The 57671-nt window shown below is 58.7% G+C and carries 48 protein-coding genes and 2 tRNA genes (2 of these 50 cut by a window edge); 30 read left to right on the top strand and 20 right to left on the bottom strand.

Annotation, left to right across the window (positions count from 1 at the left end; all coding sequences use genetic code 11):
• Positions 1–205: the beginning of a vitamin B12-dependent ribonucleotide reductase gene (locus tag JJ917_05445; protein ID MBO6698258.1), read on the bottom strand. The gene continues 3503 nt to the left of window position 1, outside the view; 205 of the gene's 3708 nt are visible here — the first part of the coding sequence; the start codon lies at positions 203–205; its stop codon lies beyond the left edge, outside the window.
• Between the two features lie 573 nt (positions 206–778).
• On the opposite strand from JJ917_05445, the gene JJ917_05440 reads away from it, so the two are divergent.
• Complete coding sequence (locus JJ917_05440) at positions 779–1174, top strand: NADH:ubiquinone oxidoreductase subunit NDUFA12 (protein ID MBO6698257.1); 396 nt, start codon at positions 779–781, stop codon at positions 1172–1174.
• A 136-nt stretch (positions 1175–1310) separates the two neighbouring features.
• Complete coding sequence (locus tag JJ917_05435) at positions 1311–1742, top strand: DUF2155 domain-containing protein (protein MBO6698256.1); 432 nt, start codon at positions 1311–1313, stop codon at positions 1740–1742.
• Here JJ917_05435 and JJ917_05430 read toward each other — a convergent pair.
• The 6 genes from JJ917_05430 to JJ917_05405 all read right to left on the bottom strand — a co-directional run bounded on the left by JJ917_05430 (position 1676) and on the right by JJ917_05405 (position 7145).
• Positions 1676–2332 (bottom strand): leucyl/phenylalanyl-tRNA--protein transferase, encoded by a 657-nt coding sequence (locus JJ917_05430; GenBank protein ID MBO6698255.1) that lies wholly within the window; start codon positions 2330–2332, stop codon positions 1676–1678. The genes JJ917_05435 and JJ917_05430 overlap by 67 nt on opposite strands.
• Before the next feature lie 25 nt (positions 2333–2357).
• Entirely contained in the window at positions 2358–3704 is a 1347-nt protein-coding gene (gene accC, locus JJ917_05425; GenBank protein MBO6698254.1) for an acetyl-CoA carboxylase biotin carboxylase subunit, read from the bottom strand.
• A gap of 21 nt (positions 3705–3725) precedes the next feature.
• Positions 3726–4205 (bottom strand): acetyl-CoA carboxylase biotin carboxyl carrier protein, encoded by a 480-nt coding sequence (locus tag JJ917_05420; GenBank protein MBO6698253.1) that lies wholly within the window; start codon positions 4203–4205, stop codon positions 3726–3728.
• A 137-nt stretch (positions 4206–4342) separates the two neighbouring features.
• Positions 4343–4783 carry a type II 3-dehydroquinate dehydratase gene (gene aroQ, locus JJ917_05415; protein MBO6698252.1) on the bottom strand — a complete coding sequence of 147 codons (441 nt, stop codon included), beginning with the start codon at positions 4781–4783 and terminating at the stop codon, positions 4343–4345.
• A gap of 37 nt (positions 4784–4820) precedes the next feature.
• Positions 4821–5717 carry a DsbA family protein gene (locus JJ917_05410; protein MBO6698251.1) on the bottom strand — a complete coding sequence of 299 codons (897 nt, stop codon included), beginning with the start codon at positions 5715–5717 and terminating at the stop codon, positions 4821–4823.
• Positions 5718–5780: 63 nt separating this feature from the next.
• Positions 5781–7145: a M48 family metallopeptidase gene (locus tag JJ917_05405; GenBank protein MBO6698250.1), complete on the bottom strand. Its 1365-nt coding sequence runs from the start codon at positions 7143–7145 to the stop codon at positions 5781–5783.
• A gap of 223 nt (positions 7146–7368) precedes the next feature.
• Between JJ917_05405 and JJ917_05400 the strand changes: the two genes are divergently transcribed.
• Entirely contained in the window at positions 7369–8598 is a 1230-nt protein-coding gene (locus tag JJ917_05400; GenBank protein MBO6698249.1) for an aminotransferase class I/II-fold pyridoxal phosphate-dependent enzyme, read from the top strand.
• Between the two features lie 9 nt (positions 8599–8607).
• Here the strand turns inward: JJ917_05400 and JJ917_05395 are convergent, their stop codons facing one another.
• The gene (locus JJ917_05395) at positions 8608–9069 is read right to left on the bottom strand and encodes an NUDIX hydrolase (GenBank protein ID MBO6698248.1); all 462 of its coding nucleotides are present in this window, start codon (positions 9067–9069) and stop codon (positions 8608–8610) included.
• 9 nt (positions 9070–9078) lie between these two features.
• Complete coding sequence (locus JJ917_05390) at positions 9079–11508, bottom strand: Rne/Rng family ribonuclease (protein MBO6698247.1); 2430 nt, start codon at positions 11506–11508, stop codon at positions 9079–9081.
• Positions 11509–12292: 784 nt separating this feature from the next.
• On the opposite strand from JJ917_05390, the gene JJ917_05385 reads away from it, so the two are divergent.
• From JJ917_05385 to JJ917_05370, 4 genes are all read left to right on the top strand, one after another.
• The gene (locus JJ917_05385) at positions 12293–13612 is read left to right on the top strand and encodes an N-acetylmuramoyl-L-alanine amidase (GenBank protein ID MBO6698246.1); all 1320 of its coding nucleotides are present in this window, start codon (positions 12293–12295) and stop codon (positions 13610–13612) included.
• Between the two features lie 251 nt (positions 13613–13863).
• Positions 13864–16302 (top strand): penicillin-binding protein 1A, encoded by a 2439-nt coding sequence (locus tag JJ917_05380; protein MBO6698245.1) that lies wholly within the window; start codon positions 13864–13866, stop codon positions 16300–16302.
• A 123-nt stretch (positions 16303–16425) separates the two neighbouring features.
• Positions 16426–17554 (top strand): peptide chain release factor 2 gene (gene prfB, locus JJ917_05375; GenBank protein MBO6698244.1). Its coding sequence is split into 2 segments (ribosomal slippage): positions 16426–16494 and positions 16496–17554, totalling 1128 coding nucleotides; the frame shifts between segments, so codons are not numbered across the junction.
• Positions 17555–17565: 11 nt separating this feature from the next.
• Positions 17566–18234 carry a cupin domain-containing protein gene (locus tag JJ917_05370; protein ID MBO6698243.1) on the top strand — a complete coding sequence of 223 codons (669 nt, stop codon included), beginning with the start codon at positions 17566–17568 and terminating at the stop codon, positions 18232–18234.
• 45 nt (positions 18235–18279) lie between these two features.
• Here the strand turns inward: JJ917_05370 and JJ917_05365 are convergent, their stop codons facing one another.
• From JJ917_05365 to bcp, 3 genes are all read right to left on the bottom strand, one after another.
• A complete protein-coding gene (locus tag JJ917_05365) occupies positions 18280–19683 on the bottom strand; it encodes a peptidoglycan DD-metalloendopeptidase family protein (GenBank protein MBO6698242.1) in 1404 nt (467 codons plus the stop codon).
• Positions 19684–19780: 97 nt separating this feature from the next.
• Positions 19781–20596 (bottom strand): ferritin-like domain-containing protein, encoded by an 816-nt coding sequence (locus JJ917_05360; protein MBO6698241.1) that lies wholly within the window; start codon positions 20594–20596, stop codon positions 19781–19783.
• On the bottom strand, positions 20593–21075 hold the full coding sequence (gene bcp / locus JJ917_05355; protein MBO6698240.1) for a thioredoxin-dependent thiol peroxidase: 483 nt from the start codon (positions 21073–21075) through the stop codon (positions 20593–20595). The genes JJ917_05360 and bcp overlap by 4 nt, the downstream gene beginning before the upstream one ends.
• Positions 21076–21388: 313 nt before the next feature.
• Between bcp and JJ917_05350 the strand changes: the two genes are divergently transcribed.
• Positions 21389–24931: a hypothetical protein gene (locus JJ917_05350; protein MBO6698239.1), complete on the top strand. Its 3543-nt coding sequence runs from the start codon at positions 21389–21391 to the stop codon at positions 24929–24931.
• Here JJ917_05350 and JJ917_05345 read toward each other — a convergent pair.
• The gene (locus JJ917_05345) at positions 24928–26181 is read right to left on the bottom strand and encodes a tyrosine--tRNA ligase (protein MBO6698238.1); all 1254 of its coding nucleotides are present in this window, start codon (positions 26179–26181) and stop codon (positions 24928–24930) included. The two genes, JJ917_05350 and JJ917_05345, sit on opposite strands and share 4 nt — an antisense overlap.
• 84 nt (positions 26182–26265) lie before the next feature.
• Here JJ917_05345 and JJ917_05340 point away from each other — a divergent pair, with 84 nt between their 5' ends.
• Complete coding sequence (locus tag JJ917_05340) at positions 26266–27381, top strand: anhydro-N-acetylmuramic acid kinase (protein ID MBO6698237.1); 1116 nt, start codon at positions 26266–26268, stop codon at positions 27379–27381.
• A 43-nt stretch (positions 27382–27424) separates the two neighbouring features.
• Here JJ917_05340 and JJ917_05335 read toward each other — a convergent pair whose 3' ends face one another.
• Positions 27425–28078 carry an alpha/beta hydrolase gene (locus JJ917_05335; protein ID MBO6698236.1) on the bottom strand — a complete coding sequence of 218 codons (654 nt, stop codon included), beginning with the start codon at positions 28076–28078 and terminating at the stop codon, positions 27425–27427.
• A gap of 282 nt (positions 28079–28360) precedes the next feature.
• Here JJ917_05335 and JJ917_05330 point away from each other — a divergent pair, with 282 nt between their 5' ends.
• The 9 genes from JJ917_05330 (at position 28361) to JJ917_05290 (ending at position 35716) form a co-directional block, all read left to right on the top strand.
• Positions 28361–29596 (top strand): cysteine desulfurase, encoded by a 1236-nt coding sequence (locus JJ917_05330; GenBank protein MBO6698235.1) that lies wholly within the window; start codon positions 28361–28363, stop codon positions 29594–29596.
• An 84-nt stretch (positions 29597–29680) separates the two neighbouring features.
• Complete coding sequence (gene sufB, locus JJ917_05325; protein ID MBO6698234.1) at positions 29681–31195, top strand: Fe-S cluster assembly protein SufB; 1515 nt, start codon at positions 29681–29683, stop codon at positions 31193–31195.
• The gene (locus JJ917_05320; protein MBO6698233.1) at positions 31192–31359 is read left to right on the top strand and encodes a hypothetical protein; all 168 of its coding nucleotides are present in this window, start codon (positions 31192–31194) and stop codon (positions 31357–31359) included. Before sufB ends, JJ917_05320 begins: the two co-directional genes overlap by 4 nt.
• Before the next feature lie 12 nt (positions 31360–31371).
• Positions 31372–31581, top strand: coding sequence for a hypothetical protein (locus JJ917_05315; protein MBO6698232.1), 210 nt, complete (start codon positions 31372–31374; stop codon positions 31579–31581).
• An 11-nt stretch (positions 31582–31592) separates the two neighbouring features.
• Positions 31593–32348 carry a Fe-S cluster assembly ATPase SufC gene (gene sufC, locus JJ917_05310; GenBank protein ID MBO6698231.1) on the top strand — a complete coding sequence of 252 codons (756 nt, stop codon included), beginning with the start codon at positions 31593–31595 and terminating at the stop codon, positions 32346–32348.
• 12 nt (positions 32349–32360) lie between these two features.
• Positions 32361–33653, top strand: coding sequence for a Fe-S cluster assembly protein SufD (sufD, locus tag JJ917_05305; protein ID MBO6698230.1), 1293 nt, complete (start codon positions 32361–32363; stop codon positions 33651–33653).
• A 22-nt stretch (positions 33654–33675) separates the two neighbouring features.
• Positions 33676–34890 carry a cysteine desulfurase gene (locus JJ917_05300; GenBank protein MBO6698229.1) on the top strand — a complete coding sequence of 405 codons (1215 nt, stop codon included), beginning with the start codon at positions 33676–33678 and terminating at the stop codon, positions 34888–34890.
• 58 nt (positions 34891–34948) lie between these two features.
• Positions 34949–35344: an SUF system Fe-S cluster assembly protein gene (locus tag JJ917_05295; protein MBO6698228.1), complete on the top strand. Its 396-nt coding sequence runs from the start codon at positions 34949–34951 to the stop codon at positions 35342–35344.
• Positions 35345–35356: 12 nt separating this feature from the next.
• Positions 35357–35716, top strand: coding sequence for an iron-sulfur cluster assembly accessory protein (locus JJ917_05290; GenBank protein MBO6698227.1), 360 nt, complete (start codon positions 35357–35359; stop codon positions 35714–35716).
• Between the two features lie 76 nt (positions 35717–35792).
• Here the strand turns inward: JJ917_05290 and JJ917_05285 are convergent, their stop codons facing one another.
• Both JJ917_05285 and JJ917_05280 read right to left on the bottom strand, forming a co-directional pair.
• Positions 35793–36851, bottom strand: coding sequence for a GGDEF domain-containing protein (locus tag JJ917_05285; GenBank protein ID MBO6698226.1), 1059 nt, complete (start codon positions 36849–36851; stop codon positions 35793–35795).
• A gap of 230 nt (positions 36852–37081) precedes the next feature.
• Positions 37082–38593, bottom strand: a complete 1512-nt coding sequence (locus JJ917_05280; GenBank protein MBO6698225.1) for a DEAD/DEAH box helicase — start codon at positions 38591–38593, stop codon at positions 37082–37084.
• A 391-nt stretch (positions 38594–38984) separates the two neighbouring features.
• Here JJ917_05280 and JJ917_05275 point away from each other — a divergent pair, with 391 nt between their 5' ends.
• The gene (locus JJ917_05275; GenBank protein ID MBO6698224.1) at positions 38985–39491 is read left to right on the top strand and encodes a fasciclin domain-containing protein; all 507 of its coding nucleotides are present in this window, start codon (positions 38985–38987) and stop codon (positions 39489–39491) included.
• 49 nt (positions 39492–39540) lie between these two features.
• Here the strand turns inward: JJ917_05275 and parE are convergent, their stop codons facing one another.
• The 4 genes from parE to JJ917_05255 all read right to left on the bottom strand — a co-directional run bounded on the left by parE (position 39541) and on the right by JJ917_05255 (position 45884).
• A complete protein-coding gene (gene parE / locus JJ917_05270; protein ID MBO6698223.1) occupies positions 39541–41592 on the bottom strand; it encodes a DNA topoisomerase IV subunit B in 2052 nt (683 codons plus the stop codon).
• 132 nt (positions 41593–41724) lie between these two features.
• Positions 41725–43782: a PhoX family phosphatase gene (locus tag JJ917_05265; protein ID MBO6698222.1), complete on the bottom strand. Its 2058-nt coding sequence runs from the start codon at positions 43780–43782 to the stop codon at positions 41725–41727.
• 255 nt (positions 43783–44037) lie between these two features.
• A complete protein-coding gene (gene glnA / locus JJ917_05260) occupies positions 44038–45447 on the bottom strand; it encodes a type I glutamate--ammonia ligase (GenBank protein MBO6698221.1) in 1410 nt (469 codons plus the stop codon).
• A 98-nt stretch (positions 45448–45545) separates the two neighbouring features.
• A complete protein-coding gene (locus JJ917_05255; protein MBO6698220.1) occupies positions 45546–45884 on the bottom strand; it encodes a P-II family nitrogen regulator in 339 nt (112 codons plus the stop codon).
• A 378-nt stretch (positions 45885–46262) separates the two neighbouring features.
• Here JJ917_05255 and JJ917_05250 point away from each other — a divergent pair.
• The 11 genes from JJ917_05250 to cybH form a co-directional block, all read left to right on the top strand.
• A tRNA-Leu gene (locus JJ917_05250) sits at positions 46263–46347 on the top strand.
• Between the two features lie 91 nt (positions 46348–46438).
• Entirely contained in the window at positions 46439–47818 is a 1380-nt protein-coding gene (locus JJ917_05245) for a trigger factor (protein MBO6698219.1), read from the top strand.
• Positions 47819–48020: 202 nt separating this feature from the next.
• Positions 48021–48653: an ATP-dependent Clp protease proteolytic subunit gene (locus tag JJ917_05240; GenBank protein ID MBO6698218.1), complete on the top strand. Its 633-nt coding sequence runs from the start codon at positions 48021–48023 to the stop codon at positions 48651–48653.
• 407 nt (positions 48654–49060) lie between these two features.
• A complete protein-coding gene (gene clpX / locus JJ917_05235) occupies positions 49061–50329 on the top strand; it encodes an ATP-dependent Clp protease ATP-binding subunit ClpX (GenBank protein MBO6698217.1) in 1269 nt (422 codons plus the stop codon).
• 388 nt (positions 50330–50717) lie between these two features.
• Positions 50718–53186 (top strand): endopeptidase La, encoded by a 2469-nt coding sequence (gene lon / locus JJ917_05230; protein ID MBO6698216.1) that lies wholly within the window; start codon positions 50718–50720, stop codon positions 53184–53186.
• Entirely contained in the window at positions 53077–53664 is a 588-nt protein-coding gene (locus JJ917_05225) for an HU family DNA-binding protein (GenBank protein ID MBO6698215.1), read from the top strand. Before lon ends, JJ917_05225 begins: the two co-directional genes overlap by 110 nt.
• A 195-nt stretch (positions 53665–53859) precedes the next feature.
• Positions 53860–53935, top strand: a tRNA-Val gene (locus tag JJ917_05220).
• 347 nt (positions 53936–54282) lie between these two features.
• Positions 54283–55392, top strand: a complete 1110-nt coding sequence (locus JJ917_05215; protein MBO6698214.1) for a hydrogenase small subunit — start codon at positions 54283–54285, stop codon at positions 55390–55392.
• Entirely contained in the window at positions 55389–57185 is a 1797-nt protein-coding gene (locus JJ917_05210) for a nickel-dependent hydrogenase large subunit (GenBank protein MBO6698213.1), read from the top strand. The genes JJ917_05215 and JJ917_05210 overlap by 4 nt, the downstream gene beginning before the upstream one ends.
• A 12-nt stretch (positions 57186–57197) precedes the next feature.
• Positions 57198–57452, top strand: coding sequence for a hypothetical protein (locus tag JJ917_05205; GenBank protein MBO6698212.1), 255 nt, complete (start codon positions 57198–57200; stop codon positions 57450–57452).
• Positions 57449–57671, top strand: the 5' portion of a protein-coding gene (gene cybH / locus JJ917_05200; protein ID MBO6698211.1) for a Ni/Fe-hydrogenase, b-type cytochrome subunit. 527 nt of this gene lie beyond the right edge of the window; only the first 223 of its 750 coding nucleotides appear in the window; the start codon lies at positions 57449–57451; its stop codon lies off the right edge, out of view. Before JJ917_05205 ends, cybH begins: the two co-directional genes overlap by 4 nt.

Genomic DNA, 57671 nt, shown 5'->3' with positions numbered 1-57671 from the left:
GCCGAGCGGGCACGCCGGCCTTACGGAAATATTTCTGGGCGATGATGTCGCACGCCACCTGACTCCAAGTCTCAGGAACCTGAATGTCCTTCAACTGGAAGACGACCGATCCATCCGGATTGCGAATCTCGCTCAGTGCGTTGCGAAACGTAAGATCCGCATAGGCCGATTGGCCGTCTTTGGTGAAATGCCGCGTGACACGCATCGTGGTAGTGCTCCTCTAGCCCATTCTCATCGGCGCAACGCTGCTCGCCCCAATCTGATGATCTTCATCAGATCCCTCAAGCATGGCCCGCTTTGGGCCGGCACCGATTCCGTTAGTGCGGTTAGCCTAACTACACCTAGATATGGTGTGTAAACAAAAAATTAACACCACATATTGCGTCAGTTGGCGTCAAAAAGCCATGCCGCTACGTCATTGAACGTGCGGGGCAAAACCGTCTTTACGGACATACAATCTGGAAATGCGTCGCTCAGCCCGGAAACGCTGGACCTTAAACGGCGACGTCGTTCAGAAGGCCCGACTCGCAGGAAGGCGTCAACCTTGGTCTAAGGGAAAAGTCAGATGCCGATTTTATCCACGGGATGGGTGTGGACAAAAAAGGCCTTGCCTGTGGGTAGTTGGCTGCGGGCAAATTCGATGGTCTAGGCCCAGTCCTCCATCCACCCAACACGGCACTAAAAAACAGCAAGGCTTAAGCGAAGGGCGCGCTGGACAGACCCTGACAATCGGGGCACAAGGCAGGCGATCACTCTTCAGCCTGTTTGCGGACCAAAGATGAAACAGTTTCTCTTGCGATTCTTCACCTGGTGGCAGGACCAGACGTTCGGCACCATGTGGTTCACCGCCCGCAAAGGCCAGCGCGTCGGTGAAGATGAGCTTGGCAATGTCTATTATCGCGCAGACGTACCGCCCTTAGGCGAGCGCCGCTGGGTGATCTACAATGGAGAGGCCGATGCCTCGGCCATTCCGCCAGGCTGGCATGGCTGGATTCATAAAAAGACCGACGTGCCGCCGACCGAAGATGGCTATGTCGCCAAAGAGTGGGAATTGCCCCACAAACCCAATCTAACGGGTATGCCTGGCGCTTACCGCCCGGAAGGCTCGATCCTGACGCCAGCAAAGCGCCCGGCAGCCACGGGTGATTACGAGGCTTGGTCGCCAGGCGACTGATCCCAGAAAGATAGCTCGCGACCGATCGTACCGATCACGCTAGGAATTCAGCATCGAATCGCCACAATGTGACAACAGGGCTTTCGCAAGCTCTGCCGCATCGTCTTTGCGCCCCCCGAATCTGTTTGAGACCCTTATGCGTTTGCCATCATTCCTTTCTGTTTTTTTGGCCGGAGCGGTCGCGCTGGCCGGTGTGAGTTTTGCGTTTGCGCAGACGTCGGCGCCGGTGCTGCGCAACGAACATCCGGTGGCACTGTTTGCTGGTCTCGATAAGATTACCGGCGAGTTGCACACCTTCTATGTTTTCGTTGATGAAACCGTCCAATTTGGCGCGCTGCAGCTGACGCCGCGGGTTTGCTACGACCGTCCGCCATCCGAGCCGGAGCGCACAACGGTCTTTCTGGAAGTCGATGAACTGACGCTCGACCGCCGTATCCGCCGCATTTTCACTGGTTGGATGATCGCCGAAAGCCCTGGGCTCAACGCGATCGACCACCCTGTTTATGACGTCTGGTTAACCGGTTGCAGCGACTCAACGCCGGAAACGCCCGTCGAAGGCCAGCAGTAAAAGTCGGCCTCCCGCGAGACCGCTTCGCGCAAAGCTTCACGATAGACATCGGCAGGGATTTCCGTTGCGCCGAACTGCCGCAAATGCTCGGTGATGAACTGAGTGTCGAGCAGGGTGAAACCGCCCGCCTTCAAACGTCCTACCAGATGTACCAGCGCTACCTTGGAAGCGTCTCGGGCCCGCGAAAACATACTCTCGCCGAAGAACGCACCGCCCAGCGCCACGCCATAAAGGCCGCCTACCAATACCCCGTCCTGCCAGGCTTCCACAGTGTGACAGGCTCCGCGCTCAAACAGCGCGCCATAGAGCCGCCTGATATCAGCATTGATCCAGGTTGACGAACGGCCTGGCGCGCTGGCCGAACAGCCATCGATCACGCCTTCAAAGTCGCTGTCGATACGGACCTCAAAAGTGTCCTGGCGCACGGTTCGTGCAAGACGTCGCGGCACGTGAAACGCATCAAGCGGGATAACGCCACGCATTGGCGGGTTGACCCAAAACACCGACGCATCGTCAGCGTCTTCAGCCATGGGGAAGAAGCCGACCTCATAGGCCTGTAGCAGCAGATCGGGCGTTATCGTGTCGGCCATCGGCAGCGTTGCCTGTGCCTTCCGATCAGTGGCCTTGGTCGGCCAGCCACCGCTCCAGCCAATGGATGGAATAGTCGCCGCTGCGAATATCCGGCTCGTTCACCAGTCGGCGGAACAAGGGCAGGGTGCTTTCCACGCCCGCGATCACGAACTCGTCCAAGGCCCGCGCCATCCGGTTGATCGCCATATCGCGCGTATCGGCATGCACAATCAGCTTGCCGATCAGACTGTCGTAATAGGGCGGGATACGATAGCCCTGGTAAACAGCTGAATCGACACGTACGCCCAAACCACCCGACGGATGGTAGGACTCGATCACACCAGGCGAGGGGCGGAATGTCTCCGGGTGTTCGGCATTGATGCGCACTTCGATGGCATGGCCTTCAAAGCTGACATCCTCTTGTGTGACCGATAATCCCTGACCGGCGGCAACGCGCAACTGCTCCGCCACCAAATCCAGACCCGTGATCGCTTCGGTGACCGGGTGTTCCACCTGAAGGCGCGTGTTCATCTCAATAAAATAGAACTCACCATCCTCGTACAGGAACTCGATGGTGCCCGCGCCCGAATAACCAAGGTCTGCAATCGCCTTGGCAGACACAGCGCCGATCTCTTCGCGCTGCTCCGGCGTGATCACCGGTGAAAGCGCTTCTTCCCAGACCTTTTGATGGCGACGCTGCAGCGAACAATCACGTTCGCCGAGGTGGATCGCCTTGCCCATGCCGTCGCCAAACACCTGCACCTCTATGTGACGCGGGTTTTGAAGGTATTTTTCCATGTAGAGCGCATCGTCGCCAAAAGCGGCGCGTGCCTCGGCGCGAGCTGTGTTCACCGCGTCGGTCAGCTCTTCAACGTTGCGCGCGACTTTCATGCCGCGTCCGCCGCCACCGGCCGCCGCCTTCACGATCAACGGAAAGCCCATGCCTTCGGCGACCTGGCGTGCCTCTTCCACCGAACGCAGTTCGCCTTCCGAACCCGGAACAACGGGAATGCCGAGGCGCTTCACGGTTGCCTTGGCGGCGATCTTGTCGCCCATAACGTCGATATGCTCGGCCTTTGGGCCAATAAACGTCACATTGTGCGCGGCCAGAATTTCAGAGAATTTGGCATTTTCCGACAGAAAGCCGTAACCGGGATGCACCGCATCGGCGCCGGTGATTTCACAAGCGGCCAGGATCTGCGGGATATTGAGATAGCTTTCGCGGGCATCTGGCGGGCCGATACAAACGCTTTCATCGGCCAGGCGAACGTGCATCGCGTGCGCGTCGGCGGTGGAATGCACCGCGACTGTGCCGATACCCAGCTCTTTGCAAGCGCGCATCACGCGCAGGGCGATCTCACCACGGTTGGCGATCAGAACTTTCTTGAACATGTCTGAAAACTCCGCGCCCTATCAGGCGATAATCACCAGCGGCTCACCATACTCGACCGGCTGCTTGTCGGTCACCAAAATCTCTTGCACCACGCCGGATGCCGTTGCCGGGATTTGGTTCATAGTCTTCATTGCTTCAACGATCAGAAGCGTTTGTCCTTCACGAACCGTGTCGCCCACCTTGATGTAAGCGGCGGAACCTGGCTCCGGCGAGAGGTATGCGGTGCCGACCATCGGCGAGCGAACGGCTTCGCCCTCTGTTTTCTCCGAAGGCGCATCAGCAGGGGCAGATGTTGCTTGCGCCGGAGCAGCTGAAGCCGCCGGTGCGGCCGCGACTGGGGCCGGAACCTGTGCGGTATGGGTCACCGCTGCTGGCGTGCGGGCGATGCGAACCCGGGTGTCGTCTTGTTCAACCTCGATCTCAGTCAGATCCGTCTCATTGAGCAGCAGCGCCAATTGACGAATAAAATCCTGATCGATGGTGGCCTTGGACTTCGACATAGAAACTCTTTCACTCATCACCGCACGTCGTAACAGAGCCGAGGAGACGTGCGCACGCGATCACAAGGGTAGGTGAATTGATCGGCGCGGTATAGCCGCTCGTGTGCTGGCCGTCCACTGCCTGTATGCGGCCATGATTAAGCGTCGATCAGGTCCGAAAGCGCGGTCAGAGCCAGCCGATAGCCAACGGCGCCAAGCCCGGCAATCATGCCCTTTGAGGCTTGCGCGGTATGGCTTGTGTGGCGGAAGGGTTCGCGCGCGTGGATGTTGCTCAAATGGACTTCAATGGCCGGCAAGTCTGCGGCTTTCAGCGCATCGTGCAACGCAATCGACGTGTGGCTGTAGGCGCCGAAATTGCAGATCAACCCGTCGGCGAGCCGGCGCGCCTCATGGACCCAGTCGACGAGCACGCCCTCATGGTTGGACTGCCGAAAATCGATCTCTAGGTCGATATCTGCCGCATGATCACGGCACATGGCCTCCAAATCATCCAGCGTTTCATGGCCGTAGAGATGCGGCTCACGTTGCCCCAAAAGATTGAGATTGGGACCGTTGAGAATGAAGACGGTGGCCATAATGCATCCAGCCCGGTGGAGAAGTTGCGCCGCGAATCGACTAGAGCGCCGACAGGCGATCACGCTCAACTTGTATGGCCTCCGCGAGCCGGTCAAATCCGACAGCGCCCATCAACCGTTGGTCGCCGACGATGAAGGCGGGTGTGCCACGAATGTTAAGCTGTTCGGCTAAGGCGTAGGCCTCGCCGATGGGCTCCATCAGGGATGGGCTGTCGAGCGCCAGGTCAAGCGCTGGCTCGTCGGCGCCGAGCTCCAAGGCCACGCGGCGCGCCATCGCAGCGTCGGCCTGAACGGACTCGTTCATCATCGCGTCGATGAACGCCGTCATGTCGCCGCCAATGGCCCGAAAGGCCACAGCAACCTGGGCCGCCTCAAGCGATCCTGGCCCCAGGACCGGAAAGTCTTTGACGAGAACCCGCACATCGTTTTGCTCGGCGATGAGGCGCATCACGTCGCCATGGGCGCGTTTGCAGAAGCCGCAATTGTAATCCATGAACTCAACGAGCGTGATCGCCCCGTCGGGGTTGCCCATGATGCTGGCATTCTGATCGTCGAACAGCAGATCGGCATTTTCAGCGATCACGTCTGCAACAAGGTCCACCTCGGCTGAGGCCCGTGCGGCTTCAAGAGCTTCGACGGCCTCGTCGAGAATCAAGGGATTGTCGAGCAGGGCCTGGCGCACCAGGGCAACGGCGCCTTCACGGTCGGCTTCCGCCAAAGCCGAAAGGCTCGTCGAAGAACTTATTGGTGTTGGTGCCGCTGGGGCGAGGTCCAGTGGTAGAGTTTCGGCCTCGACCGCGCGCTCAAGCAGTTCGGCATCAAGGCCTGCAATCTGGCGACCAACCGTCGGCGCCGTGTTGGTGAGCGCAAAGGCGCCAAGACCGATCGGAAGGGCAATGCCCGCGATGGCCACAAGACCAAGTAGGGGACGAGACATATGATTTCCTTTTGTGATCGCCCTTGCTGGATGACCAAGCAGTGCAGAACGGGATGGGCAGGCTTACTCGTCGTAGGCCAGGATATCGGCGGCACGCAACCATCCGGTCGAACCGCGCGGCAAATTGAGCTGCGCGCGGGCCGCAAAGCCCTTGGCGCCTTGGATATCACCCCGCGCAAACGCTTCCAATCCTGAGGCGAGCTGGGCCATGGCGGTGTTGCCGTTGCGGGCATAAGCCTGGCCGAGAAAGCGATAGCCGAACGCCAAGCTTTGATCGTTGGCAAGGCCGCGCTCCAACTCGCCAATAGCAGTGGAAAGAACGTTAGCATCTCCGCTTTCGACAAGCGCCGCACCATAAAAGACGCGGATCATGGTGTTGTTGGGTGCCAGCTCCAGCGCCCGCGCCCAACTTCGCGCCGCGTCGGCTGGGTTGCCGTTCTCAAAGAGGATCGTACCGCGCGCCTCCCAGAAGAAAGGGTTGGACGGCTGAATGGCAATCAGTTGATCCAGTTGCTGGATCGCGCTTCGGGCAGAACCTGTACGACCTTCAACCAGGGCGCGAGCATACCGCGCTGGCAGTGACGTATCGCTGTTGGGATAGCGCCGGATGACCGTGCGCTCGCCATCGAGCAAAGCAGTCAGACGCGCAAGCGCCATGTCGTGGCGCAGTTGCAGTTCCGGTGGGTCGCGGCGTTCAAAATACTGACTTTGACGCGCCAAGCGTTCAATCTGGTTAATCCTGTCTCGCGCCATTGGGTGCGATCGCACATAAGGATCGACAAATCGGCCAGTAAACATGGTCTGATCGGCAAAGCGACCAAACACTTCCAGCATGCCCTGCGCGGATTGACCGGTGGCATTGAGGTAGGTGATCGCGGCGCGGTCAGCGGCCAGTTCTTCACCGCGTTGGTAGGCGAGCAGGGATCGTTGAGCCGCGGTTTGCCCACCCAAGGCGATGCCTTGACCAGCCGCCACGCCTTCACTGCTACCTGCGCTGGCGGCTGCCGCCATCGCTGCGGCACCGGCGAGCATGGTTACGGCAGAAATGATCTGAGAACGCGAGATTTCCTGCCGCAAACGGGTGAGGTGAGCACCGGCCAGATGGCCGGTCTCGTGGGCTAGAACGCCGATCACCTCGTTGGGCGTGTCCGATTGTAGAAGCACCCCAAGATTGATGAAGATCCGCCGCCCATCGGCGACAAAGGCGTTGAAATCGCGCTCATTGACGAGAACGACCTGGATTGAGCTGCCGCGAATGCCGGCCGCGCGCAGGATCGGCGCCACATAGTCTGCGACCAAAGCCTCAACTTCGGCGTCACGAAAAACAGAAATTTGGCGCTGGGCCTCGGCGGTGGAAACCAAAAACTGCGAGGCGATGAGGAGTGCGCTGAACAGCCAAGCGCGAGCGAGAAGAGCGGATCGGTTCATGTGGCCGACACTCCGATGGGGAAACGGCAAGAATGGGGCATCGTCAATGGGCATTGCCAGCCGGTTCTGGGAGGCCTGGCAAGGACACGAAACCTAGCAGTCGCGCCGCGATGGTCAATGTCGAACCGGCTGGAGCCCCGTGATTTCCGACATTGTTGGATGGCGCAGCGTTGCGTATCACCAGGCTGGCGAATGTTCCAAATGCAGAGGAAGCACCCGGTCAATGGCAGCCATCGAAAAAACGACCAAAGGTCAAGAGCGGCACAGTCCGCCAGAACGCCATGTGGCACAGGCACGCCGGGTCGATTCTTTCTTGGCGATGGATGTGCTGGCCGCGGCCAATTTGCGTGAAGCGAAGGGCGAGGCAACCTACCATTTGGAGGTCGGTCAGCCCGGAGCCGCGACACCACAGAGTGTCCGCGATGCGGCTGCGACCATGCTCGCCGACGGGCGCATTGGGTACACCGAAGCGGTTGGCACTAAGCCGCTTCGCGAGCGCATCGCCCGCCATTACAAGGAGCACTATGGCCAACTGATCGATCCCTCGCGAGTGATGGTCACGACGGGCTCGTCAGCCAGTTTTTCGCTGGCTTTTTTGTTGCTGTGTGATCCCGGCGACCGGATTGCTTTGCCGCGTCCTGGCTATCCGGCTTATCGCAACATTGTGCGCGCGCTCGGCCTGGAACCGGTTGAAATCGATCTAAAGGCTGAGGATGGCTGGGTGCTGACGCCGCAGACGCTGGCCAAACACCATGAAGAAGCGCCGATCCGTGCTGTACTCATCGCCTCGCCCAACAACCCGACCGGCACGGTTATGCCGCTGCAGGCCATTGAAACGCTCGCCGATTGCTGTAAGCGGGCGGGCATCTGGTACGTGTCGGACGAGATCTATCACGGGCTGGTTTTTGACGGCAAAGAGTGCTGTGCGCTTGCCTATGATGACGATGCAATCATCATCAACTCCTTCTCCAAATACTATTGCATGACCGGCTGGCGGATCGGCTGGATGATCCTGCCGGAACGCTTGGTGCGCAGCGCCGAGGCGTTGGCCCAGAACCTTTTCATTTGCGCGCCAAGCCTATCGCAGGCTGCCGCCATTGCCGCCTTTGACGCAACCGATGAGCTGGAATCCATCAAGGCCGAGTATGCCGCCAACCGCCAGGTGCTGCTCACCACTCAGAGCGCGCTCGGACTGACCGGCGGTCCGCCACCAGACGGCGCATTTTATGCCTATTGGCCAGTCGGTTCGATCCTTCGGCCCGCAGAAGATGCTGCAGACCTTTGCAATGCGTTGCTAGAGGAGACCGGTGTCGCGATCACCCCAGGCAACGACTTCGACCCGGTTCACGGTGAGTCTTTCGTGCGGATTTCTTTCGCCGGCAGTCACGAGACGATCAAGCAAGCTGCCTCGCTGTTCGAAACCTGGGTCCGGCGGCGTACCAACCGGCTTTGAGAACAACGTTCAGCGCACCAACAGTTCGAGTGGGTCGTAGGCGGCCGAGTCGCGACCAAATGCGAAGTCGGCCAGACGGTCGGGCTTGTGTCGCGACTGGTTGAGCTCGAGACGCGACATGAACCGGCGCTCGCTGACCACATTGTCGGGGTCGCGCCAGGCCGGATCGATTTTGCCATCAAGGATGGCGGCGCGGAAAAACAAATCCACTTGATGAAATCCGGAATCTGGATCGTGGAACTCGTTGATGCCGGCCAGCCCGCCAACGTCAATGGTCAGTCCGGTTTCTTCAAACACTTCGCGCTTCAGATTGTCCGGAATCGATTGGTGCTTTTCAACGCCGCCGCCCGGCGCACACCAGAGGTCTGACGTGCCGCCTGGATAGGCGTTCACCATCAAAAGCCGTTCATTTTCAACGATTAAGGCCCGCGCAGCAAGACGCGGGCCTGTGTTGTCAGGAAGCGACGGCATGCCTACGCCCTAAAAGAACGAGCGCTTCTGCCACCAGCCTTGTTTTTTGGGACCGGAGTCGGGGTTGGAGCTTTCCACAACCGGGTCTTTCGCCGGTTCGGGCACTGGCTCCGGCTCGGGTTCAACAGTTGCAACGGCGGGCTGCTCAACGACTACAACCTCTTCGGCTGCAGATTGTTCCGCTACCGGTTCATCAGCAGTTTCTTCCACCGGATCAGCGACTGCGGTTATCTCAGTATCAGCAACTTTTTCGGCAGCCGGCTCAGCAACGTTGCCGTCGGCATCCGCTTCCCCGTCCGTAGTCGCGTCGCCATTGCTATCACCGTTGCCGCGACCACCGCGACGACGACGTCCTCCGCGACGTGAGCGCCGGCGTTTTTTCGGCTCGCCTTCGTCTTCGGACGTTTCATCGTCAGTGGACTTGGCTTCTGCGGTTTCTTCCTCACCGTTTTCGTCCGAGCCGCGCTCAGCTTCGTCGTCTCCACCACCTCTGCGGCGACGACGACGGCGACGGCGTTTGCGGCCATCGCCACTTTCCTCGTCATCGGACGAAGAGCGCACATCTTTCTCTGAGCGCTTATCATCATTGTCGGCTTCAAGCGCGCGCTCTTCGGCTTCAGCAGCCTCTGCGGCGGCTTGGTCAGCGCGTTCTTCGGCCTCCAGATCGACACTGGTCGGTTGCACCACAGCCGCTAGCGGCACCACATCGCGCGGGTCGGCAGCCTCACCGCGAGTGATGGTGAAGGCATCGGCGGCCATGGAGCCATCGACTGTGAACACGACCCGGCGGCCATACCGAGCCTCAAGATCAGCGAGCATCGCCCGCTTATGGTTCAAGATGTAAAGGGCCGTTTCCGAGCGCAACGCGACATTGGCGTGGTGGCCCTGGTGGCGCAGGAGCTGCGCTTCGGCCTGCCGAAGGATTTGGAGCGCCACCGATGAGGACGCACGTGTGTGGCCAGTACCGGCGCAGTGCGGGCAAGGCTCCATGGTGCTTTCGATCAGCGAGGTGCGGATCCGCTGGCGCGACATCTCTAACAGGCCAAAATGCGAAATCCGACCGACCTGAATGCGCGCACGGTCGCTTTTCAGCGCATCCTTCATGCGCTTTTCAACAGCCCGATTGTTGCGCTTTTCCTCCATGTCGATGAAGTCGCAGACGATCAGACCGGCCAGATCACGCAGACGCAATTGACGCGCGATTTCGTCAGCCGCTTCCAGATTGGTGGAAACCGCAGTGTCCTCGATATTGTGCTCTTTGGTCGATTTACCCGAGTTCACATCGATGGCGACCAGCGCTTCGGTCTGGTTGATCACCAGATAGCCGCCGGATTTCAGCTTCACCGTCGGCTCGAACATGGAATCGAGCTGCTCTTCCACGCCTTGGGCTGTGAAGAGCGGTGTCGGATCACGATAAGGTTTCACGTTGCGGGCGTGGCTCGGCATAAGCATCCGCATAAAGTCCTTGGCCTCGCGATAGCCTTCATCGCCAGCGACCATGACTTCATCGATGTCGCGCGAATACAGATCGCGGATCGAGCGCTTGATCAGGCTACCTTCTTCATAAACGAGGGCAGGGGCGGCGGATTTCAGCGTGACATCGCGCACCGTCTCCCAGAGCCGCATCATATATTCAAAGTCGCGCTTGATCTCGACCTTGGTGCGGTTAGCGCCAGCCGTGCGCAGGATGACACCCATGCCGTCCGGCACGTCCAGATCGCTGACCACCTCTTTCAGGCGCTTGCGGTCGGCAGCCGAGGTGATCTTACGCGAAATGCCACCACCACGTGGGGTGTTGGGCATCAGCACGGCGTAACGGCCAGCCAGTGACAGATAGGTCGTCAGCGCTGCGCCTTTGTTGCCGCGTTCTTCCTTGACCACTTGCACGAGAATGATTTGGCGACGTTTGATGACTTCTTGGATTTTATAGTGGCGGCGGCTGGGGCGGCGGCGCGGACGGGCTTCCTCCAGCGCATCGTCCGATCCGCTTTCGTCCACATTGTCGGATTCATCGTCGTCAGCTGCGACCTCTTCGGACGCAAACAGGCCAGCCGAGACAGCCGCCTTGACGCTCAGGCCGTCGCCATCGACATTGCCGCCGTTTTCGGCTTCGGAAGGCGTATCGTTGGCGTCGTCGTCTGACTCGCCATCATGGCCACGCTCATCAGCAAGCAAGGCGTCACGATCGGCTTGTGGGATTTGATAGTAGTCGGGGTGGATTTCTGAGAAGGCCAGAAAGCCATGGCGGTTGCCGCCATAGTCCACAAACGCTGCCTGCAGCGAAGGTTCAACGCGTGTTACTTTGGCCAGATAGATATTACCGCGAAGCTGTTTCTTCGCGAGCGTCTCGAAATCAAACTCCTCGACGCGATTGCCACGCTTCACCACCACACGGGTCTCTTCCCGGTGGGTGGCATCGATTAACATTTTGGATGACATTGAAGGGTTCCTTGGGGCGCGCAGGCCGAGCAAGAGGAACAAGCTCAGCGGCGGTCGCCAACGGTTCTGTAGAGAAAAAAGCGCTGCCCCTTCGGATGGCCGCAAGCGGCTCAGCCGATCGAGATCGAGCGAAAGCGGGTGGAACCGGTGCAATCCTCCGTCGGACGCCGTCGTCAGCGATAACGTCATGGACGGGCGCGTGCCTATACGAACGTAACCGCGACGAGGCGGTGTTCGATACACAAGGCAACAGGCGCAGCACCATTTGTATTCCGGTCTAACAGGCGGCGCGGAACATCGCGCACCGCCAAAAAGCTATCATCTTGCAAGGGCCGACGACCCAAGGCACAGCCGCGATGTTAAAGTCATCTTCCTGTCGGAGCCACAACCAAGCCTTCGAGAACGGTGTATGCCAACCCTCCTCAAAGGGCCGATCGCTCTGCACTCGGTTCGGATGGGCGAAGTCCAGCGGAACGCCGGTGCCGATCAGATCAATGCCGCATAGTGCCAACAAGGTCTCGTGACTGGTTGATTTTTAACCACGGCCACCCCCTGCAAGTTCTTGTGATGTACGCTTCCAACGACGATTTTGCAAGCATCATCAATGTGCTTGGTGGCCCAACCGGCCTGCTATTTCGGCCAAAACCCTGCTCATTGGTTGTTTGAGATTGGTTTACCACCAGCCTTTAGGATGTGGTAACCGTCGTAAAAATGGCGGCTAAGCCTTTGGCGTCACTGTGGCGCCCTTGTATGCTTAGCCGTCTTGCAGAAGATGAGAGATCGATTGACCAGCTTCGGCCTCCCTGTTTCCCAAGAGACTCCCGGGACCCGGGCGCGTGAGCGCTCAGGCGGCGACAATCTGACGAACACGCTGGCCATCGTGAAGATCACGCTTTGCCTGCTGCTCCTGATCGGGCTCTTCTGGCCCTGGGCTGCGCAAGCAACTGAAGAAGCGTCCTTCCAGCCCGCAGACCAGGCGGCCGCGCTTGCAGCCCGCATTGCTGGCGATGAGGTTCGCACACGTATTGTCATCGACCTGGCAGGCGAAGTTGCGCCATCGGTCTATCTGTTGCCAGAGCCCAATCGCTTGATTTTGGACTTGCCAGGCCTCTCCTTCGAACCGATGGATGATGCGGATGTTGAGCCACGCGGGCTGATTTCCGCCTTTCGGTATGGACCATTTGCCCCTGGTCGTGGACGCATCGTCGTCGATCTATCCGATTATGTGGTGATCGACGAAATCCTGATGCTCGCAGCTCTTGATGACCAGCCCGCGCGCTTGGTGCTTGATCTTGTGCGCAGCGATGAAGATGGGTTCATGGCCGAAGTCGAGCGCACGCGTGAGAGTTTTCTCGCCAGCGTTGAGGCGCCAAAGGAAAACCGGCTCGATATTGCCAACACCAGCGGACGCCCGATCATTGTGGTTGATCCGGGCCATGGCGGCATCGATTCTGGTGCCGTCAGCCGGTCAGGCGTCCTGGAGAAAGAGGTCGTCCTGCGCTTCGCCCGCGAGTTCGTCGCCGATCTACGGGCCACCGGTCGCTTTGAGGTCTATATGACCCGCGATGATGATGTTTTCATTCCTTTGGCCGGCCGCGTAAGGTTCGCGCAGAACCATCATGCCGATCTCTTCATCTCCGTGCACGCCGATTCGCTGGTCCGTCACCGGGATATGCGCGGCGCCACGGTTTATACGCTTTCCGATCGTGCTTCGGACGAGATCGCCCAGCAACTGGTCGACAATGAACGCCGTTCGGAAATGCTCGCCGGCATGGATGTCACCGAAACGGCGACCAACGAGGTTGCCGATATTCTGATTGACTTAACCCGCCGTGAAACGACCCGCTTTTCGCTGGCGTTTGCCGAGGATGTTGTGAACGAACTGTCGACGGCCACGCGCATGGTCAACAATCCCCATCGCTCGGCGGGGTTTCGGGTGCTCAAAGCGCCGGAAATCCCATCCGTTCTGTTGGAACTCGGATTCCTGTCCAACGAGGACGATGTCAGGCTTTTGTCGGACGCAGCTTGGCGCGAGCGCACAATCGCCTCGCTTTCGACAGCCGTTGAGCGGTTTTTTGAGCAGCGTGTTGCAAGCGCGCCATAGCGAGGGCTGAAACGAGCGCCCATATCGCCTGTCATCGCCGTTGTTGACCAAAGTGCCCTATTTCCGCCGCATCGCCCCCGCCTACGGTGGAACCAATTGGGGCACTTAGCGGTTCCAATCGTTAGCTGCGCACGCTCAATGCGCGGGCAGGCACGAAAAGCTAACGGTGCATTTACCATACTGCGCTTGAGTGGTTCTGGCCTTTGGGCTTGGGATGGCGGGCGCAACCACAAGAATGAACGGATGAACGTATGTTCACGAAGTTTCTGGGTTACCTGTTCGGCATAGGTGTTCTCGGCTTCCTATTGGTGGCCGGCGGCGTCGCCTATGGCATCCACTATTATTCCCAGGATTTGCCCGACTATACGGTGCTCAGCGATTATGAGCCGCCGGTGATGACGCGTGTGCACGCCTCCGATGGTGCGCTGATTGCTGAGTACGCAACCGAGCGGCGCCTGTTTCTGCCGATCCAGTCGATGCCCGATGTGTTGAAAGCAGCGTTCCTGTCGGCCGAAGACAAGAATTTTTATGAGCATGGCGGCCTGGATTTCACCGGCATTGCCCGCGCTATTGTCGTCAACATTGAGAATCTTGGCACCAATCGTCGACCTGTCGGTGCCTCGACGATCACCCAGCAGGTTGCGAAAAACTTCCTTCTGTCCGGCGATGTCGCGATTGAACGCAAAATTCGCGAGGCCATCCTTGCCCTGCGCATTGAGCGCACCTTCACCAAGGACGAGATTCTAGAACTCTATCTCAACGAGATTTATCTCGGCCTTGGTGCCTACGGCATTGCCGCTGCGTCCCTCGTTTACTTCGATAAGTCCGTCCACGAGCTGACATTGGCCGAGGCGGCCTATTTGGCTGCGCTGCCCAAAGCGCCGAACAACTATCACCCGTTCCGTCAGACCGAACGCGCCATCGAACGTCGTGACTGGGTGCTCACCCGCATGTTCGAGAATGGCTACATCACTGAGGAACAGCGCGCCGCTGCCCAGGCAGAGCCGCTTAACGTTCTGCCGCGCAACACCGGCAACTTCCTTGAAGCGTCCGACTATTTTGCAGAGGAAGTGCGCCGCGAAATCGCCGATCGCTATGGCGATGATGGTCTCTACGAAGGCGGTCTTTCCGTGCGCACGACACTTGACCCCGTGCTGCAAAGCCATGCCCGCCGTGCGATGCGCGACGGCCTAGAGAACTTTGACCGTCAGCGCGGATGGCGCGGCGCTGTTACCACCATCGACATCACGCAGGACTGGGGCGCTGCCCTCGGCGACGTCGATGGTTTGTCCGATATCGAAGAATGGTCGCTGGCGGTCGTTTTGGCCGTTGGCGAGGATGGCGCGCAGCTTGGCTTGATGCCACCGCGCCTTGCCTCACGCGCCCTGTCAGACGAACGTCCGACCGGCTTCATGCCTGCATCGGCGATGGAATGGGCTGGGTCCAACCCTTCTGAGATCGTGACGGCTGGCGATGTGATCTATGTGCGCGCCGAACCGACCGAGGCCGGCGATGTCAGCTATTCGCTGCGTCAAGTGCCCGAAGTCTCCGGTGGCATGGTGGCAATGGACCCTTATACGGGCCGCGTGCTCGCCATGGTCGGTGGTTTCTCGTTCGCTGAGAGCCAGTTCAACCGCGCTACCCAGGCGCAGCGCCAGCCTGGCTCGTCGTTCAAACCGTTCGTCTACGCAGCCGCGCTCGATAATGGCTACACGCCCTCCAGCGTGGTTATGGATGCACCGATTGAGATCGATCAGGGCCCTGGTCTGGGCGTCTGGCGGCCAAGCAACTATTCCAACGAGTTCTACGGTCCCCAAACGCTTCGCGTTGGCATCGAGCGCTCAAGAAACGTGATGACCGTGCGTCTGGCTCGCGACATGGGCATGCCGCTTGTGTCGGAGTATGCCCGCCGTTTTGGCGTCTATGACGATCTCGATCCACTGCTCGCCATGTCGCTGGGTTCAGGCGAAACGACCGTTATGCGGATGACAGGCGCCTATGCGGTGATCGCCAACGGCGGCCGCGCCATTCAGCCGACGCTGATCGACCGCGTGCAGGACCGCTACGGCAACACCATCTTCCGTCATGACGCACGTCTTTGCGAAGGCTGCCGCGCTGAAGCATGGCAGGGCCAGGACGAACCCAATCTGATCGATGAGCGCGAACAGGTGCTTGACCCAATGACCGCCTATCAGGTGACGTCGATGCTTGAGGGCGTGGTTCGCCGCGGTACGGCTGCCGGTATCTCCGGCGAGCTTTCTAATTGGGCGATTGCTGGCAAGACCGGCACTACGAACGACAACCGAGACGCTTGGTTCGTCGGCTATTCGCATGACATCGCCGTCGGCATTTATGTCGGGTACGACAACCCGCGCGATATGGGCCGCTCGGCAACCGGTGGCGGGCTTGCGGCTCCGATCTTTGCTGACTTCATGCAGGCGGCGTTGGAAGGCCAACCGCGCACCGAATTCCAGGTGCCACGTGGCATTTCACTGATCCCGATCGATCGCCGCACGGGCCTGCAGGTGGCAGCTGGCACGGATGGCTCGATCCTCGAAGCCTTCCGCCCAGGAACGTCGCCGCCATCATCCTATTCTATCATCGGTTTCACCGACGATATGGGACGCCTTTTGACCGTCGATCCACAGGCCGATCGCGCGGTGGTTTCAGGCACGGGCGGGCTGTACTAGCGCGTCTTGCTATCAGACGGACTTTACTAACGGTCCAACTTATCCCACATGATCACCCCATTGCATCGGGCGCGTGCTGCAAAGCATGCGCCCTTTCTGTTTGACTGACCTAAGGACCGACACATGCGCGCGGAAGCCCAGCGGCTAGTAGACGACATTGAGCAGGCACTCACCCTGCTAAGGAGGCATCTTTGACTGGGATGCTGCCCTCAAGCGTTTGGATGAACTGAACGCGCTGGCGGAAGATCCGCGTCTCTGGGACGACCCGCAGGAAGCCCAAGGCCTGATGCGCGAGCGCCAAAAGCTCGACGATGCGATCAATGGCATGAACGCCATGCGCACCGACCTTGCCGACACAAGCGAACTCATCGAACTCGGCGAGGCCGAAGGCGATGATGAAATGGCCGAAGAGGGCGTCAAGGCGCTGCAGGAGCTGGCCGCCAAAGCGCGCCGCTTGCAGGTTGAAGCGCTGCTGTCCGGCGAAGCCGACGGCAACGACACCTATGTGGAAATCCATTCCGGGGCAGGGGGCACCGAAAGCCAAGATTGGGCCAACATGCTCCTGCGTATGTACACCCGCTGGGCTGAGCAGTCCGGTCGCAAGGTGGAATTGCTGGAAGAGCAAGCCGGGGAAGAGGCAGGCATCAAATCGGCGACGATCCTAGTGAAGGGTGACGATGCCTACGGCTGGCTGAAAACTGAAGCCGGCGTGCACCGCCTGGTACGCATCTCGCCTTATGATTCCAATGCTCGTCGACACACGAGCTTTGCCAGCGTTTGGATTTATCCGCTGATCGACGACACGATCAACATTGAGATCAATGAGAGCGATTGCCGCATCGATACCTATCGCGCCTCCGGCGCTGGCGGTCAGCACGTCAACACGACAGATTCTGCCGTTCGTATCACCCACAACCCGACCGGCATCGTGGTGCAGTGTCAGAATGAACGCTCTCAGCACAAGAACCGCGCTACCGCCTGGAACATGCTGCGCGCACGCCTCTATGAGCTGGAGCTGCAAAAGCGCGAAGAGAAGGCAAATGCGGAAGCCTCAGCCAAAACCGACATTGGCTGGGGTCATCAGATTCGCTCCTACGTGCTGCAACCCTATCAGTTGGTGAAAGACCTGCGCACCGGCCATGAGAGCACCGCCCCCTCTGACGTTCTCGACGGCAAGCTCGACAGCTTCATGGAGGCGACGCTTGCCCAGCGCGCTTATGGTGGGACCGCTGACGTGGCCGATTTGGACTAGGGCGCCCGGCCATGACGGAAGCGAGCGACGACAGCCAGAAACGCCTAAACGATATTCCAGACTGGATTTATCTGCTCCGCGAATTCTACGAAATCTACCGCTTCCTGTCCTCCGGCGGCAGCAATCAAATTCGCGCCCATCAGCGCGCCGTTCGCGAAGCAATCAGCCGGGTGATGAGTTCAAACCGACCGCTTGTCCCGGGCACTGGCATCAAAAAACCGGTAACCGGACACCTAAGGCGGGCGCTCGATGAAGGTCGCGTGGAGCGGCATTCCAACATCATCCGCGCGATTGAAGCTGTGCAGGCGTCGATCGATTGGCAATATGGCTATGAGAAAGTGCCGCGCGGCCTAAAAGACAAATATGCCTATGCCGAGCTGTGTGGGCCGTCTGGACCGGTGATCTCCGAAGAGGTGATCTTGGGGCTTGTTCTATTTGCGCCAGACTGCACCTATCCCTCGCATGCCCATGATGGGATCACCGAAAGCTATGTGTGCCTGTCAGGCGCGGTATCGGAAAACCACCAGGGTGTTTACGCGCCCGGATCGATGATCTTCAATCCACCCGGTCAACGCCACCGCATCACGGTGTCCAACCGCGAGCCGGCGCTAATGGCTTACGCCTGGGTGGGGCCGAAGGACAAACTCGCAGATCAGAAAATGGTGTTCTCGCGCAAGTAGCAAGATTCACTGGCCTACTCGGAAACTCAGGTAGACTGCGAGCGACTAAAGGTCTGAAATCCGCTGACCAGCCCGAACAAACGGCATGGGGTCGATCGCGCGGGTTCCACGACGCACTTCATAGTGAAGGTGAGGGCCGGTGCTGCGACCGGTCGATCCGATGCGCCCAATAACGTCGCCCTGGCGCACCTGCGCTCCCGGCGAAACCAGCATGCGCGACAGATGCGCAAACCGTGTCGATAGGCCGTGGGCGTGGTCAAGCTCGATCATCAAACCGTAGCCACCCGTTCGACGTGCCCGTGTCACCACACCATCGGCAGGCGCGTAGACCGGCGTCCCTGTTGGTGCCGCATAATCAATACCGGAATGAAAAGCTGAGCGACGGGTGAAAGGATCGCGTCGATTGCCGAAGCGCGATGACAGCCGGGCATTGCGCGCCGGTGCCGCCACGGGCACCAAATCAATAGCGTCACGAGCTGTGCGCAGGTCGGCAAGCGCGCGTTCGGCGTCATCGACGTAAACCTGGAATCGATCGGTTCCGGCGACGGGGGCAAGCAACGGCCCGCCAATAGCGTCCTGACCAGTAAGTGCGGTGGGCAGCGGCTCCATCGACGCGCTCGGCAGTGTTACCCTTACGCCAAGACCGCGCACAGCCTCGACGATACCATCGGCCTCGCGATTGGCCTCTGCGGCCAGCCCAGCCAAAGCGATCATCTGGTTGTACTCGCGCGCTTCCAAGGATTCATCGAGCGTTTCGAGCAAGCGGGCGGGTTCGGTCACAGCGTGCTGCATAACGCTCATGCCGCGCTCGGTGGGCAATTGTGGAATACTGCCAGTAATCAGCTCGCCATCTGGGATGGGCGCAAACTGGGAGGGATTGACGGCCATAGTGCCAAGTTGAATGCGTGGTGCGATGCTGGCTTCCTGGTTCGGCGGGATGACGGGCGAAGGCGGAGCTGGACGTGGAACAAGTCCCAGTGACCCAGCGCGGTCAAGAATAACGTTGAGACGCGCCCCTTGCTCGTAAAGCTGCATATGTTCGGTGAGCAGCCTTTCCACACGTGCTTCATAGGCCTGCTGGTTCAGCAATTGACGCGAGGTGATCCGATCAATCTCACGGCGAAGGTCAGAGACCCGATCTTCATAGGCCACCTGTATCTGATGCTGGCGTTTTATCGAGGCCGTGAAAAGTTCATCGCGGAAGAAGAGGTAGCTCGCCGATGCGATGACGCCCGCCGATCCGGCAAGCACGAACAGAACCAACAACGCGCCGAGCCAAGGCGCCACACGCAATACTTGCACGCTGTCGCCATGGGCCAGAATGATCCGCCGGTCTCGACGCGCCCGCTTGACTTGATTAGCTTGGATGGATTTCTGGAAATCCGCCTGCGACGAAGGCGTTGACAACGTATGCGGCGTATCGATCGCCATATTGAACCCACCACTCATACAGAATACCAAGCGGCACCATGGGCCTAGCATGGTTAATGTGAGGTTTAGGTCTGGGGGGCAGGTTGTGGAACGATTGGGCTGCGACGTCAGGTCGCTAATGCCCCGTCAATGGCATCAGGGGTTTGTAGAACCCAGGCGTGAGTCCGGCCTCTGCGCGGGCGCGATCATTGGTCGGAGGCTTGATGGAGCCGCGAAAATGCTTGCGGACCAAAGCGTGGAACGTTGGTTCAGGTGCTCGTCGATCGCGGTCGCAGAGATAACGGAACCATTTGGCCCCAAACGCCACATGCTTTTTTTCGTCATGATAGATTGTGCGCAGGATCGCCGCGCTTTCCATGTCTCCTGAGCCTTCCAGCGAACGGATCGTTGCCGGCGTCACGTCAAGGCCGCGCGCTTCCAGAACCAGAGGAATAATCGCCAGCCGTGCGGTGAGATCAGCGCCTGTCGATTGCGCCGCCTCCCAAAGACCGGCATGCGCGGGCAGCGCACCATAGGACGAACCGAGGTCGCGTAGGCGGTTTGCTAGCAGCTTGAAATGTTTGGCTTCTTCCAGGCCGACCTGCACCCAATTGTCATAGTAGGAGCGTGGCAAACGGATCCCTGCCGAGCGGGCGATCATGTCCCAAGTAAGATCAACCGCATTCAACTCGATGTGCGCCAAAGAGTGCAGCAGTGCAATCCGACCCTTAATGCCGCCTTTCGAACGCCTGGGCATGCGACTGGGCGCGATAAGCTCCGGCTGGTGTGGCCGTCCGGGTTCGGTCGGCAGGTCATTGTTTGCAATGGACCCAACACCGATCCGGCCAGCAAACCAAGCCTTGGCAACCGCGTAGGCATGGTCTGCTTTGGCCTCAAGGTCGGGCTCTTGCACAACGGCAATGGCCTCTTCGGCCAGCGACTGCAAGATCAAAGGGCCTTTGTTGCTTCCAGGACATCCTCGACATGACCAGGGACCTTCACCTTGCGCCAGGCCTTGGCGATGGTGCCATCGGCGTCCACTAAGAATGTCGAACGTTCAACACCCATATACTTTTTGCCATACATCGATTTTTCGACCCAAACGCCATAGGCTTCCGCAACCGCCTTATCCTCGTCCGCACCCAGCTGGATCGTCAGATCGTACTTGGCGATGAACTTGTCGTGCTTTGCAGCAGAATCAGGAGAGATGCCGATGATGGTCGCGCCGAGCGCATCGAATTCGGCTTTGGCTTCGGAAAACCCAATCGCTTCTTTCGTGCAGCCTGACGTGTCATCTTTCGGGTAGAAATAGACGACCACTGCCTTACCGCGCAGCGCGCTCAGCGTGACCGATCCTCCATTGTCGGTTGGCAAGGTAAAATCCGGTGCTGAATCGCCCTCAGAAACCTTTGTTGCAGACGAATCGATCATGAATTGGCTCCATCATGGTGTGATCGGTGGCGGCTCGTTCATCAGAGCCTAAGCAGTGCGTTAGGGTCTGACAAAACCTACGGGTCGCGGCAAGGCCTGGATCGGGGGGCGATGCCATCCTCTTGCCGTTTGTTGTGCATAGAGACTGTGGTCCGGGCCGATCGGCTTCAAGTTGCGCACCTGCGCGGCATCAGGCAGAACGGAAACCGGTTAGAGAGCAGCCGCATGGTCCATGCGGACAGAATGAGTTGCCGGCTCGGCCACCTTGCAAGAGAGGCGGCGGGATTTCCGGACGTCGGGAGCAGCATCATCCGTGAAGGTTGAAGCACCACCATCTTCTGAACAATCGACAGCCGTCGGCACCCTCGAAGGAGATCCGGACCGGAAATCCGGCGACGCGCCGATCGGGATCGATCGACCGCTTCTGACCAAGCCTATCGTGTTGGCACCGCTGATTGCTGTGTTCGTCGTTTTTCTTCTGCTCGTGCTTGCATTGGGTACGCCGCCCGGCCAGCGGCTCGTTGAGCAAATGATCGAAGCGCCGCTGCTGGCCCGACTGGAGGCGTCCGCACCGGCGCCCTTTACGTTGAAGGTAGACGACCTCAACACACGCGTTGGTGGTGCGACGATCCGTGTTGATTTGGAAGGCGCGGTGCTTGCCGCCCCCGGTCTTTCGCTGACGCTTGATGAAATGAGCGTGCGCGTGCGGTATCTTGATGTGTTGCGACGCAATCTCGTGCCGGACCGCATCAGCATTGAGACCGCGCGGCTGGATGTCGATGACCTTGAGCCTGTTCGTGAGCTCAGTCGCCGCGTTCAGACACCATCGGCCTCGGCCTTTGAAAGCCCCGACGTCGCTAGCATTGATAATTTTGAGGCTTTGGCCCCGATCGACGTAGACCCTGAAGCCGATACGGTGACGCCAGACATGCTCGCAAGCCTGCGGCTAGATGGCTTGGTCAACGCGTTCGATTCCCTCGACCGTGCCCTTACCGACATCACCATTGGCGACACCTGGCAGAGCCTGGAAAGCATCACGGTTGACCAACTGCTGATCGCACCGAGGCCGGACGCTGGCATTCCCTTCTTGCGCAATCCCGATGAGTTCGAGGTGCGCATTGAACGCGTAAACCCCCGCGAGATGGTCGCGCGGGTCACAACGGTTGAACGACAAGAGCCATTGTCGCTGGTCGTACGGCACGCTGAAAGTGGAGCGCCGGAAGGACCGATGATGTTGGCCCGCGTCGCTGGCGCTGAAATCTCGGAAGACCAGGCTTTCTCGCATCTTCTTTTGCGCGGATTACGCACAAGCGACGTCACTGATGCCTTGCGCGGCGATAGCCCGGTGACGTTCGAGTCCAATCTGGCGGCGGAAATCGTGGTCACGCGCGACGAAGACGATGGCAGGGTCAGCCAAATCGCGGCGCTTTTTGAGAGCGACGCGGGTTACCTCGTGGCCAGCCAGCGTGCTGCCACGATCCTAGAATTTGCCTCGGTGCCGATGATCTACACCCGCGAAAGCGGTCGTTTCGATATTGTTTCTGCCCAATTGCAATTCCAAGAAACGGGCGGCGTGTTCAGTGGCTCGCTCCAACCTATGGTTAAAGAGGGGCGTCGGGGTATGGCGCTTAGCCTACAGGCCCCACGTTATCACCTTGCCATTCCACCAGAACCGCAATTGCGCCGAACCTTACAGCGCGCGGTTGCCAGCGTGTCGGTGGAACTCTTTGCCGATGATTCCGGTCAACTGATCGACTTGTCGCTTCTACAGGTGGCCATGGGCGATGTCTGGGTCGCCTATTCGGGCATGTTGGAATGGACCGACAGCGGAACCTATGCCTCGCTTGTCGGCCAATCCACACCCATGCGTGTGCCTCATCTTGCGGCTATGTGGCCGCTGCCGATCTCACCGCAGGCCCGTGGCTGGTTCCTTGAAAATGTCGCCGAAGGCAGTTTGGGCGAGGGCAATTTCACCTTTGCCGCCCGCTTGGATGACATCGAAGTCGAAGATGGTCGTACCTATCTTCAAGACGACATGTTGAACCTTTCCGTGCCCTATCAAAATCTGGTGATGCGCACGGTCGGGGAACTCCCACCCGTTTTCGGGTTGGACGGATCGATCGAGGTCACGGGAAGAACTTTGCACATGCTGGGAACCGGCGGCGTCGGCCGATTGGAAAGCGGTGAAACGATTGCCGTGCCACGTGCCGAATTCTACATCTCAGATCATGCTGACCCTGACCCCGCAGCCTGGTTGGAACTTGATCTGGAAGGCCCTGCGTCTGGCTTCGCCCACATGGCGCTCATGGACCCGTTGGAGCTTGATGACGAGGTTCCCTTTAACCCCGACTCCGTGTCAGGTCGCGTCGAGCTATCAACGCGCATTGAAGCAATCCTGGCGGACCGAATAGATCGCGAAACCGTGCGGGCAACGACTGAGGCGCTGGTCACCGATTTTGCGACGTCGGAGGCCATTGACGGCCGTGATCTTTCGGACGGCAGTTTCCGGTTCTTCGCTGACGAGACAGGCACGACGTTGATCGGACAAGCGCGGATCGACGGTGTGGTAACCGATCTCAACCTCAGCCCTGAAAACTCCGATGGCATGCAGCTGGCGATGCGTCTGAATGCCGAGGATCGACGCCGGATCGGGCTCGATTTTGGGCGCTATCTAACAGGCACAATTGGCGTCGATGTCGGACAGGAGAATGCTGAGGGTTTCCGGCGCATGGCGGTCGATTTGACGGATGCCGTTCTGTCTATTCCAGAGCTTGGCTATTCGAAGACTTCCGGTATCGCCGCGCGCGCCAGCTTTGATGTGCGTGAGCGCGGCAATCAGCGACAGGTGCGAGACTTGATTGTCGCAGCCGATGGGTTGGCGGCACGGGGTAGCCTTGACTTCGTCGATGGAGATCTGCGCGTCGCGGAGTTGGAAAGCGTTGCGATCGAAGGCATCGGTAGGTTCGCCCTCGATCTAACCCGAAACAGTCAAAACACATCGGCGCGGCTGACGGGCGATCAGTTCGTCTTGACCCCTGATCTCTTGCGCGGCGACCCGGAAGCGGCCGGTGCACTCACACTGGATGTTGAAGTCGATGAGTTGTTGACCCAGCAGGGCTCGCGGCTATCCGATGTTAGGTTGACTTTCGCGCAGAATGCCGAGCGGATCACCGAGTTCGACCTGCGCGCGCGTCATAGCGACGGCACTGACCTCGCCGGCACGTTGGCACCCAGCGGTGGTAGCAACAATCTCGTCATATCATCGGGCAATGCTGGGACCTTTTTGCGGTTTTTGGGACTTTACGAACGGGCGCAAGGCGGCCGAGCGACGCTCGTCCTCGATCCTCAGTCTGTTGGCGGTCGCGTTGCGGGCCAACTCCTGCTCAGCGACTATCAGATCGTCAATGAACCGGCGATGGAGCGCATTTTCACCAGTGGTCGCGACCAAGCACGCAACGCCAGTGATGTCGTCTTGCCAGGGAATTTTGAGGACGCTGACCGAATTGAGATCGAGGTCACCAACATCACCTTCGACCGGACGCCTGAGCGCCTCATAATTCATAGTGCGGAGGGGTGGGGTCCGTCACTCGGTGGGAACATTGAAGGTGTAATCGACTATGCCGGCGACCAAGTGCGGCTGAGAGGAACCTATGTGCCGTTCTTCACAATCAACAACATCTTCAGCCGGATCCCAATTCTAGGTCAGGCGCTCGGCGGGCGTGATACTGAGGGGCTGTTGGGTGTGACGTTCCAACTGATCGGCAGCGCCGAAAACCCCCAACTGCAAGTGAACCCAATGTCGATTTTGGCACCGGGCGTCTTCCGCAACATTTTTGAGTATCAGCAGGGCGGTTAGACCGGCTTCAGGAGCACATGCTTCTTTTTGCCAAGTGACAGCTTGATAGCACCATCACGCACATCATCACGCCCAAGGAGACGCCGATCATCGGCGCTCTGCTCGTCATTAATACGCACCGACCCGCCCTTCACGTGGCGACGGACTTCGCCGTTCGAGCTTGCCAGCCCTGCTTCGACATAAGCGGCAAGAACGCCGAGGCCTTCGTCCAGACGCGCCGCGTCGATCTCAACGGTTGGCATGTCAGAAGAAAGCGTGCCTTGCTCAAACACCTTTTGGGCGGCATCGGCCGCCTTGGTCGCCTCTTCGGCGCCATGAAGCAACATGGTTGCCTCGTTCGCCAGCGCCTTTTTGGCCTCGTTGATTTCGGCGCCTTCAAGCGCTTCCAGCCGGGCAATTTCGTCCATCGGCAGCGTGGTGAAAAGCTTCAGGAACCGGCCAACATCGGCATCGTCAGTGTTGCGCCAGAATTGCCAATAGTCGTAGGGCGAGAGCATAGCCGCATCGAGCCACACCGCGCCTTCGGCTGTTTTCCCCATCTTGGCGCCCGATGCCGTGGTGAGTAGCGGCGTGGTAAGCGCGAAAAGCGATGCACTTTCCATGCGCCGTCCAAGATCGATCCCGGACAGTATATTGCCCCATTGGTCCGAGCCACCCATCTGAAGTCGACAACCAGTGCGTCGAAAAAGTTCAACGAAATCATAGGCCTGGAGCACCATGTAGTTGAACTCTAGGAACGAGAGATGCTGCTCACGTTCTAGGCGTAAACGCACCGCGTCGCGCTGGATCATCTGATTGACCGACAGGTGCTGGCCGACATCGCGCAGCAGATCGACATAGTGCAGGTCGAGCAGCCAATCGGCATTGTCCACCATGGTCGCCGGCGATTCCCCGCGCTCAAAGTCAAGGAAACGGGCAAACACCTTCTGGATGCCTGTCTTGTTTTCCTCGATGCGTTCAGCGGTGAGTAACTGGCGGCTTTCGTCCTTGCCCGAAGGGTCGCCGACACGCGTTGTGCCCCCGCCCATCAAAACGATGGGGGTGTGCCCGGTCTGCTGAAACCAATGCAACATCATGATCTGAACCAGCGACCCGACATGAAGCGAAGGCGCTGTGCAATCGAATCCGATATAGCAGGTCAGCGGACCGTCTTGCAGCGCGGCATCCAAACCATCGGCATCGGAAAGCTGATGGATGAAGCCACGCTCGGATAGAACGCGCAGGAAATCGGACTGGAAGGACTGTGTCATGGGTCTGCTGATGGTTTGGGGGAACGAACCCGGCTCTTGCCACGAGGGTGGGGGCATTGCAACGCATCGGCCGAGCCAATCCTAATGCGCGCAATCGGCACGATGAGCGGCACGTCTATGGATGGCGTGGATGTTGCGCTCATCGAAAGCGATGGGTCCGACGAGGTTTCTGCGGTTCCAGGCGCACATTTGACGCTCGATTATTCGCCGGATGAACGGGCAGTACTGTTTCAGGCCGTCGAGACTGCGTTGGCGATCAACACGCGCGAGGCGGTCGATCATCCGCATCTGCAGGCAGCGGCAGACCTTTCCACACGGCGTCACGCCGAGGCGCTTGTTGCGCTCTTAGACCGGTCAGATACGCGAGTCGATGTGATTGGCCATCACGGCCAGACAGTGCTGCACCGACCGAACCCAGTGAATCCGTCAGAGGCATTCACGCTTCAACTGGGCGATGCACAGGTGCTTGCCGATGCCACCGGTGTGCCGGTGGTCTATGATTTTCGGTCGGCCGACGTGGAGGCCGGTGGCCAGGGTGCCCCCTTGGCGCCGCTCTACCATCAGGCGCTCATTGCCGCGCGGACCGATCTGCCGGCGGCAATTTTGAACCTTGGTGGCATCGCCAACATCACACTGATTCAAGACAGCGACCCGGAAAGCTTGCTTGCCGCCGATGTCGGACCAGCCAATGTGTTTATGGATGATCTGATGTTTCAGCGCGAAGGCACCGCTTTCGATGATGATGGACAACTGGCAGCGTCGGGAACGCCCGACTTGGGGGTTGTGCAAACCTTCTTTGCCGACCCGTTTTTCCGCCAAGAAGGTCCGAAGTCGCTGGATCGATACAGCTTTTCAGCCCCTGATCTGAAGCATCTCAACACCGCCAATGCGATGGCAACACTGGCCCAGCTGACCCTCCGTAGCGTCGTCGGCGCCGTGGCGGATTTGCCGGAAACTCCCAACGCGCTTTTCGTGGCGGGTGGTGGGGTGCGCAACACTTTCATCATGCGCGAGCTTGCGCGCCAGTTGCCGTGCCGTGTCGCAACGCTCGACACGCTCGGCGCCAGCGCCGCGATGCTGGAAGCCGAGGCGTTTGCCTATCTTGCGGTCCGCCAGATGCGGGGCCTGCCGACAAGCTATCCAAGCACCACCGGTGTGTCAGAGCCAATTATCGGCGGAAAAATCATCCGCCCGAAGTAGCGGCAACGACACCACCAAACTCAAGCCAACGCCCTGCTGGGCGTTAGCGCATGCCGGGGTTGGCGAGGCGGAAGTCCAGGTACTCGCTGCAGCGTCGATCCAATTCTTCCAGTTTGCCTTCAAAGAAATGGTTCGCCCCTTCGACGGTCTGGTGGTCGATCGTGATGCCTTTTTGGGTTTTCAGTTTGTCAACGAGCGCTTGAACGGCCGGCATTGGCACGACCTTATCCTCATCGCCATGAATGATGAGTCCTGAGGACGGGCAGGGGGCCAGGAAGGAAAAGTCATGCAGGTTCGCCGGCGGGGCCACCGACATAAAGCCAGCGACCTCCGGTCGGCGCATCAAAAGCTGCATGCCAATCCAAGCGCCAAACGAAAAGCCTGCAATCCAGGTGAAGCGCGAATCAGGGTTCTGGGCTTGCAACCAGTCTAGGGACCCGGCAGCGTCGGCCAACTCGCCAACACCATGATCGAAATAGCCCTGAGACCGACCCACGCCGCGTGAGTTGAAACGCAGCACCGAAAACCCGCGTTCCACGAACATGTAGTAAAGCTGGTAGACGATCGGGTTGTTCATCGTGCCACCAAATTGCGGATGTGGGTGCAGGATGATGGCCGTTGGCGCGCCGCGTTCTGGGGCAGGGTGCAGGCGGCCTTCCAGGCGACCGGAGGGACCTTGGTAAATGAGTTCGGGCATGGTAAGAATTGTTGCCTTCTATTTTCAACAAATCAGGCCGAGCGCCTTGACGCACGGCCTGCAATAAACCTAGAACGGTTCTAAACTTCAACCGCAGGCCCTTGAACCTGTTGGCTGAGTGCAAGAATTTCAAGCTTAGGCAACGGTCGTTCCGGTGCTCTGGCTGTCGCGGCGCACTTAACACCAGGCGCTGCTCGAAAAACAAGGTTTTTCGACCTCTTGCCGTCGGCTTTCGCGTCTATCGGTCTGCAATCCTTGGTTTCTTTGCCGGCGACCTAATTGATGGCCAACGCGCTCACTAGCCAGATGTATGGCGACTACAATGCGACAAGCCCGCTGCGCCCCGAGGCGCGCGAGGCGATGCATGTGGCCATGGGCGAAATCGGCAATCCGTCATCCATTCATGGTTTTGGACGTGCAGCGCGCAAGCGCATTGAAACGGCGCGGGCATCGATTCTCAACGATCTTGGGCTGCCGGATTATCGCTTGGCGTTTACCTCCGGCGCCAGCGAAGCGCTCGCCACGGTGTTGACGCCGGCAACGCAATCACTGGCGACCAAACAGCGAGCGACCCACCTGTTGATTGCGCCAACGGACCACGTGGCTGCGCTTCAAGGTCATGGTTTCGATAAGGCTGCAACCACATATCTGTCCGTCGGCCGGGATGGGGCGATCGACACCCAAGCGCTCAAGAAAGCGCTGAGCGCTTTGCCAGAAGATGCGCAAACCATCGTGAGTGTTCACGGCGCCAACAACGAAACCGGTGTGCTGCAGCCTATCGATGAGATCGCTGCGCTCTGCGACGTTCACCAGGCGCTTTTCGTCTGCGATTTGGTGCAATGGGTAGGTCGTCTGCCCGTGGGCGACGCGCGCCCTGCGGCTATCATCGTTTCGGCCCATAAGCTCGGTGGCCCGGCGGGCATTGGCGCCATTGTCTACGACCCGATGCGGCTGCATTTGATCACCCCACTGATCCGCGGCGGTGGTCAGGAGCGTGGCCTGCGCGCGGGCACCGAAAATGCCATCGGTATCGCTGGGTTTGCCGCTGCCCTCAAGACGGCGTGCGACACAATGGCGGGCGAACAGCAACGCCTTGCCGACTTGCGCGACAGGTTTGAACACGAGCTGCTCGCCACGCATCCTGACGCTGTCATCTTCGGGCGAGGCGCGGCCCGTCTAGCCAATACCAGCTGCTTTGCGATCCCAGGCCGTGAGGCTGCACTGGCGCTCATGCAGCTTGATCTGGACGGTATTGCCTTGTCCTCCGGCTCGGCTTGTTCCAGCGGCAAGGTGAAGGCGAGCCACGTGTTGGCTGCGATGGACGTGCCACCTAGCCTGGCCGCATGCGCGCTGCGTTTGAGCCTCGGATTTGCAACCACATCAGCCGACATAGACCAGCTTCTGACCTCAGTTGCGCGCTGGTCCACGCCGGACCGAGGGCTTGAATCCCCAGGCTCAGATAAAATCAGCAGGAAAAATGCAAATTTAACGCAATCCGCCATTGGTGAATCTGCGTAGACGATTTATGTAACTTGGAATGATTTTAAGGTGGCCCGTTTGGACCGCCTGTTGAACGCCCAGCTTCTAAGGAGCACGCACCCTATGCCAGCGGTTCAAGAGACCATCGAACAGGTCCGCGAGATCGACGTCGACAAGTACAAATATGGCTTCGAGACTGACATTGATATGGAGTATGCGCCCAAGGGTCTGAATGCGGATATCGTCCGCTTCATCTCGGCCAAGAAGGGCGAGCCGGAATGGCTGACCGATTGGCGCTTGGATGCGCTCAAGCGCTTTGAAACGATGAAGCGCCCGGAATGGGCGCGCGTTGATTATCCTGAGATCGATCTTCAGGAGCTGTATTACTATGCCGCGCCAAAATCGACCGAAGGCCCAAAAAGCCTGGACGAAGTCGATCCGGAGCTTCTACGGACTTACGAGAAGCTGGGTATTCCACTCAAAGAGCAGGAAATCCTGGCAGGCGTTCGCAAGCATGATGAGCCGTCGCAGCTTGATAGCAGCCTGGACTCGCTGGCCGGCAAAGTCGCTGTGGACGCTGTCTTTGACAGCGTGTCTGTCGTTACGACTTTCAAAAAAGAACTCGCGAAACACGGCATCGTTTTCTGCTCGATATCTGAGGCCGTACACTCTCACCCAGAGTTGGTGAAAAAGTATCTCGGCTCGGTCGTGCCGGTGACCGACAATTATTACGCGACATTGAACTCGGCCGTCTTCTCCGACGGATCGTTCGTCTACATTCCTGAGGGCGTGCGCTGCCCGATGGAGCTATCAACCTATTTCCGCATCAACGCCGAAAACACCGGTCAGTTCGAGCGCACGCTGATCATCGCCGACAAAGGCTCCTACGTCTCTTATTTAGAAGGCTGCACGGCGCCGATGCGCGATGAAAACCAGCTCCACGCCGCTGTGGTGGAACTGGTTGCGCTGGACGATGCGGAAATCAAATACTCAACCGTCCAGAACTGGTATCCAGGCGATGCGGAAGGCAAGGGCGGCATCTACAATTTCGTCACGAAGCGTGGCGACTGCCGCGGCGACAATTCCAAGATTTCTTGGACACAGGTCGAGACCGGCTCGGCGATCACATGGAAGTACCCGTCCTGCATTTTGCGTGGCGACAATTCGGTCGGCGAGTTCTACTCCATCGCAATTTCCAATGGCATGCAGCAGGTCGATTCCGGGACCAAGATGATCCATCTGGGCAAGAACACGTCTTCAAAGATCATCGCCAAGGGAATCGCGGCAGGGAAATCGGATTCAACCTATCGTGGCCTCGTGCAGGTGGCGCGCAACGCCAAGAATGCGCGCAACTTTACCCAGTGCGACAGCCTGCTGATCGGCGATAGGTGTGGGGCGCATACGATCCCCTACATCGAATCGAAGAACTCCAAGGCGGTGCTCGAACATGAGGCGACAACCTCGAAGATCTCTGACGATCAAATGTTCTACTGCCTGCAGCGCGGCCTCAATGAAGAGGAAGCCGTGGCGCTGATCGTCAATGGCTTTGTGAAGGACGTGCTGCAAAAGCTTCCTATGGAATTCATGGTGGAATCTCAGAAGCTTATTGGCATTTCGCTTGAAGGGTCAGTGGGGTGACATTCGATGGCATCACAGTGGCCTATTATGCTGCCATTTGCGGTGCGCTGGCGGCTCTGGCTCCGCGGCTCAACACGCTTGTGCGCCGCCTCGTATTGGGAGCAGCGGTCGGCATGATCGCCGCAACGCTCGCGCCCAATATCCGCGCCGCGCTTGGACTGTAAGGAGCAGAGCGTATGGAGTTGGCAATGCTCATTGGCCGCCAGGTGGCCTTTGTCGGTCTGCTCGCCGGGCCGATCATTTTAGTGGTTCTGCTCGGCCGCAGACGCGGCTGGAACCAAACTTACGTTTTTGTGATCGTCCTTGGCTGGGCGCTCTTGTTTCTGGGATTGAACGCGATGATGGCAGGCGACGCTTCGGCTGATGCCCTCTCGCTGATGCAATAAGGACTTCAACTATGCTGCAAATCAAAAACCTGCATGCCCGCATCGCCGAAGACGGCACCGAGATTCTGCGCGGCGTCGACCTTTCGGTTCCCAAGGGCGAAGTGCACGCGATCATGGGCCCCAACGGCTCGGGCAAGTCTACGCTTTCCTATGTGATCGCCGGCAAGGAAGAGTATGAGGTCACCGAGGGCGAGATCCTGCTTGACGGCGAAAACATCCTGGAGATGGACCCGCATGAGCGCGCCAATGCAGGCCTGTTCCTGGCGTTTCAGTACCCGATCGAAATTCCTGGTGTCGCGACGATGACGTTCCTGCGTACCGCGCTCAACGCCAAGCGCAAGGCCGAGGGGCTGGACGAGCTTTCCACGCCCGATTTCATGCGCGTCGTCAAAGAGAAAGCCGCGGAGCTCAACATCTCGTCGGACATGCTCAAGCGCCCCTTGAACGTCGGGTTCTCGGGCGGTGAGAAAAAGCGCAACGAGATCATGCAGATGGCGTTGCTCGAGCCGAAGATGGGCATTCTCGATGAGACCGATTCCGGTCTCGACATCGATGCGCTCAAAGTGGTGGCCGAAGGCGTCAACGCGCTGCGCGGTCCAGATCGCGGCTTCCTGGTGATCACGCATTATCAGCGCCTGCTCGACCACATCGTGCCGGACCATGTGCACGTGCTGTCGGCTGGCAAGATCGTCAAGAGCGGCGACAAATCGCTGGCGCTCGAGTTGGAAGCCAAAGGCTATGCCGACATCATAGCTGATGCGGCCTGAGGGTAATTGACCATGAACGCTGATCTGAAACGCATCAGGACTGCCGCCGAAACCGCGGTTCTGGAAAGCTTTGCCGAGGTGGAAGACACGCTTCCCGGCAACGCTGCCATTCATGCTGATCGCCGCACGCGCATCGCGCTCTTTGAGCGCGACGGCTTGCCCCATCGCCGTGTTGAGGCATGGAAATACACCGATCTTCGCACGTTGGTGCGCGAGATCGCACCCTTGGCGGACAGCGCCGGCGCGACCGATGTTCCAGCCCCGCTTCTTGATGACGCCGTGCAGATCGTGGTCGTCGATGGCTTTGTGCAATCAAGCCCATCCGAACTGCCAGATGGTGTGAGCTTGGCACCGTTGATGGATGTGCTTGGCAATGGCGCTGCGTCTCTGGCTGGCTCCGACAGGCCGGACCGTGCAATTGATGCGCTCAACGCCGCCTTTGTCCGCGATGGTTACGCTCTGACCATCGCCAACGCTGCCACCATCGAAACGCCGCTTGAGCTGGTCTTCATGCGTTCAACCGGCAGCGCGATGAGCCACGCCCGCGCACATATCGCTGTCGGTGAGGGCGCTGACGTGACCATTGTCGAACGCCATATCAGCCCAGATGGTCAGGCTAGTCAGTCGAGCGCCGTCACGAACTATGCGGTGGGTGAGGGCGCATCTCTATCCTTGCTGCGCACGCAGAACGAGGGCGATGAAGCCGTTCATCTCGGCGAGGTCGCCCTGGATCTTGCGGCAAAGTCGCAGACCAAACTGCTGCATCTTATCGCCGGCGCCAAACTGGCTCGCACCGAAACGCGCGCTGTGTTCGCTGGTAAGGAAGCGCGGTTAGACGTTGCCGGCATCACTATGGTCGCCGATCGTCAGCACTCTGATTCCACGCTCTATGTCGATCATTTGGTGCCGCATTGTGACAGCACGGAGACGTTCAAAGCCGTGATCGATGATGCGGCCAAGGCGATCTTCCAGGGTAAGATTGTCGTTGCGCAGGACGCCCAGAAGGTTGACGCGCAGATGGCGATCAACTCGCTCTTGTTGTCGGAAACCGCCGATATGGTGGCCAAACCGGAACTCGAAATTTTTGCCGATGATGTCAGCTGTGCCCACGGTGCGACCTGCGGCGACATTGATGAAGATCTGATGTTTTATCTGCTCGCACGCGGCATTGGGCCGAAAGAAGCGCGTAAGCTCCTTCTGCAGGCCTTTTTGTCCGAAGGGGCGGAGATTTTTGAAGATCACCCGTTCGAGCAGCTCGCCTTTGACGCCATCGAAGCGTGGCTTGTAGCCCATGCAGCGCGCTAGCGGAAAGTAGACTTTGATGAGTTTGGATGTCGCTGCTGTCAGGGCGGATTTTCCGGCCCTTTCGACACAAGTCAACGGCAAGCCGCTGGTCTATCTGGACAATGCGGCATCGGCGCAAAAGCCGAACCAGGTGATCGACGGGACCGCTGAGTTTTACCGCACGTCCTACGCCAATGTGCATCGCGGGCTGCATCATCTCTCAACGGCAGCCACCGAAGCCTATGAAGGTGCGCGTGCCAAAGTCGCCAGGTTTCTTGGCGCGGCTAGCGATCAGGAAATCGTCTTCACCCGTTCTGTGACGGAGGCGCTCAATCTCGTTGCCCATGGGCTCGGTGAAAGCATCCAGGAGGGGGATGAAATCATCCTCTCGGTGATGGAGCACCACTCCAACATCGTGCCTTGGCACTATCTGCGCGAGAAAAAGGGTGCAGTGCTCAAATGGGTACCGGTTCTGGAGGATGGCAGCTTTGATGTCGAAGCTTTTGAAAGCATGGTCACCGAACGCACCAAGATCGTCGCCCTAACCCACATGTCCAATGTGCTCGGCACGGTTACGCCGATCCGTGCGGTTGCGGACTATTTGGCCGATCGCCCTGATATCACGCTGGTCGTTGATGGCGCCCAAGGCGCAGTCCACATGGCCGTCGATGTCCAGGCGCTTGGCTGCGATTTTTATGCCGTCACTGGGCACAAACTCTATGGCCCGTCAGGCATCGGCGCGCTCTGGGGCAAGGCAGAGAAACTTGCCGATCTCCCACCCTATATGGGCGGTGGCGAGATGATTGACGAGGTGCGCGAGGACGGTATGACCTACGCGCCGCCGCCAGCCCGCTTTGAGGCCGGAACGCCGCCCATCGCTCAAGCGGTCGGTCTTGGTCTGGCCCTCGATTACATCGAAGCCATAGGCCGCGACGCGATCAGCGCGCACGAGCATGAGCTTCTGACCTACGCGATGGAAAAAATCCGTCAAATCAATGCCGTGCGCATTATGGGCGAGGCTCCAGGCAAGGGCGCCATCATCTCCTTTGAGGTCGAGGGGGCGCACGCCCACGACATCTCGACCTTGCTTGATCGCTCAGGCGTCGCCGTGCGCGCCGGCACCCATTGCGCGCAGCCGCTGCTGAAACGCTATGGTGTTTCTTCCTCCTGCCGTGCGTCCTTTGGCGTCTACAACACGTTTGAGGAAGTCGATACCTTTGTCGAAGCCTTGAAAAAGGCTCAGAGCTTCTTCACATGAACGTTCACTGTTACACTGATTGGTACAGTTGGGCATGTCGCCCAGAATGGACATAGCGATGACCGACACTGCCACAGCGCCAACTTCGACGGATCAGCAGGCGCCCAATGCTGCCGAGCTGAACGCATCCGCGATTGCGCCTGACGAACTGGAGCGGCTGACCGAGGACATCGTCGCTGCACTGAAGACAGTGTACGACCCGGAAATCCCGGTCGATATCTATGAGCTCGGCCTGATCTACAAGGTCGATATCGACGATAACCGCAAAGTGACCATCCATATGACGCTCACGGCACCTGGGTGTCCGGTTGCCGGCGAAATGCCCGGCTGGGTGGAAAATGCCGTCGCGACAGCACCTGGCGTCTCGGACGTGCAAGTTGAAATGGTGTTTGACCCGCCTTGGACACCGGAACGGATGTCCGAAGAGGCGCAAGTCGCCATCGGTTGGTTCTAGGAGCAACACCCCATGGGCTTTGCCATGATCACACTGTCCGACGCTGCCAAGGACCATATCGGCGCGCTCTTGAGAGATCATGAGCCGACGGCAGGTCTGCGGTTGACGCTTAAAAAGGGCGGCTGCGCCGGTATGGAATACAAGCTTGATATCGCCGAAGAAAAGCCAGCCGGCGATGATGCCGTCGAAGAGGGTCCCGCCCGGCTGTTCATTGAACCGTCAGCCATGCTCTACCTGCTCGGTATGCATGTGGACTATGAGGTCACAAAGCTTCGCTCAGGTTTTGTTTTCAAGAACCCCAATGAGGTTTCGGCGTGCGGCTGCGGCGAATCCGTCGAACTGATTCCAGCACAGGCGCAGCCTGCTCATTAAGATCGATCGTTGTTTAAAAAAAAGGCGCGCTAGCCTCGGTGATTAGCGCGCTTTTTGTTTCTGACTGGATGCAGGCTTAGGCCGCAGCTGTTTCCTGTTCGGAAATCTCGCTCTCAGACATCACGCGGTTGCGCCCAGCATCCTTGGCCGCATAGAGGCATTTGTCGGCCCGTTCGATGATCGATTGAACGCTATCGTCAACGCGCAGTTCGGCAACACCGATGGAAATCGTGACGCGGCCCAACGTTTCGCCCGTCGAGCGTTTCACCAGTTCTTTGCCCATGACGGCCTGGCGAATGACATTGGCCACATCCGTTGCCCGTCCGACCTTTGTGGATGGCAGAATGACGCAAAATTCTTCCCCGCCATAGCGGCATGCCAGGTCTTTGGACGAGACTGACGCCTTGATCGTGCTGCCGACGAGGCGGAGCACCTGATCACCGGTCTGGTGGCCGTGGGTATCGTTGAATTTCTTGAAATGATCGATGTCACAAACCAGAAGGCTGAACGGTTCGCCGGTTGCTTCCGACGTGACCATGGCTTCATCCATCGCACGATCAAACCGTTTGCGATTGCCGATGCCGGTCAATTGGTCGGTCATCGCCTCATAGCGCACTGATTCCAAGGCTTCTTTCAGCGAGGCAATCTCCTGCTCACTCTCAAGCAGCTTGCTCGACATGGAGCGGTTGCTTTTTTCCACTTCGTCCGTGACCGAGATAAGCTTCTCAACGATCGCTTTGACCTTCTGCTCATCGGCAGCATTGTTGGTCAGGCTTTCCGACGCGTCTTGCAGTTCGTCGGAATATCCGCTGGTTTGACCGGCAGCATCGTTGATCAGCTCCATGATTTCAGAAACTTTGCCCGAGAGCTTGCCACCGACAGCATCAACGCGTTCTTCAAAGGAGCCGGCACCGAAGAACTCTTCGCGGATCTCTTCGAGCGTTTTCTGGTCGACATGTTTGCCAGCGCGAAGGATTTCATTGATGCGCTTGTTCAGCGCAGGATTAAATCCTGCGGCATAGGAAAACCAAATCTCGTAGTTTGGCGGAAAAGCTGCGAGTTCGTTCGTTTTGATCTTCGCAATTGCGTGCTCAGCAATCTGATAGGTGCGCGCAACGTCTTCTGGCAATGCCATGCCGAGGTCCCCCAAGGGTCAACAGATTTGGCAAGACATTGGCATAACACCGTTTCCAAGCGGTTAATCCGCAACGATAGGTAGAATTGCCAAATCGCTACACAGTCGAAAGAAAGATCAAGTCAGCCATAAAGGATCGGCCAGCCGCACGCGTGCAGCGTGTCTGGCAGAACGTTACATGAGCCGGGACCGGGGTCGGCGGCCTTTAGCCGCCTAAAAGGATGGTTCTGCTAGGCTGCCGTGCGCCGAATGGGGCGCAAAAGGAACGCCGGGACATAGTCGGTCTCGCCAAACGGGCGCCGATCATCGGGACCGTCCTGATCATTGCGACCGCCGCGACGGCCGCGACCGCGCTTGGGCGCATTGGATTCGCCATCGTCTTTTTTCGAAGATCGATCGCCGCGCTTCGCCTTCACAGGCTGCTCGGTCTTTTCCCTAACGTCATCGTCAGAGGATTGATTGCCGCTTTCGGGAGCTGTCTGGGTGTCCTTGGACTGCGTGTCTTTGGCTTGCGCTTCGGAAGCTTTCCGGCCACCGCGACGCCCGCGCCGACGGTTCGGTTTTTCGTCCGCTTGAACAGCTTCTTCTGCCGTCTTGGCTTCTTCAGCGTCTTTGGCCGGTTCAGCATCGCTGCGCGGAATCGCCTGCCCGATCATGTCCTCAATGGCTGCGACATATTTGCCGTCAGCTTTCGAGGCCAGTGTGATCGCTGTGCCTGTGCGCCCGGCGCGGCCTGTTCGGCCAATACGGTGCACATAGTCCTCGGCGTGCGTCGGCACATCATAGTTGAACACATGGCTGACAGCAGGAATGTCGAGGCCACGGGCGGCAACGTCGGAGGCGACCAGCAAGGTCAACTCATTGTTGCGGAACGCATCCAGCGTCTGCATGCGCGCGCGTTGGTCCATATCGCCGTGCAGGCAGCCGGCATTGTAGCCATGGCGTTTGAGCGAGCGCTCGACCACCGAGACATCGCGTTTGCGGTTGCAGAAGATGATGCCGTTCGAGAGGTCCTTGGCGCCGTCGATGGCGCCGCGCAGCGTTTCGCGTTTCCCAGCGGCAACACTGGGTGCGCTCAGAAGCAGCTGCGTGATGGTTTCGCTGGTCGACGATGTGCGCGAAACCTCAACGCGCTCCGGCGCGTGCAGGAACGTGTTAACGAAACGATCGATCTCCGGCGGCATTGTCGCCGAGAAGAACAGTGTCTGGCGGGTGAATGGCACCAGCTTAAAGATGCGCTCCAGGTCGGGCATGAAGCCCATGTCGAGCATCCGATCGGCCTCGTCGACCACCAAATACTCAACGCCCGTCAGAAGAAGTTTGCCGCGCTCAAAATGATCAAGCAGACGGCCAGGCGTCGCAATCAGAATGTCCGCGCCACGCGTTAGCTTCTTTTCCTGCTCGTCAAACGAAACGCCGCCGATCAGCAGGGCCATCGTGTATTTGTGATTGACCCCAAAGGTCTCGAAGCTCTCGGCCACCTGCGCTGCCAATTCGCGCGTTGGCGCAATCACCAGCGAGCGCGGCATACGAGCCCGGGCACGGCCGCGTTCCAGAAGTGTGAGAATGGGAAGCGAAAAGGCAGCCGTTTTGCCGGTGCCGGTCTGGGCCAGGCCCAAAACATCTTTGCGCTCAAGCACATGAGGGATGGCTTGCGCCTGGATTGGCGTCGGCTCGCTGTAGCCAGCGGCCTCAATGGCGGAGAGAACTTTTTGCGAAAGACCAAGGGTCGTAAAGGACATGCGTGAGATGGGTATCCGTGTCGAGAAGGATCGGTGCGAGTGCGGGTAAAAGCGCGGCGAAAAGGCAGGTTCTGTAACGAGCGGCCATTTCCAATGCCGCTTGGCGCTAACCTTTTGGTCTTGGCGCCATCATGCGTGCTGACAATCACATCTCTGTGACGAGCCCGCGTTTGCACGAAGCAATGGGCGGCACATGGCCCCTTGGTCGGCAAAAGTCAAGGAAATGCGGGGCTTTACGCTGTGAAACGCGACCAATTGCGGCGAAAGTCTGCGTCAAGGGTTTAGAAAGTGCGAAAGTGTTGCCCGAACGGCGCAAAACCAAAGGCTGATCTGGAACGTTTGTCTGCTGGCTGGGGGTTTTCAGAACGAACCCCCTTTTGGAGACTATCTTATGCGTTTTTCTCAACTTCTTGGCTCAACTGCAGCCGCCGCCGTCGTGTCGCTCGGCATGGCAGGCGCCGCTTATGCCGATGGCCACATGAAGGACATTGTTGACACCGCGGTGGAAGCCGGATCGTTCACGACACTCGTGGCTGCCGTTCAGGCTGCTGGCCTGGAAGACACGCTGCGCGGCGAAGGCCCGTTTACGGTCTTCGCACCGACGGACGAAGCCTTTGCAGCGCTGCCGGAAGGCACTGTTGAAAACCTGCTATTGCCGGAGAACCTGGAAACCCTGCAGGCGATACTGACCTATCACGTACTACCCGGCAAAGTGATGTCGGCTGACATCGCCGGACAGGAACTGTCGGTTGCGACTGTTGAGGGTTCTGAAGTGATGGTCAACGCCATGGACGGCGTGATGGTCGACAGCGCCAACGTTGTCACGGCCGACATTGAAGCGACAAACGGCGTCATTCACGTCATTGACGCCGTGATCCTGCCGCCGTCGGCAATGTAAGACCGAAATCACGGGAACGAGGAAGGGCCGGTCGAACGATCGGCCCTTTTTAGATGTCCAGCTCTTCGGTGAACTTGGCGTTTTCCTGAATGAACTGGAAGCGCGCTTCGGGTTTATTGCCCATCAGCGTCGTGACGGTATCCCCGGTGCTTTGCCCGTCGATCACCTTCACCCGCAACAAGGTGCGCTTGTCCGGGTCCATGGTGGTCTCCTTCAACTGCGCGGGCAGCATCTCCCCAAGACCTTTAAAGCGACCGATCTCGATGTTGCGCTTGCCCTTGAAGGCCGTGCGCATCAGTTCATCTTTGTGCGCATCATCACGGGCATACTCCACCACGCCACCGGCGGACAGGCGGTAGAGCGGCGGCACGGCGATGTAGAGATGCCGGTTCTCAATGAGCTCGGGCATTTCCCGGTAGAAAAAGGTTATGAGCAGCGAGGCGATGTGGGCGCCATCCACGTCAGCGTCGGTCATGATGATCACGCGCTCGTAGCGCAGATCATCGTCGCGATAGGCCGAACCCGTGCCAACACCCAGCGCCTGCAACAAGTCTGAGAGTTGCTGGTTGGAGGTGATTTTTTCACGCCCCGCATTGGCGACGTTCAAAATCTTGCCGCGCAGCGGCAGCACCGCTTGCGTGTCGCGGCGGCGCCCCTGCTTGGCAGACCCGCCAGCCGAATCGCCCTCCACAATGAAGATCTCAGAGCCAGCCGCACCGGCCTTCGAACAATCGGCGAGCTTGCCGGGAAGGCGCAGTTTCCGCGTGGCGCTCTTGCGGGCAATGTCCTTTTCCGCCCGGCGTTTCAGCCGCTCCTCAGCGCGATCGATCGTCCATTCGAGCAGCTTGTTAGCTTGGTTCGGTGAGCCGGTCAGCCAGTGATCGAAGGCATCGCGCACCGCGTTTTCAACGATCTTGGTGGCTTCCTGCGTCGCCAGGCGGTCTTTTGTCTGGCCGACAAACTCCGGCTCGCGCACAAAGACCGAAAGCATTGCGCCGGCTGATGTCATCACATCGTCTGCGGTGATCTGCGCGCCTTTTTTTACGCCTGTCAGCTCGGCATAGGCCCGCAGCCCTTTGAGCAATGCCATGCGCAGCCCAGCTTCGTGAGTGCCACCCTCCGGCGTTGGCACCGTGTTGCAATAGGAGGCGAACGAGGCATCGCCAACATGCCAGCAAACCGCCCACTCCACACCGCCATGCTTGCCGGCGTTCGGCGTGCGCCCAGCAAACATCTGCTCTGTGACGCGCCGCTCATTGCCGAGCGACTCAGCCAGATAATCCTGCAAGCCACCAGGGAAGGAAAAGACGGCCGTTTCCGGAACGTCTTTGACGCCCTCCAACAATTCCGGGGCGCAGGTCCAACGGATTTCGACGCCGGCAAACAAATAGGCTTTCGACCGCGCCATTTTCATCAACCGCGCCGGTTTGAACCGGGCGCTTTTGCCGAAAATTTCTGCGTCCGGATGAAAGCGCACGGTTGTGCCTCGGCGGTTCATCGTTTCGCCAATCACCTCCAGCGGTCCTTGTGGAACACCACGCGCGAAGATTTGGCGATAGATCTTCCGGTCGCGCGCAACTTCGACTTCCAGATGGTTCGACAATGCGTTGACCACCGAAACACCCACGCCGTGGAGACCGCCGGACGTCTCGTACACCTTGCTGTCGAACTTGCCGCCGGCGTGCAGCGTGGTCATGATCACTTCGAGCGCGGATTTTTCCGGCATTTTGGGGTGCGGGTCGACGGGAATGCCCCGGCCATTGTCGCTGACCGACAGAGACCCATCGGCCATCAGTTCCACCTCGATGCGCGAGGCGTGGCCGGCCACGGCCTCATCCATGGAGTTATCAATGACTTCGGCAAAGAGGTGATGCAGCGCGCGCTCATCCGTGCCGCCGATATACATGCCTGGGCGGCGGCGCACCGGTTCGAGCCCCTCAAGCACCTCAATGGCCGAGGCGTCATAGCCTGCCTCTGCGCCAGATGTTGGCGGTTTGGGCGTGGCCTTCTTCGCAGGCTTTGGCGCCGCTTTCAGCGCAGGCTTGTCGGTGGGTTCAGGTGCAGGCGTTGCCGCAGGCGCGGCGCCAAAAAGGTCTGTCATCGAGGCAAAGAACCGGTCGGTCTGGGGGCGAATCGCTTCTGGTCACAGTGCCATGGCACACGGGCAAAAAGCAAAACCCGGAAGCTGATAGCTCCCGGGTTTCATCATCAGCTTGGAAGGCTGGAGACCGCGCTAGACGGCGATCTTGCCACCGCCTTGGCGTGTCACCACGACAACGGACGGGCGAGGGGGCATCCCGTCCTGAAAATCCGGCCAGCGTGTGGCCGGGTCCTCGAAGGTTGAGGCGCGCTCGAAACCTGCGAAATCGCTGGTGCCATCGGTGCCCGGATGCTGAACGGCGAGGAACAACGTCTCATCGTTCTGCGCGAAGTAGGGCCCGCAAAGCTCACCGCCGACTGGACAGCGGAAGAACAGTCGCGATTGGCCGCGCAGATCACCGTCGGTTTCAAGGGAATAGAGCCCGTCGGATTTGCCCGTGCGACCCCAATTGCCGCCTTGGTCGGTGGAAATCCACAACCGGCCTTCGGCGTCGAACGCGCAATTGTCAGGCGAAGCAAACCAGCCATGTTCGGTTGTGTCAGGCCCCCATTGGGCCCCCACTTCTGCTATCGCGGGATCGCCGCACCGCACCAGGATCTCCCAGCGATAGTCGGTCGCCGCATGGTCGGCATCCGGCGCGATCATTTCCATGATGTGACCGAACGCATTGTCAGCGCGCGGGTTGGCGGCATCGACCTGCTCTTCTGTCCGCCGAGTGTTGTTGGTCAGCATCATATAGACGCGACCATCGGGGGCCGGCTGAACATCTTCCGGGCGATCCATCGGCGTCGCGCCGAGAAGATCGGCGGCCAAGCGGGCATCGATCACCACATCGGCCTGGCTCTCAAACCCGTTCTCGGCCGTCAGCGGACCATGGCCCCAGGTGAGCGGCAGCCATTCCAGGCGACCATCCGCGTGGAACTTGCCAACATAGAGCGTGCCTTCCGACAGAAGCTGCATATTGGCGGCTTTGTCATTGCCGACCACGCCGTCGGAGATGAATTTGTAGACATAGTCAAAGCGCGCGTCATCGCCGGAATAGACCACAACGCGGCCATCCTTATTGACGATGCTTTCCGCGCCTTCGTGCCGGAATCGGCCAAGGGCGGTGTGCTTCACCGGTACCGACTCTGGGTCCATCGGGTCGACTTCGACGATGTAGCCGTAGCGGTTTGGGCCATTTGGTTCCTGATCGATGTTGAAGCGATCATGATGCTTGCCCCAGGCGTACCAACGGCCTGGAACGCCATAACGGCGGTAGCTTTCTTCTTGCGGCATGCCGGTCACATCCGGGCGGCCTTCACCGTCAACCTGATCGGTCCAGAAATAGCCGTGAAAGTTCTCTTCGGCCATCAGATAGGTGCCCCAGGGCGTAATGCCGCCGGCGCAATTGTTGATGGTGCCGATGATCGCGGTGCCCGATGGGTCTTCGGCGGTCTTCAGCTTGCCATGGCCTGCAGCGGGGCCTGAAACGGTCATCAGGGTTTCCAGCGCCGAGATGCGGCGATTGTAGGGGCTGTCGAGCACGACCTCCCACTTGTTGTCCTCATTCTTGACGATCTCGAACACCGAACCGCCATGGGCGGCCATTTCGATTTCAACCAGCTCGCGGGTCATATCGGGGAAACCTTCACGATCCTGCCGACCAATGCCGGGGAACATAACCTCTTCGTTGGTATACTCATGATTCACGCAGAGCACGCCGCGGGTTTCATCGGCGTTGAGCGGAACGAAGCCGACATAGTCATTGTTGTAGCCGAACTGCTGAAGCTGACTTTCAACACTCTGGTCTTGAGGGTCGAACTCCGGCGCATCGGCGAAAAGCTTGTCGCCCCAACGGATCAAGACGTCGGCGTCGTAGCCTTCGGCGATGTGATGGTTCTCGTCGTTGCCGCTTTCCAGCTCGGTGAAGCGAAACGACGCATCCTCACCATTGGCGAGCGCTTGGTTGGCTGCGGTCAGCGCCGTCGTGCCAAAAAGGGCCGTCGTCGCTGTCACGCCGAGCATGCCCTTCATCACATCACGGCGGCCATAGCGCCGGTTGATGATGTCGCCGATCGTATCGACCTGGTCGATGGGCGAGAGCGGCGTGTTGTCAAAATCTTCGAATGCTTCAGCGCGGTTGTCGAAACCGTCGTCTTCCAGCAGTGATTGATCCAGACGTGTCTGGTCCTGACGTTGATCCGTCATGGATGCCTCCTAGGTCATCGCGATGTGTCCGTGAGCGATGCTCAAGGTCATCGTGGCACCGCAGAAGCCAGTTACCGTGGCGTCGATGACGGAGGCATGACCGCTGGATGACGGTGCGATGACAGTGGAGAAGAGGGCAGCTGAACGCGTCCAGATGCGGTCAACCCTCGCATAGATGAATACAGTTGCGTGAAGGCGCGCCAAATAAAAAGGGCGTCCCGAAGGACGCCCTTTTATCTTTTTCACAAGGTCGGCTTAGGCCGAGTAGTACATGTCGAATTCCACCGGGTGCGGCGTCATTTCGTAGCGCATGTTTTCTTCCATTTTCAGATCGATATAGGCTTCGATCTGATCTTCATCGAACACATTGCCTGCGGTGAGGAACGCGTGATCATCGCCAAGGGCTTCCAGAGCTTCGCGCAGCGAACCGGCAACCGTTGGGATGTCTTTGAGCTCTTCTGGCGGCAGATCATAAAGATCCTTATCCATCGCTTCGCCCGGGTGAATCTTGTTCTTAATCCCGTCAAGGCCGGCCATCAGCAAAGCCGAGAAGGCGAGATAGGGGTTGGCCATGGGATCAGGGAAACGCACTTCCACGCGCTTGGCTTTCGGCGAAGACGTGTAAGGGATACGGCAAGAGGCCGAGCGGTTACGTGCTGAGTATGCCAGCAGAACCGGCGCTTCGTACCCTGGAACCAGACGCTTGTAAGAGTTGGTCGATGGGTTGGTGAACGCGTTGATCGCTTTGGCGTGCTTCAGAACACCGCCGATATAGTGCAGGCACGTTTCTGACAGATCAGCATATTCCGATCCTGCGAACACCGGCTGGCCGTCTTTCCAGATCGACTGATGGCAGTGCATGCCGGTGCCGTTGTCGCCAAAGACAGGCTTCGGCATGAAGGTCGCCGATTTGCCGTAAGAGTGCGCAACCTGGTGCACAACGTACTTGTAGATCTGCATGTGGTCGGCGCAGGTCGTCAGTTCGTTGAACTTCATGCCAAGTTCGTGCTGAGCAGCCGCCACTTCGTGGTGATGTTTCTCAACCGTCACACCCATCTGAGCCATAACGGTCAGCATTTCTGAGCGAATATCCTGGCAGGAATCCACGGGCGGAACGGGGAAATAGCCGCCTTTGGTACGCGGACGGTGACCAAGGTTGCCCATCTCATATTCGGTGTCGGTGTTCTCAGGCAGTTCTGAGGAATCCAGCACGAAACCGGTGTTGTAAGGGTCAGCGCGGAAGCGCACATCGTCAAAGATGAAGAACTCAGCTTCTGGGCCGAACATGACGGTGTCGCCGATGCCGGTCGACTTCATGTAGGCTTCGGCCTTCTTCGCCGTCATACGCGGGTCACGGCTATAGGCTTCGCCCGAGCCTGGCTCCAGAATGTCGCAGAAGATTGCCATGGTCGGCTGTGCGAAGAACGGGTCCATATGGGCGGTTTCGGTGTCCGGCATAAGAACCATGTCGGACTCGTTGATGGCCTTCCAGCCGGCGATGGACGAGCCGTCGAACATGATGCCATCGGCGAACATGTCTTCATCGACCTGGCTTACATCCATGGTCACGTGCTGCATCTTGCCGCGCGGATCGGTGAAGCGAACATCAACGAACTTCACATCGTTGTCGCTGATGGACTTCAAGACATCTGCTGCTGTGGTCATGCTTACTGTTTTCCTTAAGGCTTGGGTACGAATGGAATGTGCGAATGTGTTGGATGGGAGGGGTGCCGCCGGATCGGACGATCGGCGGGCATAGCTGGTTAGACGGCGTCTGCCCCGGTTTCGCCGGTGCGAATACGCACGACATCTTCGACAGGTGAGACGAAGATTTTGCCGTCGCCGATGCGACCGGTTTGGGCGGCTTCACGGATAGCGCTGACCGCGCTTTCCAGCAGATCGTCCTGAAGTACGACCTCCACTTTCACCTTGGGCAGGAAATCGACCACATATTCAGCGCCCCGATAGAGCTCCGTGTGGCCTTTTTGCCGACCAAACCCTTTGGCTTCGGTGACCGTGATGCCCTGCAGTCCAACCTCTTGCAGCGCCTCTTTCACCTCGTCCAGTTTGAACGGCTTAATGATAGCCTCGATTTTCTTCATCGCCTCCCCAATCCAACTCATGCGTGCGCGTCGCGCGCACTGGCCATCCCGAAGCACGTACCGTGCCAACTGCGCCTCGTGCGGCGCGCGCTCGGTTGTTTTCGCCAGTCATGCGGCGGCAGACGTGAACAAAGTCGAAATTTGCACACCTATTAAGCAGCGGATCGACCCATGACACACCCTGATAAGCACAATAATTGTGCAATTGCATAATTCCAAAGCAAATTTCGGCGACCGTTCAGGGTGGTTCCAATTCACCTGCCTCATTCTTCATCGTCTTTCCCAATGGAAGCGAGCGATTATCGGCCCATTCGGATTTTCCTTGATGCGCTCGCTGCCTTTGCTATAGAGCCGCCCACGGCATCACGCTTCGTGCATGCGGGCGTGGTGAAATTGGTAGACACGCTGGTTTTAGGTACCAGTGGCGCAAGCCGTGGGGGTTCAAGTCCCTCCGCCCGCACCAACAACGCGATTAACGTGTGTTTGCCGAACCGCGAAGCGTAGCCGCGCATCGGGGTCGACAGGCACACATGGATGATAAGGAACTCGGCCCAATGCAGGTCACTGAAACGCTCGCCGATGGCTTGAAGCGCGAACTAACAATTACGATTCCGGCCACCGATCTGTCGGCCAAACTTGATGACAAGCTGTCTTCGCTGAAGAGCCAGGTTCGCCTGCCAGGCTTTCGTCCGGGCAAAGTGCCGGTTTCGCACCTGAAAAAGGTGTACGGCAAACAGGCGATGGCTGAGGTCATCAACGACACCCTCAACGAGTCGACCAACGCAGCGATTGCCGAGCGTAAAGAAAAGCCTGCCAGTGAACCAAAATTCACGTTGCCGGAAGACGAGAAGAAAGCCGAAGACATCATCGCAGGCAAAGAAGACCTGGAAATCGCGGTCGCTTACGAGATCATCCCCGATTTCGAGGTCAAGGATTTCTCTGGCATCCAGATCGAGCGCCCGGTCGTCGACGTAACTGATGACATGCTCGACGAGCGCATGAAGCAGATCGCGTCGTCCAACGTCACCTACAAGGCGGTTAAGCGCAAAGCCAAGAACGACGACCAGGTCACCTTCGACTTCCTCGGCAAGGTCGATGGCGAGGCCTTTGACGGCGGTGCTGCCGAAGGCTTCAAGCTGGTTCTCGGCTCTGGCCAGTTCATCCCAGGCTTCGAAGAGCAGATGGTCGGCCTGAAAGCGGGCGACGAAAAAACGCTCGAAGTGACGTTCCCTGAAGACTACCAGGCGGAAAACCTTGCCGGTAAGGCCGCGACCTTCGATGTCACGGTTCACGAAGTCGGCGCGCCTGAGGATCCAGTGATCGATGAAGCGTTCGCCACCAATCTTGGGCTGGAGTCGCTGGACAAGCTCAAAGAGGCCGTCAAAAGCCAGCTTGAGAATGAATACGGTCAGAAGACCCGCATGAAGGTGAAGCGCCAGCTTCTCGATGCGCTGGACGAAGCCTACAATTTCGATCTGCCGCCAAGCCTGGTTGATCAGGAGTTCGAGGGCGTTTGGAAGCAGGTGACCGACGACCTTGAGCGGGCTGGTCGCACGTTTGAGGAAGAAGACACGACCGAAGACAAAGCCAAGGAAGAGTATCGCGTGCTCGCCGAGCGCCGCGTGCGCTTGGGCCTGTTGCTTGCCGAAGTTGGCGGCCAGAACGATGTCCAGGTGACCAATGAAGAACTGCAGCGCGCCGTTGTAGCCCGCGCCCAGCAGTTCCCCGGTCAGGAACGCGAAGTCATCGAGTTCTTCCAGAAGAACCCGCAGCAGCTGGCCGGCGTGCGTGCACCGATCTTTGAAGACAAGGTGATCGATTTCATCCTGGAACTTGCCAATGTGACCGACAAGAGCGTCGATCCGAAGGACCTGGACGATGAAGATGAGCACGACCATGATCACCATGGCCATGATCACGACCACGATCACTAAAGCCTGGATGGCGGTGATGGTGCCTTGAAGGCGCCCCACCGTTCACCATATGGCGAAAAGATGGGCCGCGATCGCACCGATCGTGGCCCTTTTCCTTTCCCAAGCCTTGCCCCACCGCATTCAGCGGCTAGGCTCCGCGACGACGGGCTGAGTCGGATACGCTTCGCCAGCCACCGATAGCCAACACCCAAGGACCCATTCCATGCGCGATCCCATCGATTTGACCATGAACACCCTCGTGCCCATGGTGGTCGAGCAATCCAACCGCGGCGAGCGCGCCTTCGACATCTACTCGCGCCTTCTGCGCGAGCGCATCATCTTCATGACCGGCCCGGTCGAAGACAATGTCGCCTCGCTCATCTGCGCCCAGTTGCTCTATCTTGAAGCCGATAATCCGACCAAAGACATCGCGCTTTACATCAATTCTCCTGGCGGTGTGGTGACTTCCGGCATGGGCATCTACGACACGATGCAGTTCATCAAACCGTCGGTTTCGACGATTTGTATCGGTCAGGCCGCATCCATGGGTTCGCTTCTTCTGACCGCCGGCGCCAAAGACTCCCGTTTCATCCTGCCCAATGCCCGCGTGATGCTTCACCAGCCATCCGGTGGTTTCCAGGGCCAGGCGTCCGACATTGAACGGCACGCAGCCGACATCATCAAAATGAAACGGCGTCTCAATGACATCTATGTCGAACATACCGGCCAGGATTACGACACCATTGAAGCAACCCTTGACCGCGACCACTTCATGACGGCCGAAGAAGCCAAAGACTTCGGTATCGTCGATGAAGTGATCACCTCGCGCACGGCGTTGGAAGAATCAGCGGACTAGGTTTTGACGCTTTTTCGCCTTAACGCAGGCAATAAAGGCGCCATTTGTGCCCGGTAATCCACAGCACGGGGCACAATGCGAGGTGCGACGCTGCATTGCGTCAACAATGGTTGACAGGGCCAAGAAACCCTAGAACTCTGGGCTTTAGCGCGTTCTTAAGGGTGCCAAAGCGCCGAAAGGCGATCCGAGGAACCGCGTGGAAGACACCAATTGTAGTGCGTGCCGCGTGTTAACCCTTGGGCCGGACAATGGGTTTAATCTGGTCTAATCGTCTGATTTGATCGACGTGGCTGACGGCGTCTCATCGGATGGAAACTTGGGGGCAGTCACAAGCTGCCCCGACCAATGGCGGAGCGACCTTCGCCAACCCGGTACGCGCGCTGCGTGCCGCTATGGAGATTAGATATATGAGCAAGTCTGGCGGCAGCGATTCCAAGAACACGCTTTACTGTTCGTTCTGCGGGAAGAGCCAGCACGAAGTGCGTAAGCTAATTGCCGGCCCAACCGTGTTCATCTGTGATGAGTGCGTTGAGCTGTGCATGGACATCATTCGCGAGGAAAACAAAACCTCGTTGGTGAAGTCCTCCGACGGCGTGCCAACACCGCAAGAAATTCTCTCGGTGCTTGATGACTATGTCATTGGGCAGCCGCAGGCCAAGCGCGTGCTCTCTGTCGCCGTGCACAACCACTATAAGCGGTTGCACCATGCGGCAAAGAACGCCGACATCGAGCTTGCCAAATCCAACATCATGCTGATCGGCCCGACCGGTTGCGGCAAGACGCTGCTGGCGCAGACGCTGGCGCGCATCATTGATGTGCCCTTCACGATGGCCGATGCGACCACGCTGACCGAAGCCGGTTATGTGGGTGAAGATGTTGAGAACATCATTCTCAAGCTCTTGCAGTCAGCCGACTACAACGTCGAACGTGCGCAGCGCGGCATCGTCTACATCGATGAGGTCGACAAGATTTCGCGCAAGTCCGACAACCCGTCGATCACCCGCGATGTGTCGGGCGAGGGCGTGCAGCAGGCCTTGCTGAAGATCATGGAAGGCACCGTTGCCTCCGTTCCGCCTCAAGGCGGCCGAAAGCATCCGCAGCAGGAGTTCCTGCAGGTCGACACGACGAACATCCTGTTCATCTGCGGCGGTGCGTTTGCCGGTTTGGATCGGATCATCTCCGACCGTGGCCGCGCGACGTCCATCGGCTTTAAGGCCTCGGTTGAAGACCCCGATGCCCGCAAGGTCGGCGAACTGTTCGCTGAAGTCGAGCCGGAAGATCTGGTGAAGTTTGGTCTGATCCCAGAATTTGTTGGTCGTTTGCCGGTGTTGGCAACGCTGATGGATCTGGATGTTGAAGCCTTGGTGCAGATCCTCAAAGAGCCGAAAAATGCGCTGGTGAAGCAGTATCAGCGCCTGTTCGACATGGAAGAAGTGCAGCTTACGTTCCAGGATGAAGCGCTTGAGGCGGTGGCCAACAAGGCCATCGAACGTAAGACCGGTGCTCGTGGCCTGCGCTCGATTATGGAGACGATCCTTCTGGACACCATGTACGAGCTTCCGGCCATGGAAGGCGTGGAGCAGGTTGTGATCTCCGATGAGGTGGTCAATGGCTCGGCCCGTCCGCTTTACATCTATGCCGACAAGGAAGAGCAGCAGACCGCAGACGCGTCCTAACGCAATATTTCAATGATTTTGCAGACGGCGTTCCAACCATTGGGATGCCGGGCAGCCCCTAACCCTTTGATGAGCGGTGCATAGATCGTCGATTGCGCAGCTAACTGACCGCAGACCGTTGAAATCCATCCAAGAAGCGCCCAAGTTCGCTGCAACAACGTAGCTGCGTGATTCACTGCTTCTTTTGAGGCGCGTACAGTTTCGTAGCGTTGCGTTCCCCCCTGCCGGTGCATGTTGCCGGACAGCGATGCCAGGGCGACGGTATTAAGAGGTCTTTGTACCAGCCGCCTCGACCGACCATGACGGCCGGTTCGATCCGCACCGCTTTTCGGCCTGGATATCCTTCCACGCATGCCCGTGCTCTTGCCCGAATGCCAAAGGCTAGACCATGACTGAACAAACCCCAGACTATTCCGCGGCCTATCGCGACGCAGAACCGAGTGTGCACCCGGTGCTGCCGCTGCGCGACATTGTTGTATTTCCGCACATGATCGTGCCGCTGTTCGTCGGCCGTGAAAAATCGATCGCAGCGCTTGAAGAGGTGATGCGGTCCGACAAACAGATTGTGCTCGCCACGCAGATCAACGCCTCCGACGATGATCCGGCCGCCGACGCCATCTACAATGTTGGCACCATCGCCAATGTGCTCCAGCTTCTGCGCCTGCCCGATGGCACAGTAAAGGTGCTGGTGGAGGGCACTGATCGCGTCGAAATCGTGCGGTATCATGAGCGCACCGACTTCCATGAAGCCGACATCCACGCACTTATCGAAGATGAGGGCGAAGAGATTGAGGTGGAAGCCTTGGCCCGCTCGGTGACAGCTGAATTCGAGAGCTACGTGAAGCTCAACAAAAAGGTCTCCCCGGAGGTCATATCCGCGATCAGCCAGATCGAGGGCTTTTCCAAGCTCGCCGACACGGTTGCCTCGCATCTGGCTGTGAAGATCGCCGACAAGCAGGACGTGCTTGCCACGATATCCGTCGTTGAGCGCCTGGAGCAGGTGCTGGCGCTGATGGAGAGTGAAATATCTGTTCTCCAAGTTGAAAAGCGCATCCGTTCGCGGGTGAAGCGCCAAATGGAGAAGACCCAGCGCGAATATTATCTCAACGAGCAGATGAAGGCGATCCAGAAGGAGCTGGGCGAAGGCGAAGATGGCAAGGATGAGCTGTCAGAGCTGGAAGACAAAATCGAGAAGACCAAGCTCTCCAAGGAAGCGCGCGAAAAAGCGACCGCTGAGATGAAGAAGCTACGCGCCATGAGCCCAATGTCCGCTGAGGCAACGGTCGTGCGCAACTATCTTGATTGGCTGCTTGGCCTGCCATGGGGCAAGCGTTCGCGCATTTCCGTTGATCTGGAAAAAGCCCAGCAGATCCTCGACGACGATCACTATGGCCTCGACAAGGTCAAAGAGCGGATCATCGAGTACCTTGCGGTCCAGGCACGCTCAAACAAGCTGCGCGGCCCAATCCTCTGCCTCGTTGGCCCTCCCGGCGTTGGTAAGACCTCGCTGGGCAAATCGATCGCCAAAGCGACCAAGCGTGAGTTCGTACGCATTTCGCTGGGCGGCGTGCGCGATGAAGCCGAAATTCGCGGTCACCGGCGCACCTATATCGGGTCTATGCCGGGCAAGGTGATCCAGTCGATGCGCAAGGCGAAGAAATCCAACCCGCTTTTCCTGCTCGATGAAATCGACAAGATGGGCATGGATTTCCGCGGCGATCCGTCTTCGGCCCTGCTCGAGGTACTTGATCCGGAACAGAACTCGACGTTCGCCGATCACTATTTGGAGGTCGATTACGATCTGTCGAACGTGATGTTCGTGACCACGGCCAACACGCTCAACATTCCTGGCCCGCTGATGGACCGCATGGAGATCATTCGCATCGCCGGTTACACCGAAGATGAGAAGATCGAAATCGCCCGTCGTCACCTCATTCCCAAGGCGATCAAGAACCACGGCCTGAAAGCTGATGAGTTCACGATCGACGATGATGGTCTGCGCCTCGTGGTCCAGCGCTACACCCGTGAAGCGGGCGTGCGTAACCTGGAACGTGAGCTGTTTTCTCTCGCCCGTAAGAGCGTGAAAGCGATCATGCTCGGCAAGATGAAGACGCTCGACGGCGAAGAGGTGGAGATCGAAACGGCGAACATCACGGCGCAAAATGTCGGTGATTTCCTCGGCGTGCCACGCTTCCGCCATGGCGAAATCGACGACGATGATCAGGTCGGTGTGGTCACGGGCTTGGCCTGGACCGAAGTCGGCGGTGAACTTCTCACCATCGAAGGTGTCATGATGCCCGGTAAGGGCAAGATGACGGTGACCGGCAACCTGCGCGACGTCATGAAAGAGTCGATCTCAGCGGCCGCCAGCTATGTGCGCTCACGTGCGGTGGACTTCGGTGTCGAGCCACCGCAGTTCGATAAGCGTGACATTCACGTTCACGTGCCTGAAGGTGCAACACCGAAGGATGGACCATCCGCAGGTGTCGCCATGGTGACGGCCATCGTTTCGATGATGACCGGCATCCCAGTGCGCAAAGATGTCGCCATGACCGGCGAAATCACGCTGCGGGGCAGGGTGCTTCCGATCGGTGGCCTGAAAGAAAAGCTGCTGGCCGCACTGCGCGGTGGCATCAAGAAGGTGCTGATCCCAGAGGAGAACGCCAAAGATCTGGCGGACATTCCCGAGACCGTGAAAAACGGCCTTGAGATCATTCCGGTGGCCCGTATGGACGAAGTCATCGAACATGCGCTCACCGAAGTGCCGCAGGCGATTGAATGGTCGGGCGAAGAGGTTGCCACTGATTCGACCGCCGGAGACGACGTGGATTCGACCGGGGCCATCGTGGCGCACTAAGCCGGCCAATAACCCACAACAGGGGGCGAACGACCGTCCCCTGTGCACAAATCGACGAAAAACCCCGGTTTTCCGGGGTTTTTTGTTGTCAGATCGAGCGAACATCGGCAGGGTTTCTTGGCAATGCGCCGTAGATTCGCGGCGAGATGGCAGGGCCTGGCGTATCGCTGTACGGCTCGCCAAACCAAGTGGAGATAAAAAGATGAACAAGAGCGAATTCGTTGCCGCGGTTGCGGAAAAAGCCGACATGGGCAAAGGCGATGCCGCCAAAGCTGTCGACGCTGTGTTCGATGTAATCACGTCCGAACTCGCCTCTGGCGGTGATGTCCGCATGACGGGCTTCGGCAATTTCAGCATCACGCACCGCGCTGAAAGCAAGGGTCGCAACCCATCGACTGGCGCTGAGATCACGATCCCGGCTGCCAAGCGTCCAAAGTTCACCGCCGGTAAGGCGCTGAAGGATGCTGTGAACAAATAAGCTGCTTGTTCCTCAATGCTGCCACGCGTCTCGGCGTGGCATGACGCCCGGGCTGGGTTCACAGCTCGGGCGTTTTTTGTCGGCTCAACTGGGAAACGCTGCGCGACACCAGGCATGCAATACCATGCTTGCATTTGCGTCCAACGCGACCTATTCACAACGGCACGTTTGGCCGCTTTGATAGCGGGCCGGGCAGGGCGGTTAGCTCAGCTGGGAGAGCATCTCGTTTACACCGAGAGGGTCGGGGGTTCGAGCCCCTCACCGCCCACCAAGGTTTTGCTTTTCAAAACCGTCGGCATGGCAGGCGTTTGCGGAGCAAATGCCAAGAATGCCGCCTGGAATCGGTTTCAGCTTTCTTCTTCTATCCATCTAAACCGTGCGACTTACGGAGTTTGCCGAGCACGGAAAAATGCGTGCAAACCGCGTTTCCATCCAAACGTTGGCAAAGTGGAAAATGTCTAACCAATTCCACCCATTGATGTGCATCAAGAGCATTGAAATATAAAGAGAAAACGGCTTGGCACGGTTCTCGCAATTGATCTCCTGATGCGCTGCGCGCGCCGCATGACGTCACCGTCTTGACGGCACCTGCGATGACAGCGGCTTTGGAGGAAACCGATGGCCAATCTTGAAACCTTTTACGATGTGATGCGTCGGCAGGGCATATCTCGCCGATCCTTCCTGAAGTTCTGTTCGCTGACGGCGGCGGGGCTGGGGCTTGGGCCATCTTTCGTGCCGCAAATCGCCAACGCCATGGAGACCAAGCCGCGGCTGCCGGTGCTCTGGTTGCACGGTCTTGAATGCACCTGTTGTTCTGAAAGTTTCATTCGATCGGCGCACCCGCTGGCCAAGGATGTCGTCCTTTCGATGATCTCGATGGATTATGACGACACGATCATGGCGTCCGCCGGCACACAGGCCGAAGCGATCATCGATGAGGTGATTGAGGAGCATCGCGGCAATTACATCGTCGCTGTTGAGGGCAACCCGCCGCTTAACGAAGATGGCATGTACTGCATCGTTGGCGGCAAGCCCTTTGTCGATCAGCTGCGCCACGCCACGGAACACGCCAAAGCGGTCATCTCTTGGGGCTCCTGCGCCTCCTGGGGTTGCGTGCAAGCAGCCCGTCCGAACCCAACGCGCGCCACACCGGTGCACCAGGTCATCACCGACAAGCCTTTGATTAAAGTGCCAGGCTGCCCGCCAATCGCCGAGGTGATGACGGCCATCATCACCTACATGGTCACCTTTGATCGCTTCCCTGAGCTTGACCGCCAGGGCAGGCCAAAAATGTTCTACTCGCAGCGGGTCCACGACAAATGCTACCGCCGCCCGCACTTTGACGCCGGGCAATTTGTCGAAGCCTGGGATGATGACGCGGCGCGCCAAGGCTACTGCCTCTACAAGATGGGCTGCAAAGGACCGACGACCTACAACGCCTGTTCAACGGTGCGTTGGAACGGCGGCCTGACTTTCCCGATCCAGGCCGGCCACGGCTGCATCGGCTGCTCCGAAGACGGCTTTTGGGACAATGGATCGTTCTACGACCGTCTCACCGACATTCAGCAATTTGGCATTGAAGCCAACGCCGATCAGGTCGGCATGGCAGCTGCTGGCGTTGTTGGCGCCGCAACCGCCGTCCATGCGGCGGCCAGCGCCGTCAAACGTGCCCGGTCATCCGGCCCATCAACCGCCCAACCAGCCGCACAGGAGGGGCAGGATCAATGAGCGCTTTCACAACGCCGAACGGCTTCAACATTGACGATTCCGGCGCCCGCGTGGTCGTCGATCCGGTCACCCGGATCGAAGGGCACATGCGCTGCGAGGTGAACATCGATGAGGACAACATCATCCGCAACGCGGTATCCACCGGAACCATGTGGCGCGGGCTGGAAGTGATCTTGAAAGGTCGCGACCCGCGTGATGCCTGGGCTTTCACCCAGCGGATCTGCGGTGTTTGCACCGGCACCCATGCGCTTACCTCCGTACGCGCTGTGGAAGATGCCCTTGGCATCACAATTCCGGAAAACGCCAATTCGATCCGCAACATCATGCAGCTTGCGCTGCAGGCGCATGACCATTTGGTCCATTTTTATCATCTGCATGCGCTGGACTGGGTGAACCCGGTCAATGCGCTTAATGCTGATCCGCGGGCGACGTCGCGCCTTCAGCAGCGTATCTCGCCAAGCCATGCCAAATCCTCGCCCGGCTACTTCCGCGACACGCAAAATCGGCTGCGGGCATTTGTGGAGTCCGGTCAGCTCGGTCCGTTCCGGAACGGCTATTGGACCAATCCGGCCTACAAGCTTCCACCGGAAGCCGATCTGATGGCAGTTACGCACTATCTGGAAGCACTCGATTTCCAGAAGGACATCTCCGCCATCCGCGCGATCTTTGGCGGCAAGGATCCGCACCCCAACTGGCTTGTCGGTGGCGTACCGTGCGCGATCAACATCGACGGCACCGGCTCGGTCGGCGCGCTCAACATGGAAAACCTTGGACGGGTTTCTCAGCTCATCGATCGGACGATCGAGTTCATCGACAATGTCTATGTGCCTGACCTTCTGGCCATCGCCGGTTTCTACAAGGACTGGCTCTATGGCGGCGGGATCTCCAGCCAAAATGTGCTGAGCTACGGTGATATTCCTGATGTCGCCAATGACTTCTCAGCGGGCAATCTGATGATGCCGCGCGGCGCTATCATCAATGGCGATCTATCGACCATTCATGAGGTGGATCTGCGCGACACCGAGGAAATCCAGGAGTTTGTGCCGCACTCCTGGTACAGCTACGCCGATGAAAGCGTGGGCCTGCATCCTTGGGACGGGGTTACCGAGCCAAACTACGAGCTTGGGCCAAACCTTGTCGGCACACGCACCAACATCGAACGCATCGATGAGAGCGCGAAATACTCCTGGATCAAGGCGCCGCGCTGGAAAGGCCATGTGATGGAGGTGGGACCCCTGTCGCGCTACATCATTGGCTACGCGCAGGGCAATCCGGAGTTCAAGGAACCTGTCGACCAGGTCCTATCGGCCCTCGATGTGCCGGTCTCGGCGTTGTTCTCGACCCTTGGACGCACGGCTGCGCGTGGTCTGGAAGCCTCCTGGGCTTCGCATAAGATGCGCTACTTCTTCGATAAGATGATGACCAATATCCGCAATGGCGATGAGAACACCGCCAACGTGACCAATTGGGACCCATCAACCTGGCCCGCCGAGGCGCAGGGCGTTGGCTTCACAGAGGCGCCGCGCGGTGCGCTAGGCCACTGGATCAAGATCAAGGACACCAAGATCGACAATTACCAGTGCGTTGTGCCGACGACCTGGAACGGCACCCCGCGCGACAGCGAAGGCAATATCGGCGCGTTTGAAGCAGCGCTGATGAACACGCGCGTGGAGCGCCAGGATGAGCCGGTGGAAATCCTCCGCACGCTCCATTCCTTCGATCCGTGCCTTGCCTGTTCGACCCATGTGATGGGGCCGGACGGCGAAGAAAAAGCCACCGTCAAAGTGCGATAGGAGACCATCCCAATGACCAAATCCATGATCCTTCGCACACTGGCTGCTCCAACCGCCTTTGTCGCCACATTGACCAACGCCTTCGCCCATCCCGGTCACGGGCAAGGTCATCACCTCCACTTGGAGGAGGTCGCGCAAGCTTGGTATCAAACGATCACCATTCCCGCCCTTGGCTTAGGCGTGGTGGTTGCCATCGGCGTTGCCGCCTATCTTGCGCTGCGACCAGCACGCCGACGGCGCTTTGATCCATCTGGTGATGCGTCATGAGCACCACCGACATCGATCCCAACACGATCGCGGTGCCTGATCATGTCGATGATCCGGCCCATCCGGTCCATGTCGAGCAGGCGGTCTACGTCTACGAGGCACCGGTCCGGTTGTGGCATTGGATCAATGCGCTCGCGATCCTGGTGCTTTGCGTGACCGGCTATTTCATCGGCTCACCGCTTCCGAGCATTGGCGGCGAAGCCAGCGACCATTTCGTCA

The sequence above is a fragment of the Hyphomicrobiales bacterium genome, assembly GCA_017642935.1.
In the GTDB taxonomy this organism is placed as follows: Bacteria; Pseudomonadota; Alphaproteobacteria; order Rhizobiales; family MH13; genus MH13.
This window is presented reverse-complemented; position numbering and strand designations above follow the sequence as displayed.

What these genes read in the sequence shown, in the direction of transcription:
- JJ917_05440 (MBO6698257.1), top strand. Translation starts at nt 779, where the DNA reads ATGAAACAGTTTCTCTTGCGATTCTTCACCTGGTGGCAGGACCAGACG.
- JJ917_05435 (MBO6698256.1), top strand. Translation starts at nt 1,311, where the DNA reads ATGCGTTTGCCATCATTCCTTTCTGTTTTTTTGGCCGGAGCGGTCGCG.
- JJ917_05430 (MBO6698255.1), bottom strand. Translation starts at nt 2,332, where the DNA reads ATGGCCGACACGATAACGCCCGATCTGCTGCTACAGGCCTATGAGGTC.
- accC (MBO6698254.1), bottom strand. Translation starts at nt 3,704, where the DNA reads ATGTTCAAGAAAGTTCTGATCGCCAACCGTGGTGAGATCGCCCTGCGC.
- JJ917_05420 (MBO6698253.1), bottom strand. Translation starts at nt 4,205, where the DNA reads ATGTCGAAGTCCAAGGCCACCATCGATCAGGATTTTATTCGTCAATTG.
- JJ917_05410 (MBO6698251.1), bottom strand. Translation starts at nt 5,717, where the DNA reads ATGTCTCGTCCCCTACTTGGTCTTGTGGCCATCGCGGGCATTGCCCTT.
- JJ917_05405 (MBO6698250.1), bottom strand. Translation starts at nt 7,145, where the DNA reads ATGAACCGATCCGCTCTTCTCGCTCGCGCTTGGCTGTTCAGCGCACTC.
- JJ917_05400 (MBO6698249.1), top strand. Translation starts at nt 7,369, where the DNA reads ATGGCAGCCATCGAAAAAACGACCAAAGGTCAAGAGCGGCACAGTCCG.
- JJ917_05395 (MBO6698248.1), bottom strand. Translation starts at nt 9,069, where the DNA reads ATGCCGTCGCTTCCTGACAACACAGGCCCGCGTCTTGCTGCGCGGGCC.
- JJ917_05390 (MBO6698247.1), bottom strand. Translation starts at nt 11,508, where the DNA reads ATGTCATCCAAAATGTTAATCGATGCCACCCACCGGGAAGAGACCCGT.
- JJ917_05380 (MBO6698245.1), top strand. Translation starts at nt 13,864, where the DNA reads ATGTTCACGAAGTTTCTGGGTTACCTGTTCGGCATAGGTGTTCTCGGC.
- JJ917_05370 (MBO6698243.1), top strand. Translation starts at nt 17,566, where the DNA reads ATGACGGAAGCGAGCGACGACAGCCAGAAACGCCTAAACGATATTCCA.
- JJ917_05365 (MBO6698242.1), bottom strand. Translation starts at nt 19,683, where the DNA reads ATGAGTGGTGGGTTCAATATGGCGATCGATACGCCGCATACGTTGTCA.
- bcp (MBO6698240.1), bottom strand. Translation starts at nt 21,075, where the DNA reads ATGATCGATTCGTCTGCAACAAAGGTTTCTGAGGGCGATTCAGCACCG.
- JJ917_05345 (MBO6698238.1), bottom strand. Translation starts at nt 26,181, where the DNA reads ATGACACAGTCCTTCCAGTCCGATTTCCTGCGCGTTCTATCCGAGCGT.
- JJ917_05340 (MBO6698237.1), top strand. Translation starts at nt 26,266, where the DNA reads ATGCGCGCAATCGGCACGATGAGCGGCACGTCTATGGATGGCGTGGAT.
- JJ917_05335 (MBO6698236.1), bottom strand. Translation starts at nt 28,078, where the DNA reads ATGCCCGAACTCATTTACCAAGGTCCCTCCGGTCGCCTGGAAGGCCGC.
- JJ917_05330 (MBO6698235.1), top strand. Translation starts at nt 28,361, where the DNA reads ATGGCCAACGCGCTCACTAGCCAGATGTATGGCGACTACAATGCGACA.
- sufB (MBO6698234.1), top strand. Translation starts at nt 29,681, where the DNA reads ATGCCAGCGGTTCAAGAGACCATCGAACAGGTCCGCGAGATCGACGTC.
- JJ917_05315 (MBO6698232.1), top strand. Translation starts at nt 31,372, where the DNA reads ATGGAGTTGGCAATGCTCATTGGCCGCCAGGTGGCCTTTGTCGGTCTG.
- sufC (MBO6698231.1), top strand. Translation starts at nt 31,593, where the DNA reads ATGCTGCAAATCAAAAACCTGCATGCCCGCATCGCCGAAGACGGCACC.
- sufD (MBO6698230.1), top strand. Translation starts at nt 32,361, where the DNA reads ATGAACGCTGATCTGAAACGCATCAGGACTGCCGCCGAAACCGCGGTT.
- JJ917_05295 (MBO6698228.1), top strand. Translation starts at nt 34,949, where the DNA reads ATGACCGACACTGCCACAGCGCCAACTTCGACGGATCAGCAGGCGCCC.
- JJ917_05290 (MBO6698227.1), top strand. Translation starts at nt 35,357, where the DNA reads ATGGGCTTTGCCATGATCACACTGTCCGACGCTGCCAAGGACCATATC.
- JJ917_05285 (MBO6698226.1), bottom strand. Translation starts at nt 36,851, where the DNA reads ATGGCATTGCCAGAAGACGTTGCGCGCACCTATCAGATTGCTGAGCAC.
- JJ917_05280 (MBO6698225.1), bottom strand. Translation starts at nt 38,593, where the DNA reads ATGTCCTTTACGACCCTTGGTCTTTCGCAAAAAGTTCTCTCCGCCATT.
- JJ917_05275 (MBO6698224.1), top strand. Translation starts at nt 38,985, where the DNA reads ATGCGTTTTTCTCAACTTCTTGGCTCAACTGCAGCCGCCGCCGTCGTG.
- parE (MBO6698223.1), bottom strand. Translation starts at nt 41,592, where the DNA reads ATGACAGACCTTTTTGGCGCCGCGCCTGCGGCAACGCCTGCACCTGAA.
- JJ917_05265 (MBO6698222.1), bottom strand. Translation starts at nt 43,782, where the DNA reads ATGACGGATCAACGTCAGGACCAGACACGTCTGGATCAATCACTGCTG.
- glnA (MBO6698221.1), bottom strand. Translation starts at nt 45,447, where the DNA reads ATGACCACAGCAGCAGATGTCTTGAAGTCCATCAGCGACAACGATGTG.
- JJ917_05255 (MBO6698220.1), bottom strand. Translation starts at nt 45,884, where the DNA reads ATGAAGAAAATCGAGGCTATCATTAAGCCGTTCAAACTGGACGAGGTG.
- JJ917_05245 (MBO6698219.1), top strand. Translation starts at nt 46,439, where the DNA reads ATGCAGGTCACTGAAACGCTCGCCGATGGCTTGAAGCGCGAACTAACA.
- JJ917_05240 (MBO6698218.1), top strand. Translation starts at nt 48,021, where the DNA reads ATGCGCGATCCCATCGATTTGACCATGAACACCCTCGTGCCCATGGTG.
- clpX (MBO6698217.1), top strand. Translation starts at nt 49,061, where the DNA reads ATGAGCAAGTCTGGCGGCAGCGATTCCAAGAACACGCTTTACTGTTCG.
- lon (MBO6698216.1), top strand. Translation starts at nt 50,718, where the DNA reads ATGACTGAACAAACCCCAGACTATTCCGCGGCCTATCGCGACGCAGAA.
- JJ917_05225 (MBO6698215.1), top strand. Translation starts at nt 53,077, where the DNA reads ATGCGCTCACCGAAGTGCCGCAGGCGATTGAATGGTCGGGCGAAGAGG.
- JJ917_05215 (MBO6698214.1), top strand. Translation starts at nt 54,283, where the DNA reads ATGGCCAATCTTGAAACCTTTTACGATGTGATGCGTCGGCAGGGCATA.
- JJ917_05210 (MBO6698213.1), top strand. Translation starts at nt 55,389, where the DNA reads ATGAGCGCTTTCACAACGCCGAACGGCTTCAACATTGACGATTCCGGC.
- JJ917_05205 (MBO6698212.1), top strand. Translation starts at nt 57,198, where the DNA reads ATGACCAAATCCATGATCCTTCGCACACTGGCTGCTCCAACCGCCTTT.